The organism is Steroidobacter cummioxidans, from assembly GCF_003104955.1.
Genome location: NZ_LSRW01000004.1, coordinates 1 through 57,671, shown reverse-complemented (window position 1 = coordinate 57,671; position 57,671 = coordinate 1). Strand labels below are relative to the sequence as shown.

47 protein-coding genes and 2 pseudogenes are annotated in these 57,671 nt (G+C 62.0%); 18 read left to right on the top strand and 31 right to left on the bottom strand.

All coding sequences use genetic code 11. The features are described from left to right. Positions 1-114 precede the first annotated feature (114 nt). Positions 115-324, top strand: coding sequence for a helix-turn-helix domain-containing protein (locus D0550_RS37085; protein WP_116807538.1), 210 nt, complete (start codon positions 115-117; stop codon positions 322-324). A 229-nt stretch (positions 325-553) separates the two neighbouring features. Here the strand turns inward: D0550_RS37085 and D0550_RS34565 are convergent, their stop codons facing one another. From D0550_RS34565 to D0550_RS02520, 8 genes and pseudogenes are all read right to left on the bottom strand, one after another. Further along, positions 554-1,228, bottom strand: coding sequence for a response regulator transcription factor (locus tag D0550_RS34565; RefSeq protein ID WP_161965602.1), 675 nt, complete (start codon positions 1,226-1,228; stop codon positions 554-556). A 4-nt stretch (positions 1,229-1,232) separates the two neighbouring features. Then, entirely contained in the window at positions 1,233-2,624 is a 1,392-nt protein-coding gene (locus D0550_RS02550) for an FAD/NAD(P)-binding protein (protein WP_116807537.1), read from the bottom strand. Positions 2,625-2,755: 131 nt separating this feature from the next. Next, positions 2,756-3,430, bottom strand: a complete 675-nt coding sequence (locus tag D0550_RS02545; RefSeq protein ID WP_116807536.1) for a response regulator transcription factor — start codon at positions 3,428-3,430, stop codon at positions 2,756-2,758. A gap of 5 nt (positions 3,431-3,435) precedes the next feature. Continuing rightward, entirely contained in the window at positions 3,436-5,568 is a 2,133-nt protein-coding gene (locus D0550_RS02540) for a sensor histidine kinase (protein ID WP_116807535.1), read from the bottom strand. Continuing rightward, a pseudogene (gene cysW / locus D0550_RS02535) lies at positions 5,565-6,411 on the bottom strand (sulfate ABC transporter permease subunit CysW). Before cysW ends, D0550_RS02540 begins: the two are co-directional and overlap by 4 nt. A gap of 23 nt (positions 6,412-6,434) precedes the next feature. Beyond that, entirely contained in the window at positions 6,435-7,271 is an 837-nt protein-coding gene (gene cysT / locus D0550_RS02530) for a sulfate ABC transporter permease subunit CysT (protein ID WP_116807534.1), read from the bottom strand. Beyond that, a complete protein-coding gene (locus D0550_RS02525) occupies positions 7,268-8,353 on the bottom strand; it encodes a sulfate ABC transporter substrate-binding protein (protein ID WP_116807533.1) in 1,086 nt (361 codons plus the stop codon). Before D0550_RS02525 ends, cysT begins: the two co-directional genes overlap by 4 nt. Continuing rightward, complete coding sequence (locus tag D0550_RS02520; RefSeq protein ID WP_116807532.1) at positions 8,350-10,140, bottom strand: ABC transporter ATP-binding protein; 1,791 nt, start codon at positions 10,138-10,140, stop codon at positions 8,350-8,352. The genes D0550_RS02525 and D0550_RS02520 overlap by 4 nt, the downstream gene beginning before the upstream one ends. A 138-nt stretch (positions 10,141-10,278) precedes the next feature. On the opposite strand from D0550_RS02520, the gene D0550_RS02515 reads away from it, so the two are divergent. Continuing rightward, a complete protein-coding gene (locus tag D0550_RS02515) occupies positions 10,279-12,705 on the top strand; it encodes an ATP-binding protein (RefSeq protein WP_116807531.1) in 2,427 nt (808 codons plus the stop codon). Positions 12,706-12,775: 70 nt separating this feature from the next. Here D0550_RS02515 and D0550_RS02510 read toward each other — a convergent pair whose 3' ends face one another. The 3 genes from D0550_RS02510 to D0550_RS02500 all read right to left on the bottom strand — a co-directional run bounded on the left by D0550_RS02510 (position 12,776) and on the right by D0550_RS02500 (position 14,599). Next, positions 12,776-13,258: a host attachment protein gene (locus D0550_RS02510; RefSeq protein WP_161965601.1), complete on the bottom strand. Its 483-nt coding sequence runs from the start codon at positions 13,256-13,258 to the stop codon at positions 12,776-12,778. 106 nt (positions 13,259-13,364) lie between these two features. Then, positions 13,365-14,174, bottom strand: coding sequence for an OmpA family protein (locus D0550_RS02505; RefSeq protein ID WP_161965600.1), 810 nt, complete (start codon positions 14,172-14,174; stop codon positions 13,365-13,367). Between the two features lie 26 nt (positions 14,175-14,200). Next, the gene (locus tag D0550_RS02500) at positions 14,201-14,599 is read right to left on the bottom strand and encodes a DUF4398 domain-containing protein (protein ID WP_161965599.1); all 399 of its coding nucleotides are present in this window, start codon (positions 14,597-14,599) and stop codon (positions 14,201-14,203) included. A 176-nt stretch (positions 14,600-14,775) separates the two neighbouring features. Between D0550_RS02500 and D0550_RS02495 the strand changes: the two genes are divergently transcribed. Together D0550_RS02495 and D0550_RS02490 are read left to right on the top strand one after the other, a co-directional pair. Beyond that, positions 14,776-16,062 carry a peroxiredoxin family protein gene (locus tag D0550_RS02495; RefSeq protein ID WP_116807527.1) on the top strand — a complete coding sequence of 429 codons (1,287 nt, stop codon included), beginning with the start codon at positions 14,776-14,778 and terminating at the stop codon, positions 16,060-16,062. 60 nt (positions 16,063-16,122) lie between these two features. Beyond that, complete coding sequence (locus D0550_RS02490; protein WP_116807526.1) at positions 16,123-17,238, top strand: DUF3667 domain-containing protein; 1,116 nt, start codon at positions 16,123-16,125, stop codon at positions 17,236-17,238. 651 nt (positions 17,239-17,889) lie between these two features. Here the strand turns inward: D0550_RS02490 and D0550_RS02485 are convergent. After that, positions 17,890-18,699: a helix-turn-helix transcriptional regulator gene (locus D0550_RS02485; RefSeq protein ID WP_116807525.1), complete on the bottom strand. Its 810-nt coding sequence runs from the start codon at positions 18,697-18,699 to the stop codon at positions 17,890-17,892. A 17-nt stretch (positions 18,700-18,716) separates the two neighbouring features. Here D0550_RS02485 and D0550_RS02480 point away from each other — a divergent pair, with 17 nt between their 5' ends. Both D0550_RS02480 and D0550_RS02475 read left to right on the top strand, forming a co-directional pair. Further along, the gene (locus D0550_RS02480) at positions 18,717-19,772 is read left to right on the top strand and encodes a Gfo/Idh/MocA family oxidoreductase (RefSeq protein ID WP_116807524.1); all 1,056 of its coding nucleotides are present in this window, start codon (positions 18,717-18,719) and stop codon (positions 19,770-19,772) included. 9 nt (positions 19,773-19,781) lie between these two features. Then, positions 19,782-20,264, top strand: coding sequence for a YajQ family cyclic di-GMP-binding protein (locus D0550_RS02475; RefSeq protein ID WP_116807523.1), 483 nt, complete (start codon positions 19,782-19,784; stop codon positions 20,262-20,264). Here the strand turns inward: D0550_RS02475 and D0550_RS02470 are convergent. The 4 genes from D0550_RS02470 to D0550_RS02455 form a co-directional block, all read right to left on the bottom strand. Beyond that, the gene (locus D0550_RS02470; protein WP_116807522.1) at positions 20,245-21,537 is read right to left on the bottom strand and encodes an NAD(P)/FAD-dependent oxidoreductase; all 1,293 of its coding nucleotides are present in this window, start codon (positions 21,535-21,537) and stop codon (positions 20,245-20,247) included. The two genes, D0550_RS02475 and D0550_RS02470, sit on opposite strands and share 20 nt — an antisense overlap. Then, entirely contained in the window at positions 21,538-21,996 is a 459-nt protein-coding gene (locus tag D0550_RS02465) for an NUDIX domain-containing protein (RefSeq protein ID WP_116807521.1), read from the bottom strand. Between the two features lie 29 nt (positions 21,997-22,025). Further along, a complete protein-coding gene (gene ahpD, locus D0550_RS02460) occupies positions 22,026-22,580 on the bottom strand; it encodes an alkylhydroperoxidase, AhpD family (RefSeq protein ID WP_116807520.1) in 555 nt (184 codons plus the stop codon). An 88-nt stretch (positions 22,581-22,668) separates the two neighbouring features. Further along, on the bottom strand, positions 22,669-23,208 hold the full coding sequence (locus D0550_RS02455) for a peroxiredoxin (protein ID WP_116807743.1): 540 nt from the start codon (positions 23,206-23,208) through the stop codon (positions 22,669-22,671). Positions 23,209-23,427: 219 nt separating this feature from the next. Between D0550_RS02455 and D0550_RS02450 the strand changes: the two genes are divergently transcribed. From D0550_RS02450 to D0550_RS02425, 6 genes are all read left to right on the top strand, one after another. Then, positions 23,428-24,318: a LysR substrate-binding domain-containing protein gene (locus D0550_RS02450; protein WP_116807519.1), complete on the top strand. Its 891-nt coding sequence runs from the start codon at positions 23,428-23,430 to the stop codon at positions 24,316-24,318. Positions 24,319-24,333: 15 nt separating this feature from the next. After that, on the top strand, positions 24,334-24,771 hold the full coding sequence (locus D0550_RS02445; RefSeq protein WP_116807518.1) for a copper chaperone PCu(A)C: 438 nt from the start codon (positions 24,334-24,336) through the stop codon (positions 24,769-24,771). Positions 24,772-24,787: 16 nt separating this feature from the next. Next, positions 24,788-26,065, top strand: coding sequence for a lipase family alpha/beta hydrolase (locus tag D0550_RS02440; RefSeq protein ID WP_116807517.1), 1,278 nt, complete (start codon positions 24,788-24,790; stop codon positions 26,063-26,065). A gap of 83 nt (positions 26,066-26,148) precedes the next feature. Beyond that, entirely contained in the window at positions 26,149-27,987 is a 1,839-nt protein-coding gene (locus D0550_RS02435) for an FAD-dependent oxidoreductase (RefSeq protein ID WP_116807516.1), read from the top strand. Beyond that, positions 27,939-29,786 (top strand): 2-oxoacid:acceptor oxidoreductase subunit alpha, encoded by a 1,848-nt coding sequence (locus D0550_RS02430; RefSeq protein ID WP_116807515.1) that lies wholly within the window; start codon positions 27,939-27,941, stop codon positions 29,784-29,786. The genes D0550_RS02435 and D0550_RS02430 overlap by 49 nt, the downstream gene beginning before the upstream one ends. 1 nt (position 29,787) lies before the next feature. Then, on the top strand, positions 29,788-30,843 hold the full coding sequence (locus D0550_RS02425; RefSeq protein ID WP_116807514.1) for a 2-oxoacid:ferredoxin oxidoreductase subunit beta: 1,056 nt from the start codon (positions 29,788-29,790) through the stop codon (positions 30,841-30,843). Here the strand turns inward: D0550_RS02425 and D0550_RS02420 are convergent. The 3 genes from D0550_RS02420 to D0550_RS02410 form a co-directional block, all read right to left on the bottom strand. Continuing rightward, on the bottom strand, positions 30,834-31,538 hold the full coding sequence (locus D0550_RS02420; RefSeq protein ID WP_116807513.1) for an RES family NAD+ phosphorylase: 705 nt from the start codon (positions 31,536-31,538) through the stop codon (positions 30,834-30,836). The genes D0550_RS02425 and D0550_RS02420 overlap by 10 nt on opposite strands. After that, positions 31,535-31,933, bottom strand: coding sequence for an MbcA/ParS/Xre antitoxin family protein (locus tag D0550_RS02415; RefSeq protein ID WP_414717262.1), 399 nt, complete (start codon positions 31,931-31,933; stop codon positions 31,535-31,537). Before D0550_RS02415 ends, D0550_RS02420 begins: the two co-directional genes overlap by 4 nt. 90 nt (positions 31,934-32,023) lie before the next feature. Beyond that, on the bottom strand, positions 32,024-32,344 hold the full coding sequence (locus D0550_RS02410; RefSeq protein WP_116807512.1) for a DUF559 domain-containing protein: 321 nt from the start codon (positions 32,342-32,344) through the stop codon (positions 32,024-32,026). Positions 32,345-32,932: 588 nt separating this feature from the next. On the opposite strand from D0550_RS02410, the pseudogene D0550_RS02405 reads away from it, so the two are divergent. Continuing rightward, positions 32,933-33,713, top strand: a pseudogene (locus tag D0550_RS02405) (SDR family NAD(P)-dependent oxidoreductase). 18 nt (positions 33,714-33,731) lie between these two features. Here the strand turns inward: D0550_RS02405 and D0550_RS02400 are convergent. Both D0550_RS02400 and D0550_RS02395 read right to left on the bottom strand, forming a co-directional pair. After that, complete coding sequence (locus tag D0550_RS02400; RefSeq protein ID WP_116807510.1) at positions 33,732-35,375, bottom strand: caspase family protein; 1,644 nt, start codon at positions 35,373-35,375, stop codon at positions 33,732-33,734. A 1-nt stretch (position 35,376) separates the two neighbouring features. Continuing rightward, on the bottom strand, positions 35,377-37,698 hold the full coding sequence (locus tag D0550_RS02395; RefSeq protein WP_161965596.1) for an autotransporter outer membrane beta-barrel domain-containing protein: 2,322 nt from the start codon (positions 37,696-37,698) through the stop codon (positions 35,377-35,379). A 242-nt stretch (positions 37,699-37,940) separates the two neighbouring features. On the opposite strand from D0550_RS02395, the gene D0550_RS02390 reads away from it, so the two are divergent. Continuing rightward, positions 37,941-38,756 (top strand): alpha/beta fold hydrolase, encoded by an 816-nt coding sequence (locus D0550_RS02390; protein ID WP_116807508.1) that lies wholly within the window; start codon positions 37,941-37,943, stop codon positions 38,754-38,756. Here D0550_RS02390 and D0550_RS02385 read toward each other — a convergent pair. Both D0550_RS02385 and D0550_RS02380 read right to left on the bottom strand, forming a co-directional pair. Beyond that, a complete protein-coding gene (locus tag D0550_RS02385; RefSeq protein ID WP_206606051.1) occupies positions 38,725-39,825 on the bottom strand; it encodes a glycerophosphodiester phosphodiesterase in 1,101 nt (366 codons plus the stop codon). The genes D0550_RS02390 and D0550_RS02385 overlap by 32 nt on opposite strands. A 2-nt stretch (positions 39,826-39,827) precedes the next feature. After that, positions 39,828-40,658 carry an SDR family oxidoreductase gene (locus D0550_RS02380; RefSeq protein ID WP_116807507.1) on the bottom strand — a complete coding sequence of 277 codons (831 nt, stop codon included), beginning with the start codon at positions 40,656-40,658 and terminating at the stop codon, positions 39,828-39,830. Between the two features lie 171 nt (positions 40,659-40,829). Here D0550_RS02380 and D0550_RS02375 point away from each other — a divergent pair, with 171 nt between their 5' ends. Further along, positions 40,830-41,744, top strand: a complete 915-nt coding sequence (locus tag D0550_RS02375) for an alpha/beta fold hydrolase (RefSeq protein WP_206606050.1) — start codon at positions 40,830-40,832, stop codon at positions 41,742-41,744. 68 nt (positions 41,745-41,812) lie between these two features. On the opposite strand, the gene D0550_RS02370 is transcribed toward D0550_RS02375, so the two are convergent. The 5 genes from D0550_RS02370 to D0550_RS02350 form a co-directional block, all read right to left on the bottom strand. Then, the gene (locus D0550_RS02370; protein ID WP_116807505.1) at positions 41,813-42,754 is read right to left on the bottom strand and encodes a putative Ig domain-containing protein; all 942 of its coding nucleotides are present in this window, start codon (positions 42,752-42,754) and stop codon (positions 41,813-41,815) included. A 412-nt stretch (positions 42,755-43,166) separates the two neighbouring features. After that, positions 43,167-43,628, bottom strand: a complete 462-nt coding sequence (locus D0550_RS02365) for a hypothetical protein (RefSeq protein ID WP_116807504.1) — start codon at positions 43,626-43,628, stop codon at positions 43,167-43,169. An 86-nt stretch (positions 43,629-43,714) separates the two neighbouring features. Then, positions 43,715-44,818 carry a hypothetical protein gene (locus D0550_RS02360; RefSeq protein ID WP_116807503.1) on the bottom strand — a complete coding sequence of 368 codons (1,104 nt, stop codon included), beginning with the start codon at positions 44,816-44,818 and terminating at the stop codon, positions 43,715-43,717. A 55-nt stretch (positions 44,819-44,873) separates the two neighbouring features. Then, a complete protein-coding gene (locus D0550_RS02355) occupies positions 44,874-45,662 on the bottom strand; it encodes a DUF3014 domain-containing protein (RefSeq protein WP_161965595.1) in 789 nt (262 codons plus the stop codon). 47 nt (positions 45,663-45,709) lie between these two features. After that, positions 45,710-46,519 (bottom strand): class I SAM-dependent methyltransferase, encoded by an 810-nt coding sequence (locus D0550_RS02350; RefSeq protein WP_116807740.1) that lies wholly within the window; start codon positions 46,517-46,519, stop codon positions 45,710-45,712. A 188-nt stretch (positions 46,520-46,707) separates the two neighbouring features. Here D0550_RS02350 and D0550_RS02345 point away from each other — a divergent pair, with 188 nt between their 5' ends. The 3 genes from D0550_RS02345 to D0550_RS02335 are packed head-to-tail and all read left to right on the top strand — an operon-like array spanning position 46,708 to position 50,089. After that, on the top strand, positions 46,708-48,186 hold the full coding sequence (locus D0550_RS02345) for an alpha/beta hydrolase (RefSeq protein WP_116807501.1): 1,479 nt from the start codon (positions 46,708-46,710) through the stop codon (positions 48,184-48,186). Then, entirely contained in the window at positions 48,183-48,911 is a 729-nt protein-coding gene (locus D0550_RS02340) for an ABC transporter ATP-binding protein (RefSeq protein WP_116807500.1), read from the top strand. The genes D0550_RS02345 and D0550_RS02340 overlap by 4 nt, the downstream gene beginning before the upstream one ends. Beyond that, entirely contained in the window at positions 48,911-50,089 is a 1,179-nt protein-coding gene (locus D0550_RS02335; RefSeq protein WP_116807499.1) for an ABC transporter permease, read from the top strand. The genes D0550_RS02340 and D0550_RS02335 overlap by 1 nt, the downstream gene beginning before the upstream one ends. Positions 50,090-50,150: 61 nt before the next feature. Here the strand turns inward: D0550_RS02335 and D0550_RS02330 are convergent, their stop codons facing one another. The 3 genes from D0550_RS02330 to D0550_RS02320 form a co-directional block, all read right to left on the bottom strand. Beyond that, positions 50,151-51,668 (bottom strand): DEAD/DEAH box helicase, encoded by a 1,518-nt coding sequence (locus D0550_RS02330; protein WP_116807498.1) that lies wholly within the window; start codon positions 51,666-51,668, stop codon positions 50,151-50,153. Between the two features lie 251 nt (positions 51,669-51,919). Next, on the bottom strand, positions 51,920-54,013 hold the full coding sequence (locus tag D0550_RS02325) for a response regulator (protein ID WP_116807497.1): 2,094 nt from the start codon (positions 54,011-54,013) through the stop codon (positions 51,920-51,922). Continuing rightward, a partial coding sequence (locus D0550_RS02320) for a hybrid sensor histidine kinase/response regulator (protein ID WP_116807496.1) occupies positions 53,995-57,671 on the bottom strand: 3,677 nt, incomplete at its 5' end. The genes D0550_RS02325 and D0550_RS02320, both read right to left, overlap by 19 nt.

Below are 57,671 nucleotides of genomic sequence, written 5' to 3'. Positions count from 1 at the left end.
CTGGCCCGCCGCCGGGCACCATGAAGAACTTGTCATGGTCGGACAATTCGTTGAGGCCGCGGTCCAAACGGGGGTCAGCGCTCGCATTTACCCCGTTTTGTGAACTGTTAGAGTATGTCGAAATGGGATATCCGCCGGCAGGATCGACGCCCTATGAAGTTGCTTCCAACAACACCACATCGGCAACTGATACACATGCTCACGGGCGCGCGGCAGCGCGCGTCATTGTCGCAATCACAGTTGGCGGAGAAGGTCAGCGTGCAGCCGGCATTCGTAACAAAGTACGAAAGCGGCGGCGGAAAAGAACCCTCTCGTCGCCGGTGAGGGTCAGCGACGAGAGGGTGAACAGACTGCCGGCCCAGGGGGATAAACGGCTTGCAGCCTGCGACACCGCAACCCCTTGTCGATTGCTGTGTCGCTTGGTGGCCAATCTACAGGGCGCGGGTCATGCGGTCAGTCGATGTCAGGTCACAGGTCGGTCAGCTGCAGCGGCGCTGGGGCGATCGGCGGCCGGCTCGGTGGTTACGCGCTATGAACAGATAGCGACTTGATCTTAGTCAGCCACCAGCTTGTAGCCGGCACCCGGCGTGGTCTGCAGCACTTCCGGCGCCGACGCATCCGTTTCGATCTTGTGGCGCAAGCGATAAATGAGCTGCTTGAGCGTGCGGCGCTCGCGGGCGGTGGCGCGCCCCCACAGATGAAGTAACAACTTTTCCGCGGTCACCGTTCGTCCCGGCGTGATCATCAGCAGCTGAATTGCTTTCAACTCCAGCGGCGTGAGTCGAATCGGCGGCGCCGCGCCGAATTGCAGGCTGCGCTGATCCGGATCCAAGCGCAACTGACCTGCTGTCACCGGCCCCGCATCGAACGGCTCGGAGCGTCGAATCAGCGCTCGCACCCGCGCCAGCAAGGCTCGCGGACTGAAAGGTTTGTGCACGTAATCATCCGCGCCCGAATCGAACGCCTCGATGAGATCTTCTTCCACATCTCGCACCGTCAACATCATGATGGGCACGGGCGAGCGGCCGCGAATCTCGCGACAGACTTTCAAGCCGTTCGGCTCCGGCATGTTGATATCGAGCAGCACCATATCCGGGGAGTCGCGCTGGAATGCCAGCAAGGCGCTCTCCCCGTCTACCGCGGTACAGATATCGAACCCCGCCTGCATCAGCGTGAATCCAATCAGTGCCCGCAAATCGGCATCATCATCGGCAACCAGGATTCTCATGGCGTCAACGCCGCTCCGTAGCCAGTAGCGCAGCGAGCTTTTCGGCATGACCGCGCAGCTCATGAGCCGCGGTTGCCTCCCAATGATCGGCACGCAACATCGGCCCCACATAGAAAAGATGCGGACCTGGCCAGCCATCGGCATCGACGACGGCGCCACTCGGTCCGGTACGCAATCCGAGGCCCAGCGTGTCGGGCACACACAGCCCGGTTTGAACGAGGTTGCTCCACAACGGCTCGGTCGAGCGTGCGATCGCGTAGTCGGGGCCCGTGCAGTTGATCACACGATCGAATTGCTGCGCGCGCAGCTCCTGCGAGCCGCGCGGACGCCAGATCACTTCGATGCGCTCGTCCCGTGGAATGAATTGTTTGATATGGCCGGCGTGAATCGTCAGTCGCCCCGAATGGCGGAGCGTATCGATCTTCTGAATCAGCTCGGGCGGCAATCGATGGCGATAAATGTCCCAATGCGCTCGCACGTGACGCAGGAAGCGCACGCGATCGCGCTCCGGCAAACGCTGCCAGATGGTCGGAGCCATGTTACGAACGAAAGTAATCGCCTCTCGCCAGTCGCCGCCCATCTGCTCGGCCTCGTGCGCCAGCAACCGTACCGAACTGACCAGTCGTCGAAGCGACGTCGATGCGGCAAGCAACAGCGCATTGCCGTCGCCTTTGAACGCATCGGGCCGGAAGGGCGTTTGTCGAGGGGGCACCAATCCGTGACGTGACAAAGCGTGCAAGGTCGGCGTCCGCTGCGGATCGGATGCAGCCACGTTGATGATGTCGGCGGTAGTCAGACCCGTGCCGATCAACAGCACGGTCTGCGACCGATTGAACTTGAGATCGACCGTCCAGGGATCGGCAACGTAGGCCGGATGGGTCAGCACATCCTTGGCCACCGATAACGAAGCCGGTTTGGGATTGCCGAGCGCGAGCACGACGTCGTCCGCGGTGAAACGCCGCCCGTCCTCCAGCTCGACTCGCAGCGGCAGATGCCGCTCGATACGACGCAGGTTGACCACCGAGCCCCGGACAATTTCCAGCCGAATGTTTCCTGGCGCACTGAGCTGCGCGGCGAGCAGCACCTCGCTCAGGTACTCGCCATACAGCGTGCGCGGCAGAAAATCTTCGCCAGTGACCTTCGGAATGCGCCGCTGTGCGAACTCCAGAAATTCCTTGGGCGCAGCCGAGCTGGCCGACATACGGCTGGCCGGCACGTTGAGCAAATAAGGGAAGCTGCGCTCGGCGTACGCGGCGCCACGCGCCACCTCGTTGGCGCGCTCGATCAGGACGAGGCGCGTCGGGCCGGGTGGCGGACGTCGCAACAGATTCGCGGCCACAACCGTGCCGCTGAATCCGCCACCGACAATAACTATGGTTCGAAGCAGTCCCGCCAATCGTCGCTCCCATCAATCTGGAAGCAACAGCGTAGGCGAGCGACCGGTATCAAGTCTGTAACGTGCGAGTCACGAAATGGCGCAGGGAATGCTACGACCCTGCAACCGATTTATAACCACACCGGCGAACGTCAATCGACGACGAGCTTGTAACCCGCACCCGGTGCCGTCTGCAGCATTTGTGGCGCAGCGGGATCGATCTCGATCTTCTGGCGTAGCCGATGCACCAGCTGTTTGAGCAGCTGACGATCGCCCGAGCCCTTGTGACCCCACACCTGCATCAGCAAGCGATCCGAGCTGACCGTGTGACCGGCGTTGGCGATCAACATCTGCAACAAGCGCAACTCGAGCTTGGTGAGTCGTAGCGGCTGATTCGTGCCGACTTGAACCGTATGTTCGTCGACGTCGAGCTGGATGCGACCGGCCGCGAGCGGCGCAGTGTTCTCCATGCCCGCCCGACGCAGCAGCGCCTTGACTCGTGCGAGCAACGTGCGCGGGCTGAAAGGTTTGCTCAGGTAATCGTCGGCACCGAGCTCGAGCGCACGCACCAGATCTTCCTCTTCGCCACGCACGGTCAACATCATTACCGGCACGCGCGACTTGGTACGGATCTGCTCGCACACTTGAAAACCCGTGGCGCCCGGCATGTTGATATCCAGGATCACCAGGTCCGGCCCTTCGGTTTCGAAGGCGCGCAATGCCTGGGTGCCGTCGCTGGCTTTGACCACGAGATAGCCCGCCTGCGACAGCGTGAAGGCGATCAACGCCAGCAAATCCTTGTCATCGTCGGCAGATAAGATCTTCATGAAGGTTACTCGGCAGTCTGTCGCAGCTTCACTTCGAAACGGGTGCGGCCCTCGGCAGTGCGTCTCGCGGCGACGCTACCGCCATGCCGCTCGACGATGGATTTCACGATCCACAAGCCTAGACCCAGCCCACCGGGCTCCGGTTCCTGGCCGCCGCTGCGGTAAAAACGATCGAAGATCGAGTTGCTCTCGATCTCGGGCACGCCCGGACCTTCGTCCTCGACCCAGCTCGTGACGAACTCGCCACTGTGCTCGGCGCCAATGCGCACGACTGTATCTTCCGGCGCGAACTTGCTCGCGTTGGCGAGCAGATTGACGAACACTTGCGTCAGTCGCGGGCCATCGCCATCCACATTCGGCAGGTCTTCGGGCAAATCCACTTCCAGGCGCTGGCGGCGCTGCGTGAGCAATGCGCCGACCAAAGCTTCGGAATCTTCAATGACCTCCGCGAGCGCCACGGCCTGATGGCGGATACTGAGCTGGCCGGACTCGATGCGCACGCTCTCGAGCAGGTTGTCGATGAGCCGCGTCAAGCGCAAAGCGCCGCGCTCCAGCGACAGCACCAGTTCTTTTTGCTGATCGACCGACATCGAATCGAAGCCGTCGCGCAGCAGCTCGATCGACGCAAGCTGCGCAGCAAGCGGCGTACGGAATTCGTGCGAGATATTGACCAGCACCGAGTCACGCGCCCGGCGCACGCCTTCCAGCTCGGTTTCGTCGCGAATGACTTGCACCTGCAGCTCGTCGACGGGGCTGGAGCTGGTGATGATGGTGATGCGCGGCGCGCCGTCTCTCAGCTGCAAACGTTCCGTCGCCTGCGAGCTGCCTTCGTGACGCGCACGCAGGATGGGGCAATTGGTGTCGCACGGACGCACGCCGTTCGAATCGCGGCAGGGCTTCAGCACGTCGCCGCAGAAACGGCCGATGGCTTCATGAGCTTGCACGCCCAGCAATTGAGCGGCCTGCGGATTCAAATAACGGATGACCCGCGACTTGTCGACGGCGTACACGCCTTCGACGATGCCGCCGAGCACGGCCTGCGCTTCCGCCTCGCGACGACGCAAGGTGCCGGTCAGCTCGACCAGGTTGTTGCGCATGTCCTCGATGGTGCGGGCCAGCTTGCCGACTTCGCGAGTGCCGCCCACTGGAATCGACGTCGAAAAGTCGCCTTGCCCGAGTTTCTCCACGGCGTCCGTCAAGGTCGACACCGGACCTGTCACCTGCCGACCGAGAATGATGCCCGCCAACACGGCGAGCGCCGCAAGAATGATCGCGGTGATGAGCAATCGTTTGGCGAGCCCGCCAACCGACGCATCGATATCCGACGACGGCAGGCGCGCTTCGAGAAACGCGATGGCTTCACCCGACACGGCAAAGATCGGAAAGCTCGCGGCGTACAGATCGAGCGCGTCCAACCGCGCCACCGCCGAGCCGCCATCGGACAAGCCCGCCGAATGCAGCCGCGTGAAATCGTCGACCTTGCGCTCTTCGATGAACAAGCGGTAATTGATCAGCCGGACCTGCATGCCGACGCGCTCTGTCAGGATGTCCGCCATCCTTTGATCGAGCAAGCGAGCGACATACACCCGCCGCTCCGTCGCCCCGCCAACTTGAGCGGAAGCACCGAGCAGCGCGTATTCAGACCCTGTCGGCGCTGCCATGAACCGCTCGCCCTGTTCGGCGGCGGAGGTCGCGATCAGTTCCCAAGGAAGTTGCACGCCGGCCTGTGCGACCAGCTGACCGCCTTCGAACACGGCGCAAGAGGCGATGGTTTCTGAATTGCAGGAGCGGCGCAGATACGGACCGACCGTGGCCGAGCGCCGATCCGCGAGCAGGCGCTGAAAAGTCTGGCGCTCAGCAACCGACTTGGCATGAGTCAACGCGTCTTCGCTGTACCGTCTTATATCTTCGCGCGCCATCGCGCCGGCCAGCTGCACGCGAGACTTGCCCTGCTGATCGGCCAGATCCCGCAGCGAACCAATGGCCGAAATGGAAATGCCGCCGACCAGCAACAGCACGATCGCAACATTGATGACCGCGATCCACACTCCAAGACTGGCGCGCGAAGTATCGATCTGCAGCCGGTCGATGAACTGCTGAGTGCGGTCGACGACGTATGAGAAGAAGCGATCGATCACTTCCTCTTCATCTCCACTAAGGATTTGATGATCAGCGTCAGCACCGCCAGCAGCGTCAACAGCGAGGCCACCGCGAACGAGCCGACGAAGTTGTACTCGTTATAAAGGATTTCTACGTGCAACGGCATAGTCGTCGTCAGGCCGCGCACGTGCCCGGATACGACCGAGACGGCGCCGAACTCGCCCATCGCGCGGGCATTGCACAGGATCACGCCGTACACCAGGCCCCAGCGAATCTTCGGCAAAGTGACGTGGAAGAACGTCATCAGGCCACCCGCCCCCAGGGTGATCGCGGCCTCTTCCTCGTCGTTGCCCAGCTGCTGCATCAATGGAATCAGCTCGCGCGCCACATAGGGGAACGTCACGAACATGGTTGCGAGGACGATGCCCGGCACGGCAAAGATGATGCTGATGTCGTTTTCCTGCAGCCACAGGCCAAACCAGCCCTGCGCGCCAAACAACAACACGTACACGAGACCCGATATCACCGGCGACACCGCAATGGGCAAATCGATCAGGGTGATCAGGAAGCTCTTGCCCCGAAAACTCGAAATTTTTCGCAAATCGCCCAAGGCCGCGGCGACAACCCGAAAAGATCGTATTGGTGGGCACGACGATCGCGGCCACCGTCAGCGTCAGCCGGATCGCGGCCAGGGTGTCTTCATCCTTGAAGCTCTCGAAATACATCTCCCAGCCCTTGCTCAGCGCCGTGATGAACACGGTGGCCAGCGGCGCGAACAGCAGCGCCGCCAGGAAGCCGAGCGACAGCAGGATGAAAACGTACTTTACGATGGAAGAGATCAGCGTATCGCGGCCCGGCCGGCTCGCGATTTCCGCCAACATCTCCTTGGAAGGACCGCCTGCCATCAACGTCCCGCGGCGACCATGCGCCGACGGCTCCAGGCTTGCAGCAGGTTGATGGACAGCAGCATGACGAACGACATGGTCAACATGACGAAGCCCAGTGCGGCCGCGCCCTTGTAGTCGAATTGCTCCAGCTTGATGACGATCAGCAGCGGCGTGATCTCGGTGCGCATCGGCAGGTTGCCGGCGATGAAGATCACCGAGCCGTACTCACCGACCGCGCGCGCGAACGCCAGCGTGAAGCCCGTGGCCAGCGCAGGAAACACGGTTGGCAGCACGATGCGCCGGAAAATCGTGAAGCGGCCCGCGCCGAGCGTTTCGGCGGCATCTTCCAGATCGCGCTGCACTTCGGCGATCGCCGGCTGCACCGAGCGCACCACGAACGGCAAACCAATCAGCGTCAACGCGACGACCACGCCGATCCATGTGTACGCGACTTTGATACCGAACGGCGCGAGGTGCTGACCGATCCAGCCGTTCTCCGCGAACACTGCGGTCAACGCGATGCCCGACACCGCGGTCGGCAATGCGAACGGCATATCGATCAGAGCATCGATGAGCTTGCGCCCCGGAAATTCATAGCGCACCAGCGTCCAGGCGATGATGAACCCGAATACGCTGTTCAAGGTCGCGGCCAGAATCGATGCGCCAAAGGTCAGGCGATACGAAGCCACGGCCCGCGGATCGGTGACCACGCGCACGAAATCGCCCCAACCCATCGTCGCCGTCTTCATGACCAGCGCCGCGAGCGGCACCAGCACGATGGCCGACAGAAAGAACGTCGAGAAGCCCAGCGTCAGCCCGAAGCCCGGCAGGATGGAGGGCTGGCGAAAGCTCATTTGCCCCTGCTCCCGCCGCCATAAATGCGATCGAACAGCGCACCGTCGGCAAAGTGCCGCTCATGGGTCGCCTTCCAGCCGCCAAACACCTGGTCGATGGTAAAGAGCTCGAGCGCCGGGAACTGATCCTTATGCCGCTCCAGCACCGCAGGATTGCGCGGACGGAAGTAATGGTTGGCCGCGATCTCCTGGCCCGGCTCTTCATATAAGTACTTCAGATACGCCTCGGCAATCTGGCGCGTGCCGCGTCGATCGACGACGGTATCGACGACCGCCACCGGCGGCTCGGCCAGAATGCTGCTGCTCGGCACGACGATCTCGACCTTCTCGGGCCCCAGCTCCCTGATGGCGAGCAGCGCTTCGTTTTCCCACGCGAGCAACACATCGCCGATCTCACGTTGCACGAACGTGTTGGTCGCGCCTCGCGCGCCGCTGTCGAGCACCGGCACGTGCTTGTACAGCTGCGTCACATACTCTTCGGCTTTCTTCTGAGCAGCAGCGACCGCTTGTTCGTCCGCGGGATCGTCGAGCTTCGACCAGTCGCCACCGAGCTCGGTGCGCAACACCGAGCCCCACGCGGCGAGATAATTCCAGCGCGCGCCACCGGAAGTCTTGGGATTCGGCGTGACGACGGCAATGTTGTCGCGAATCAGATCCGGCCAATCCTTGATCTGCTTGGGATTGCCCTTGCGCACCAGGAACACGATGGTCGAGGTATACGGCGAGCTGTTCCCTGGCAGACGCTTCTGCCAGTCCGCGCCGAGACGCTTGCCCTTGATCTGAATCGAATCGATGTCGTACGCGAGCGCGAGCGTGACCACGTCCGCGTCGAGACCATCGATCACCGCGCGCGCCTGACTGCCCGAGCCGGCGTGAGATTGTTTGATCGTGACGCGCTGCTTGTGCTCCTGCTCCCAGCGCTTCGAGAAACTTTCGTTGAATTCGCGATACAGCTCGCGCGTCGGGTCGTAGCTGACGTTGAGCAATGTCACGCGACCGGCATCGTCACTGCTGCCGCAACCCGCGAGCAGCGTCAGCATGCCCAGGCACGCCGCCAATGTGCTGCGCTTGAGGATGTTCATTCGGCGGCTCCTTCGCTGTTGTCCTTGCTGGGCCGGTAGACGACCATCATCGGGTAGCTCGCGCCCGACGTGAACAACGCACCGAACGTACCGCGCAGTTGCGCCGGATCGGAGACGCCGAGAATCAGCATGGGATCTTGAGAATCGTTCAACTGGCGCTGCAACTCGTCGGCAGCCGCGCCGAATCGCAATTCAGTGCGCATTTCGAGACCGTGCACTGCCTGCGCTTCGGAGCGCGCATCTAGCAGAGTGCGTACGCCGAACGGACGCTGCGATTCGCCCGAGCCTTCGGGAAGAATGCCTACGTAAACCGCTTCGGCCGCAACGTGACGCAGCAGACTCGCGGCCACGGCGAGCGTCGAGCGACGCGCCGAATCATCCGCCCAATGAATCAGCACTCTTTGCGGAGACGCGGAATGCGCCGGCAACACCAGTACTTCGCCAGCGCCGTTCTGTAACAACCACTGCAGTTGATCCGCAGTCTTCGGACCCGCAGCAATCACCGCCACGCCAGAGACAGGCGCGCTCGCCGGCGCATCGCACGCCACCAGTGGCGCCTCATTGCGCTTGATGATGCGCGTTTTCATCCGAGTGGCGAGCTCGACCAGCAATGGATGCTGTGACAGACGCTCGCACGAAGTTTCATCGGAACCGTAAGCGGTGTAGCTGGACAGCGGCGTCGGCAGCACGTGAATTCGGCGCACGCCAATGGCAACCGACTGACCCAGCGCCACCGGGAACAAGCGTTGTTCGTACTGCGTGCGCGTGACATCGAGCAACGCAGCTGGTGCGTTGTTGCCGTTGGTTTGTGGCGCGATGTGAGCATCGGCTGCGCCATCCGCCATGCGCACGCGCATGCGTTCGAGCGCGCCAGTGAAGACCAGCTCTTCTACGATGCCATTGGCGATGAAGTTGGTGCGCAGATTGTCGCGCGTCGGTGCCAGCTCCACTTCTTCAGGGCGCAGCACGGCGACCACTTCCTGCTCGCGCCCGCCTTCGAGCTTCTCGACCCGTCGCGCGTTCACGGGCGCCGCGCCAAAGCGAATGCCCTGCTCGGTCTGACGCGCCAACAACAGGTTTGCGGCACCGAGGAAGGTCGCGACGAACCGGGTCGCCGGTCGCGCATACAGCTCATCGGGCGCGCCGCTCTCGAGCAGGCGGCCGAGGTTCATCACGCCGATGCGATCGGCCATCGCGAACGCTTCTTCCTGGTCGTGCGTCACCAGCACGGTGGTAATTTTCAGCTCACGCTGCACCTGACGAATCGTCCGACGCAGCTCTTCGCGGATCTTGGCGTCCAACGCGCCGAAGGGTTCGTCGAGCAGCAACACCGGGGGCTTGTGAGCGAGCGCGCGCGCGACGGCGACACGCTGCTGCTGACCACCCGACAGCTGGGTCGGCAAGCGATCGTCCATGCCTTCCAGTGCCACCAGACGCAGCAGTTCCTTGCGGCGCTCGCGACGCTCGGCGGATTTCATGCGTCGAACCTTGAGCGCGAACTCGATGTTCTCGCCGACGGTCATGTGGCGGAACAGCGCGTAGTTCTGGAACACCAAGCCGACACCGCGTTGCCGCGCGGACACGTGCGTGACATCGTTGCCATGCAGCGCGATGCGGCCATGATCGACGCCGGTCAGGCCCGCAATCGCTCGCAACAGAGTGCTTTTGCCGCTACCGCTCGGACCGAGCAGAACGTAAAACTCGCCCTCGCCGACTTCCAACGAAACGTCGTTGACGACTGGCGAGCCTTGATACCGTTTGGTGACTTGGTCGAGCGTGATGGACATACGGGCCGGGAGCTTACCGGCCAGCAGTGATAAGGTCAGTAATCGACGGGTTATAAAACGGTTATAACGTCAGAAGCGAACGACGCCGCGTCATCGCTAAAAGTTCTGAGCGGGCGCCCGCAAACGAGCAATTTTTTCATGGCGACTCTCCCTTCCTACGAAGCCCTCGGCTCCTTCTATCTGGGCCGCGAATACGACTCCGAGCGGGGTGCCGATCGCCCCGACTTGCTGCTCTACGACTCGCGCGATCTGACCACGCACGCGGTCTGCGTCGGCATGACCGGCAGCGGCAAGACCGGGTTATGCCTGTCGTTACTCGAGGAAGCGGCCATCGATGGCATCCCGGCTATCGCCATCGATCCGAAAGGCGACCTCGGCAATCTGCTGCTGAGCTTTCCTGCGCTTCGGTCCGAAGACTTCGCACCCTGGATCGACGCCGGCGCCGCGGCCCGTCAAGGCATCACCCCGGCAGAAGCGGCCACCAAGACAGCGGAAACCTGGCGCAAAGGCCTGGCGGAGTGGGACGAAGACGGCGACCGGATCGCTCGCTTCCGTCACGCTGTGGACATTGCGATCTACACCCCCGGCAGCGAAGCGGGCCGTCCGCTCTCTGTCCTACAGTCTTTTGCGGCACCGCCCGAAGAGCAGCGCGTCGACAGTGGCGCCCTGCGTGAGCGGGTCAGCGCAACTGTCGGCGGATTGCTGGGATTGGCCGGCATCGCAGCCGATCCTCTGCAAAGTCGCGAACACATTCTGCTGTCGACCTTGCTCGAGCAGGCCTGGTCCGCCGGCCGCGACCTCAGCCTGGCCGCACTGATACAGGGCATTCAGAAGCCGCCGTTCGACAAGGTCGGCGTGCTCGACCTGGAGACTTTCTATCCGGCGAAGGAGCGTCTGCAGCTGGCGATGGCGCTCAACAACCTGATCGCGTCGCCGAGCTTCGCAGCCTGGATGAAGGGCGAGCCGCTCGATGTGCAGCGCTTGCTGTTCACCGCTGAGGGCAAACCGCGGATCTCGGTGATCTCGATCGCGCATCTCGGCGACGCCGAGCGCATGTTCGTGGTGACGCTGCTGCTGGGTGAAATCGTCGCGTGGATGCGGCGCCAGTCGGGCACGTCGAGCTTGCGTGCACTGCTGTATATGGACGAGATCTTCGGCTACTTCCCGCCGAGCGCCATGCCGCCGTCGAAGATGCCGCTGCTCACGCTGATGAAGCAGGCGCGCTCGTTTGGGTTGGGCGTGGCGTTGGCGACGCAGAACCCGGTCGATCTCGATTACAAAGGGTTGTCGAATGCCGGCACATGGTTCATCGGGCGCTTGCAGACCGAGCGCGACAAGGCGCGCGTGATCGACGGCCTGCTCGGCGCAGCCGGCGAAGGTCTGGACAAGGCGCAGTTGGAAAAGCTGCTCGCGAACTTGGGCAACCGCGTGTTCCTGATGCGCAACGTGCACGACGCCGTACCAGTGTTGTTCCGCACGCGATGGACGCTGTCGTATCTCCGCGGCCCGCTGACATTGCAGGAGATCGCAAAGCTGTCGCATGCCACGCCGGCGTCGAGTGCCGCGCCAGCCACCGCCGAGCAGAAATCTTCCTTTGCATCTGCGGCTTCGGACCAGGCGAGCGGAGGAAATATTCGTCCGGCTGCTGCAGAAACGAGCCCCGCTTCGGACAAGCCCGTCGTTCCCTCCGATATCAACGAGCTCTATCTCGACACCGCGCAAGCGGACGCGACGTATTTGCCTCGCGTTCTCGGCATCGCGCGGCTGCATTTCGTCGACAAGGCCGCCGGCCTCGATGTTTGGGAAACGCGCTCTTTCATCGCGCCGCTCGATGACAATGAATCCAACGTCGATTGGGCTCAAGCCGATGTTGGCGACGATCTGCAGAAGCGGCTTTCGAGCAAGTCGCCTCAGAACGGGCACTATGCCGAGGCGCCCGCCGCTTTGCTGCGCGCTCAGAACTATCGCTCGTGGCAGAAAGAGCTGGTGAGCTATCTTTACTCCGAAGCGACGCTATCGATGTTCCATTGCCCCGTCGCCGGCCAGTCCGTCGCACCCGGTACCAGCGAGGGCGACGTCCGCGCCAAGCTCAGCCTCGCCCTGCGCGAGAAGCGCGACGCCGAGATCGAGAAGCTGCGAAAGAAATATGCGCCCAAGCTCACGACGCTGCAGGATCAACTGCGGCGCGCGGATGAGCGAGTCGAGCGGGAGCGCTCCGACTTGTCACAAAAGAAAATGCAGACCGCGATTTCAGTGGGAACGTCGCTCCTGGGTGCGTTGCTGGGACGTAAAGCCGTCAGCGTCGGCAACGCGCAGCGACTCGGCAGTGCCGCCCGCAGCGCTGGCCGGCTCGGCAAAGAAAGTGGCGATATCGATCGCGCGGAAGAAAACCGCGAAGTCATTCAGCAGCGGCTGACGGAGATGCAGAACGAGCTGGAATCCGAAGTCAGCCGACTCCGCAGCGAGCTCGATCCCGCGACGGTGTCCATCGAACAGGCTGCCGTGAAGCCACGCAAGACCGACATCGACGTACGCACCGTCGCCCTGCTGTGGGTGCCGAGCTGACCGCACAAGAGCATCGCGCGCCAACCTTTCGGGTCGGTCGGCGCGGCACGTGCACACTCGCTTCAACCCACTACATTCGATAAGTCTCGAACGCCTCGATGGGCACCGCCCTGAGAATCACCTCGGGACCTTGCCGCAGAATATCCTTGGAGATCTCTCCCGCCAGCATCGAGTGCGTCGGGCTCGATAGCGACTGACGCAGCAGGCCGAGCATCTTCGGCCCTGCCACCAGCACCAAGCGATCGAACTCATTGCGCGCACGATCGGTCTCGATCTTCCGTGCCACTTCCTTGGCGAACAAGGTCAGCTCGTGTTGTACGGTGCTCTTCTCGCCCGTCACGCCATGATGGTGGCCTTCGATGCCACCGATGCCGCGACCGACTCCGTTGGTGCCGCCGAAGCGGCGGCCGGGTCGATCGGTTTCGAGGTCAATATCTCTTTTGCCGCCCCTTTCATTGTGCAGCGAGCCGCGCTCGGTCAACGGTGACTTGGGGGTCACGGCATCGTAAAAGCTCGCCTGACGTTCATCGGCAACGACAATGCGTACATTCATGGCAGCTCCCTTGGAACATGTGGACAGCAAAAAGCCTCCTCTGCCCACCGACAGAGGAGGCTGCGAAAAAGAATAAACCGCGGATGCGCTCGTCATTGCAGCCCGACTATTGCACGTCGGAAGCCACCCGCGATCGATTGTCGGAAAAGACCATTTCGACGCGTCGGTTGCGCTGACGACCCTCCGCGTTATCGTTGCTGGCGACCGGCATGGACTTGCCCTTGCCCACGGCCGTGATCTGATTCGCGGCCACGCCCCGCTCCATCAGCGCCGTCTGTACGGCTGCTGCGCGACGCTCGGACAGGGCCTGGTTCATCTCATCGGAGCCCACGCTATCGGTGTGGCCTTCGATCACTACCTTGCGGTCCGGCGCTTCCATCAATACCGAGGCGAGCCGATCTATGGTGTTATAAGCACCGGGCTTCAGCGTCGCTTTACCCGTATCGAACAGCACATCGCCCAACGTGAGCACCATGCCTCGCTCGGTCTTCTTGGCGCGCATGTCGGAGAGCTCCTGCTCCAGCGAGTTGGCGCGCTGCTCCGCCCGCTTTGCTTCGGCTGCGCGCGCGTCCGCCAACACCTGCGTACGCTCGGCATTGCCCTTTTGAATTTCATCCTGTGCCTGTGCAGTCAGGATCTTCTCGTTGGCAATCTGCGCGTTGCGCGATGCCACCTGCGCCTGGAATTCAATGTCGCCCACATTGGCGCCCTGATCGGCCAGCTTATTGGCCTCATTCAGCGCCTTGCGCGCATCAGAAACATTGGTGGCTGCAACGCCCGCGCGCGGTGAGGCTTCCACTTGCGGCACGACCGCCCGCGCCACCTCCAAGTCCTCGACGCGCGGCGGGGTTGAGCTACACGCAGTGAGCAAACCAGCAACGGCAGCAATCGACAACAAATAGTATGAACGCTTCATGATCCTTCTCCGGTGTGCTGTCACCATTACTGCTGAGGTGACGCGGTGGTCCCGCGGGCCGCTTCCTGGCGCAATTGTTGAATGCTTGCCGTCAGCTCATCGGCTGCCTTACGGGCCGACGCGCTTTGTGACTTCGACACGGCAAGCTCCGCATCGAGCTGTGTGAGCTGCGCATACCGTTCGGCCTTTTCGCCTTCTCCCTTGTTCACCGCAGCCTTGGCCTGCTCCAGATTGTCCCTGGCACGTTGCAGCTCGATAGCACCCGCTTCGGAGCGACCGACCGACTGCTGTGCCTGTTGATACGATTGCTCGCTACGGGCAACGCGTTCCTTGGTGACCTGGGAAACACTGCTACAGCCCACGAGCACGCCGGCTGCAAGCACACCCAAGATTGGCAGCCCAGCCCGGAAATTCGCGGTTCTCATAGTGCCTCCACGTGGCCTGCATTTGGATTTCAGTGGTCCGAAAACGCGCCATTCGTCAGCGCGGTTCCGGGCACGACAACAGTGCTTCGTTCGCGTCGCGTTGTGCACAGGCACCAACGTTCTTGCAGTTCGCAGGCAGACGCCCGACACTGCCCGCATCCGAAGCGGAGCGATGCATGTATTCAGCGGCTTGGACTTCAGCCCATGGGGTGTTTTTGCGCTTGGTTCTGGCGGCAACGCTGGTGACCGTCGCCGCCTGCGGCCGGCCGGTAGATGAACCACCCACAGGTCACTATCGCGCCACGCTGCAATTGCCTGGCGGCGAAGCACCTTTCGGTTTGCAAATCAGTGCCGAGAACGACCGCTTCGTTTTGTACCTAGAGAATGCAACCGAACGCACCCGCGTCGACAATGTAACGATCGCGGACGGCGAGCTGACCGCTGTGTTCCCAGGTTATGAAAACTCCTTGCAGGCGCGCATGTATCGTGACCGTCTGGAAGGAAACGTCACGCTCATCAAGGATCGCAGCAAGGAGCAAGTGATTCCTTTCCGTGCACAGCTGCAGGACAAAAGCGCTGCGGCGTATCGTTTTTATAAACAACCGCTCACCGACAACGCCGACCTCGCCGGCCGTTGGGCAATGACGTTGACCAGCGATGGCAAGAGCAGCCCGGCGGTCGCTCTGTTCGAGCAGCAACACGATCGAATCACCGGCACGGTCATGACACCGACCGGAGATCACCGTTTCCTCGAAGGGCAGGTGCACGGCGATGAAGCACAGCTTGCCACGTTCGCCGGCGGGCTGGCTTATCTGTACAAGGTGAAAGTGAACCCGCAGGGCGAGCTGGAGGGCGAGATGTGGCAGGGCCTGGCGTCGCACTCGACGGTAACGGCCCGACGCGACGAGAACGCGACGCTCGAAGGCCAGGGACCGAGCACGGAGCTCAAGGATGCAACCTCGCGCTTCGACTTCACCTTCCGGGATCTGGACGGCAACGAGGTCTCACTGCACGACGAGAAGTTCCGGAACAAAGTCGTCGTCGTGACCCTGGGCGGCAGCTGGTGCCCGAATTGTCACGACGAGGCCGTGTTCCTGGTGCCCTTCTATGAGGAATATCAATCCAAGGGCGTGGAGATCGTCGCACTGATGTTCGAGCGCCATGGCGAGTTCGAGCGCGCCGCGCAGGCAGTGCGAGGCTACCGCAAGGATCTGGGAATCAAATTCACGACATTGATCGCCGGTGTCTCCGACACTGACGAAGCCAGCAAGGCACTGCCTACGCTCACCGGCATCTACGGCTACCCGACGACCATCGTCGTAGATCGCGCCGGTACAGTGCGCGACATTCACGTGGGCTTTTCCGGCCCCGCCACCGGCCGGCACTACGAAGAGTACGTCGCAGAGTTTCGCAGCCTCATCGATACCCTGCTGGCCGAGTCTCCAGCGGCAGCCTCGGACTAGCCGCGATCCCGGACGGCAAGGTGCCCTTCGGCAACGACAGAACGTGATATTTTTACCTCCATGGAAGGACAAGGCGAAGCAGCGGCAGATGTCATCACTGGCGGCGTGATCGCGCGGGCCGTCGAGCCAGCTGCGGGTGAAACGAAAGCCCACGAACACGGCCAGTGCCGTAACTGTGGTGCTGCCGTCAGCGGCGCCTACTGCTCCAACTGCGGCCAGCCCGCCCACCTGCATCGCAGCCTGGTCTCGCTAGGCCATGACATCCTGCACGGTGTCTTTCATTTCGAAGGCAAGATCTGGCGCACCATTCCGGAGCTGCTGTTTCATCCGGGGCGCCTGACGCGCCGGTACATCGACGGCGAGCGCGCCAAGTTCGTCTCGCCCATGGCGCTGTATCTGTTCATCGTGTTTTTGATGTTCGCGGTGATCCCGTTCACCGGGCCCCTGATCGATACCGACGACACGGACCCGCTGGGCGTCGGCGAGCAGTTCAAGGAGAACGTCGAGGGCAACATCGAACGACTCGACGGACAAATCGAGGCCGCCCGTGAACGACTCGCGGAAACACAGCCGAGCGCTCCGGAACGCAAGCGACTCGAGGATCACATCGCAGCCTTGATGGCGACGCGCGAAGCCAATCAAGCCATGATCAGAGGCGACTGGAAGGACATCGTCAAGTTCGCGCAGGAGCAGGAGGCGCGGGCCAGGGCCAGCGATGCGGCTGCTTCCGAGTCGGCCGACGCCGAGAGCCGACTGCGAAGCGCGGTCAAGCACGCCAGCGACAATCCCGCACTGGTGGCGTACAAGCTCAAAACCACCGGCTACAAGTTTTCCTGGGCGCTCATTCCGTTGAGCGTGCCGTTCATGTGGTTGTTGTTCTTCTGGCGCAGAGACATTCACGCCTACGACCACGCCATTTTCATCACGTACTCGATCAGCTTCATGATGCTGTTCGCCGTCATCGTGACCTTGCTGAATGACGTGGGCGTGAGTGCCTGGATCTGGGGCACGGCGATCGCCATCGTGCCCCCTTTGCATCTCTACAAGCACTTACGCGGCACCTATGGGATCTCCCGCTTCGGCACGTGGGTGCGACTGTTCATGCTGACCATCATGATCAGCTTCGTCCTGACCATGTTCGGCGTGATCCTGGCCGCGATCGGCACGTCGGGCTAAACGCCGCNNTTCGCGAAAATACTCGGCGTTGAGCTGCCAGGTATTGCCTGCGTCCTCCGAAAACTCGCCGCGCCAGGTGAAGCTGTCGGCGGCGATATCGGTGAACGTCCAACGTCGCGGCTGACCGCTCGCGTTCGCGCCGATCTGCACCACGTCCGATCCGACCTTGCGTGCGTCGAGCTGCACTCTCGCGCCCTTCACAGGATCGATCCATGTGATGCGCCATACTTTCTCGACCGGGTCATACACACGGAACGTCGTGCCACAGGCCCGATTTGCGCCGGCGATCGGCAACTTGCCATCGAGCGGCCAGCTCCATACGTCTTGAATCGCACGACCTTCCAATGCACGCGTGAAGGTCACAACCATGGTGACGGGCGTCCCTTTGCCCGGTTCCGGATACTCGGTGCCAGTGATGTTCCAATCGCCGAGAAATGGCGCGTAAAGGTCCATGTCCGCGGGAATGGACGCATGCCTCGCGGTCGCGACGAGCGCTGGCACGAAGCCCGATTGTGGTGTTGATGACGATGCCGCGCCGCTGCCCGCGAGACTACCGGCAGCGGCCAGCAGCGATGGAAATATGAACGAACGTGCGACGGACACGGCTGCGCTCCTAATCGATCCAGTGGGAGCACCAACCTACTGCGGGCCTCACGAGTGCGCTGTTCGATTCTTAAGGAGTTGCGACTGATGGCGCGACGGCGCGACGCCATACATCTTCGTGAACGCGGCACTGAATTGGCTGTGACTGGAAAATCCGAGATCGAGCGCCAGGCTGGCAAGATCTTTCGCCTCGGGCAAACGATGTAACGCGAGTGCCAGACGCAGCTGAGTCTGATACCGATACAGCGGCACCCCTTCGCCGTCGCTGAATGTTTGTGTCAAATGCACGGGCGACGCGCCGACGTGATTGGCGATCTCACCCAACGACCAGCGTCGATACGGCTGGCTATGCAAAGCTTGTTTGGCTCGATCGATCAGCCGACGCGACGCCGCCGTGCTGCGCTGAGCGCGCCGCGACTCACACGCCAACTCCTCCGCGAACAGCGCATTATGAGATGAGTGGCGCAGCTTCGAGATCTGCAGCTGCAACGCCGGCGGGATTCGTCGTTGGGCTGCGGCGAAACTCACCACGCCCGAGCGCGTGCGCACGGCGCCTTCAGCCAGGTCTTCCAGCACTTCATCGGTGACCTCTAGCGATACACAGGCATCACCCTCATCGGCCAGATGGTCGATCCGGTACTCTTCGGCAACATTGAAGAACACTGCCTGATTCACATCGGCATGCGCGACGCGCGCACCGACACGACGGACGAAACTGCCACGGTAGGGAATGACGATATGGGTGACGGAATCGCATTCAGCGACGCCTCCGTGCCGACCGCGGCAAGCAAAGCACTGCACGTCCCGAATGCGGACCAGCGGGCTTTCCAGCAGGGTTCGTGACAACAGGGCCGGCATGACGGCAGTATAACGACATGACACTACGAGCAGGCATCATCGGGTTCGGCGTTGCGGGTCGGTATTTTCATGCGCCGCTGCTGCGCGCCGCGGGTTTTTCGATTCCGGCGGTTGTGACCAGCAAGCCCGCGCCGGCGCAGGAATATCTGGGCGATGTCGATGTACTCGCCACGGCCGAGGAATTGCTCGCGCGCAAGGACATCGACATGGTCGTGATTGCCTCGCCGAGTCCATTGCACGTGGCGCATGCGGCCGCCGCGCTGCGCGCCGGCAAACATGTCGTCGTGGACAAGCCACTCGCCCCCACTACTGCGGAAGTCAGTGAGCTCGAGCACCTGGCAACGCAATCCCAGCGCAAGCTGTCGGTCTTCCAGAACCGGCGTTGGGATAGCGATTTCCTGACAATCAGGAAACTCATCGAGCAAGGCCGCCTGGGCAAGATCAATTCCTTTCACGCGCGCTGGGATCGTTTCCGGCCGCAGGTCAGCGACCGCTGGCGCGATCGCGACGAGCCTGGCAACGGCATCCTCTATGACCTGGGCACGCATTTGATCGATCAAACGCTGCTGCTGTTCGGTCAGCCCGAGTGGCTGTACGCCAACGTTTTCAGTCAGCGCGAGAACAGCGTGACTGCCGATGGCTTCGAGATCCTGCTCGGCCTGGGCTCGTTGCGCATCACGATCGGCACCTGTTTGCTGTGTGCTGACGGCGGTTATCGATATCGCGTCAACGGTTCGCAGGCGTCCTTCCTGAAAGCGGGCCTGGATCAACAGGAGGCGCAGCTGCGCGCCGGCGTCGAGCCCGACGAACACCTGTTTGGCACCGAGCCTGCCGAGCAATGGGGCACGCTGGTGCAAGGCGAAACCGGCCAGCGTGAAATCATTACGCCCGAGACCGGCCGCTGGGTTTCTTTCTACGAGGCCATGCGCGAGGCCATCGAACAGGACAAACCGGTCCCCGTGTCAGCCGCGCAGGCCTATGACACAATCCGCATCGTCGAGGCCGCGCTCACCAGCAGCGCCATGGGTTGCCGCATCGACCTGCAGCCCGCCGCGCCTCTCGTCAGCCGCTGAAGAATTGCCATGCCATCGTTCGATATCGTTTCCGAGCTCGATGCCCACGAAGTGACCAATGCCGTCGACCAGGCCAATCGCGAAGTCGGCACGCGTTTCGACTTCAAGGGCAGCGATGCCAGGTTCGAGCTGAAGGACCTGGTCATCACCTTGCACGCCAAGGCGGAATTCCAGCTCAAGCAGATGCTGGATATGCTGATGCTCAAGCTCTCCAAGCGCGGCATCGACGTTGCTTGCACCAAGGTCGATGACCCGGTGGTGCTCGGCCAAACGGCGCATCAGGTCGTCACCTTGCGCGAGGGCATCGAAAGCGAGCTGGGCAAGAAGCTGCAGCGGCTGATCAAGGACTCGAAGCTGAAGGTACAGGCCGCGATTCAGGACAAGCAGGTGCGCGTCACCGGCAAAAGCCGCGACGATCTGCAGGAGGTGATTCGACTGGCCCGTAACGCCAAGCTCGACATGCCGCTGCAGTTCAAGAATTTCCGGGACTAGATCGATCGGGATACGACTGCCAGTCCTTGGCGACGATCAAGCGCGCGCCGCGCCCGAACGTCATATAGGACCAGGCCCATTGCACCAGCACCGACAAGCGGTTGCGGAAGCCGCTCAGTCGATAGATGTGCACCAACAACCAGAACCACCACGCCGGCACGCCGGTCAGCTTCCAGCCGCGAAATTCGCTGATGGCGCGGCTGCGGCCAATGGTTGCCATCTGCCCTAGATCCACATACTCGAATGGCGGGCGCGCACTCGGCGCGCCACTGCGAACCTCTTTCCTGATCGCATTCGCCGCGTAGATGCCTTCCTGCATGGCCACGAGCGCGACACCCGGCAGAGGTTGTCCATTCGAGCCGGCGCGACTCGACATGTCGCCAAGGACAAAGATCTCGGGATGACCTTCGATGGTGAGATCCGGCTTGGTGATCACGCGCCCCGCCTGATCGACCGGCACGCCCAGCGAGCGACCGATATCGGAGGCGCGAACACCCGCGGCCCAAAGCACAGTTGCGGCGGCAATCTTGTCATTGCCAATGACCACGCCTTCGTCAGTCACATCCGTGACGCGCGCGCAGGTCCAGACTTGCACGCCCAGCGATTCGAGGTCTCGCATCGCGCGTGCGGCGAGTTTGTCGTCGAAGCTGGTGAGGATTCTCGGACCGGCTTCGACCAGGATCACGCGCGTCTGACGCGGATCGATGCTGCGAAAGTCGTGATTCAGCGTGAAGCGACTCATCTCACCGATCGCGCCGGCGAGCTCGACGCCCGTCGGGCCGCCGCCAATCACGACGAATGTGAGATGGCGGCGCCGCTCGTCGGGATGCGTTTCGCGCTCTGCGATCTCGAACGCCTCCAGCACGCGGCGGCGAATCTCGGTGGCTTGCGGCAACGTCTTGAGCCCGGGTGCGTGCGCTTCCCACTCTTCATGCCCGAAGTACGCGTGCTGCGCGCCGCAGCCGAGCAGCAGGTAATCGTACGGAACGTCGCCAACATCGGTGAGGACTTTGCGATTCGAGGTATCGACGCTGTGCGCAGTCGCCTTCAGGACGCGAATGTTTCGATATTTTGCGAGCAAACTGCGGATGGGAACGGCGATGTCGGCCGGACTGAGCGCGGCCATTGCGACTTGATACAGCAGCGGCTGAAACAGGTGATGATTCTCGCGATCGATCACCGTAACGGCGATGCCAGCGACGTTCCCCAGGCGTTTCGCGGCATTCAGGCCGGCGAAACCGGCGCCCACGATGACGACCCGTTGCTCGCTCATCTATCCGGAAGCCTCACCAATATCCAATGCGCCCTGGCGCGGCTCGATATAGCCGTCCGCCCACTCGATGATGGGGGCGACCCGGGGCGAAACCAATCGCATCGCTTGCGCCCGATCGACCCAACGAAACTCATTGTGCTCGGCGCGGCCCAGCGCTTCGATCACGGGCAACGTCACTTCGACGGTGCGGGTTTGGGCGAGATAATAGCGGGCGACCTTGCCGCGGCTATACGGATTGGTCTGGGTGTAGACCTCACCCCACGCGAAGTCCAGATCCTCGATCAGGGTCTCTTCGCGCACTTCGCGGATTGCGGCGGCCAGCGGCTCCTCGCCGGGCTCGACCATGCCCTTGGGGAAGTCCCAGTGGGTGTAGGCCCGCAATAAGAGGTAAAGCCAGCCCTCGTGAGTCTCACGAATCACAACCACGCCGGCGGACAATCTCGTGGGGCGGGGGGACATGGCGGCAGTATAGCCGCCAGTCCGGATTCTCACACGCTTGCAGCGGCCGCCGCTGACGCGTGATATTCCAGGACGCCCGCGACGGCGTGGATCACCGACGCGATGCGCACCGCGCTCTGGACCTGCTCGCGGCTGATGCCGCCTTCACGCAGCTTCTTCTCGTGCGAGGTGATGCACATACCGCAACCATTGACGGCCGAGACCGCCAGCGACAGCAACTCGAAGTCGAGCTTGTCGATGCCCGGGTTGCCGATGATGTTCATGCGCAAGCGCGCCGGCATGGTCGAATACTCGCCATCTTCCACCAGGTGGAGGAAGCGGTAATAGATGTTGTTCATGCCCATGATGGCCGCTGCGGCTCGCGCACCGTTGACATACGCGTCGTCGAGGTGCGGCCTGGCCCACGCCTCGATGGCGAGCGTGAGGTGCGGGTTGCGGGCGGCAATCGCCGTCGACAGGGCGACAGCGGCAATCTGCTTCTCGCTCAGGCCAGGAGCGCCCGTGGGAGCGAGCACGCTGCCGATATTGAGCTTCAGATCGCGCGCGTAATCCGGCAGCTGATCGCGGATCGTTTCGAGAGACATTGAGAACCTCCGTCGGTGGGAACACCGGCGCGGATCGCTCCGCGCCGGCGTGACTCATCAAGAATCGCTGCGAATTTCGCGCTTGGGCTCAGGCAGCCTTCAGCGTGTCTTCGCCCTTCTTCCAGTTGCAGGGGCACAGCTCGTCGGTCTGCAGAGCATCGAGGACGCGCAGGACTTCCTGCGGGTTACGGCCCACGCTCAGGTCGGTGACGTACGCGAAGCGGATCACGCCCTGCGGATCGACGATGTACGTCGCACGCTGAGCAACACCGGCCTCCGCATCGAGCACACCGAGCGCCGAGGTCAACTCGCGCTTGATGTCCGAGAGCATCGGGAACGGCAGATCGCGCAGCTCTTCCTTGTCCTTGCGCCAGGCGAGGTGCACGAACTCGGAATCGGTGCTCACGCCGTAGACCACGGCGTCACGGTCCGCGAACTCCTTGTTGAGCTTGCCGAACGCGGCAATCTCGGTCGGGCAGACGAAGGTGAAGTCCTTCGGCCAGAAGAACACGATCTTCCACTTGCCATTGTTGCTGTTCGAATCGAACGGCTGGAACGCATTGCTCAGATCGTTCGACACCACGCCGGTCAGCGAGAACTGCGGGAACTTTTGTCCGACACCTAACATGAAATACTCCTCCATCAACAAAATGTAGCGCTGGCTTTAAGCTGGGCGCGGTTGGAATTACGTGCCATAGCGAGCCCTTTCACCAAGAGCCCGTATGGCGACGGATGCAATTATGCGGGCGGAACCCGCAATCGCCAATCGATTGTTTGGCGAATTTTGATAGACTCTGCCTATGAGCCTATTTTACTCAATTTTCGTGACGATTGGGGTGACCCGCCCATGAATCTGCGCGACCTGCGTTACTTCGTGGCGCTCGCCGACACCAAGCACTTCGGTAAAGCCGCCGAGCGCTCCTTCGTCAGCCAGCCGACGCTGTCGGCGCAGCTGAAGAAGCTGGAAAACTACCTCGGCGTGCAATTGATCGAGCGACAGCCGCGCCGGGTCACACTGACCGAGACCGGCGCGAAGATCCTGCCGCTGGCTCGCCGCATCCTGCAGGAGAGCGACGAGATCATCTCGCTGGCCCGCAACGAACATGACCCCTTATCCGGCAAACTCAAGCTTGGCCTGATCCCGACCATCGGTCCCTACCTGTTGCCGCTGGTGGCGCGCCGGCTGCGCAAGCAGTTGCCGCAGCTGAAGCTGATGCTGTACGAGTATCAGACTCAGCAATTGCTGGAAAAATTACGCGATGGCGAGATCGAGGTTGCGATCCTGGCGCTGCCCGTCCCCATGGATGGACTGGAAGCGCGCGAGCTGTATCAAGAGGACTTCAACGTCGCCGTGCCCAACAATCATCCGCTGGCGAAGAAGTCGCACATCAAGCTCGACGATTTGACCGGCGAGACCTTGCTGCTGCTCGAGGACGGTCATTGCCTGCGCGACCAGGCACTGGATGTGTGCAGTCGCATCGATGTGAAAGAGAACGAGGACTATCGCGCCACCAGCCTGGAAACATTGCGGCAGATGGTGGCCGCCGGCCTCGGGATCACACTGCTGCCGGACCTGGCGACGCGCGGACCTTTCGGTTCGGGGCAAGGACTCGCGGTCAAAGAGTTCGTCAAACCTATTCCCACTCGCACTGTCGGTGCGATCTGGCGCAAGAGCACTTCTCGCATTGAAGCGATCAACGCCATGTGCGAAGTGATCAAGACGACGATGACCGAATGATCGTGGAGTGAACACATGACTTGCGTGTTACGAAATCTGTTGGCCGCCGCTCTGGTGCTGATCGCCGGCGGTTGCGGCCAGGCGGGCGCACCGGTGAGCGTGCAGGATGCGTGGGCCAATGCCACGCCGCAGGGCGCTACGGTCGCGGCCGTGTATCTGAAGATCACGACCCAGCAGGCGGACACGCTGCTGTCCGCGACCACGAGTGTGGCCGATCACGTCGAAATGCACACCAACAGCGAACATGACGGCATGATGCAGATGCGGCAGCTGTCGAACGTACCGCTCGAGGCGGGCAAGCAGTTCACCTTCGCACCGGGCGGCGCGCACTTCATGCTGATGGACTTGCACCAGCCGCTGACGGCGGGTCTGCACTTCCCCATGACGCTGGAGTTCCAGCATGCGCCGGCGCAGACGATTCAAGTGCAGGTGGTTGAACTCGGCAGTCGCTAAGGGCGTTTAGCTACAAATGTCCAACCTGCCCGCCCTGCCCAGCCCCGCCGACCTCCACGAAGACCAGATCGTCGCACTGTTGCGGTCCGGGGCACATGCGGCGCTATTGAGTGCGTATTTCGGCGAGGTCGAGTATCGCGAGCTGTCGCAACTCGCAAAGATCGCGGCCACGCGCGGCAACGGTCGTGGCGAAGTGGTCTTCATCCTGCCCGGAATCATGGGCTCGCGCCTGGGGTCGTCGCAACGAGGCACCACGTCGTTGCTGTGGCTGCACCCCGTGGCCATCGCGCAGGGGGGCCTGTCGCAACTGGCGTTGCCGGCCGGCAAATCGCTCCGGGCGCTGGGCGTCATGCTGCCGGGCTATTTGAAGCTGCGACTGACACTGGAGATCGCCGGCTTCGCTCCGGTATTCCATCCCTTCGATTGGCGAGCGGATCTGGAAACTCTGGCTCGCGCACTGACGCGCGCCATCGAGAAGTCCGGCGCACGCAAGGTGCACATCGTCGCGCACAGCATGGGCGGACTGGTCGCAAGAATCGCGTTGGGAAACGATCGCAGCGCTCGCATTCAACGACTCGTTCAGCTCGGCGCGCCCAATCAAGGATCGTTCGCGCCAGTGCAGGCCTTGCGCGCCGCTTATCCCACGGTTCGCAAGATCGCCGCCCTCGATCACATCAGCACCGCTGAGCAACTTGCTCGCACCGTGTTCCTCACCCTGCCCGGCCTGTATCAAATGCTGCCGTCGGCGCTGTCGCCCGATGAGCCGAATCTGTTCGACCCCACGCAGTGGCCGCAGGACGAACTCGTTCCCGATGCCACGATGCTGAACCGTGCGTACAAAGTGCGCAGTCGCATGCCCGCGCCCGATGATCGCTGTGCGGTCATCGTCGGCACGAATCAGGAAACAGTGACGTCACTGAGATTGCGCGACGGTGGGTTTGAATATTCAGTCCGTCGCGATGGCGACGGTACCGTGCCGCTGACTCGCGCACTTTGGGAAGGCGCGGACACCTGGTTCGTTCAGGAGAATCATGGCGCGCTGACCAACAACAATGAAGTGCTGGCGGCGGTTACCAACATTCTGAAGGAAGGCACAACCGCCCGCCTGTCGACGACCCCACCTGCGCCGGTGAGCGAAACCGTCCGCACGGTCAGTGACGCCGAGCTGCGGGCGGCAGCAACAGAAAAAGTGCTTTGGGATCGTCTGACACTCGACAGTCGCCGTCGCATCCTGGAGCCCGTCATTACTCCAGAGTTCAGTACGGCGGTTCCGGTGGTGCCTCGCACTGCTTAGGTGTACCCTAGCTCACCGATCGAATATTCACCGCGCCGGCAACGTTTCGGCGCAGTGTCGTCGTGATAGGGGGCTAAGTAGCGGTGGAACCGACCGATACTGGAAATCCTGATTATTATCATCGCGTCGTCGATTGCCAGTGGGCATGTCCCGCCCATACAGACGTTCCCGAATACATCCGCTTGATTGCGCAGGGGCAATTCACGGCCGCTTATCTGGTCAACCGTGAATCCAACGTATTCCCCGGCATTCTCGGTCGAGTCTGCGACCGGCCTTGCGAGCCTGCCTGTCGGCGCGGCCGCGTCGAACAAGAGCCCGTCGCCATCTGCCGCTTGAAGCGCGTTGCCGCCGATCATCGCGACGATGTTCGCCCTTATCTTCCCAAAGCGCCTATCCAGAAGAATGGCAAGCGCGTGGCCTGCATCGGCGCCGGACCCGCTTCGCTCACCGTCGCCAACGATCTCATGCCGCTGGGCTACGAAGTAACCATCTTCGAGAAGTGGCATACGCCCGGCGGACTGATGCGCACCAATATTCCGTCGTTCCGCCTGCCAGAGCAGGTGCTCGCCGAGGAGATCGGCTACATCATCGATTTGGGGGTGGACCTGCGTCTGGACTCACCGGTGACGAGCATGAAACAACTGCTCGCCACCGGTGAGTTCGACGCGGTGTTCGTCGGCAGCGGCGCGCCCAAGGGCAAGGATCTGAATCTGCCGGGACGCGACGATCCAGCCGCCGCATCTCATATTCATATCGGCATCGACTGGCTGGAGTCCGTGGCGTTCAGCCACACCAAGAACATCGGCCGGCGAGTGTTGATCATCGGCGTCGGCAACACCGCGATGGATTGCTGCCGCACCTCGCTGCGACTGGGTGCTGATGATGTGAAGGTCATGGCGCGCAAGCCGCGCGGCTTCTTCAAAGCCTCCGAGTGGGAACTGGAGGATGCCGAGGCCGAGAACGTCGAGATCGTCGTGAATCACGCGCCCAAAGCGTTCGTCATCGAAGCTGGACGACTCACCGGCATGCGCTTTGAGATCATGGAATACGATCTGGATGCCAAAGGCCGCATCACCGCCGAGCGCATCGTCGGCGAGCAAGTGTTTCCATGCGACGACGTGATCCTGGCGATCGGCCAGGAGAACGCGTTTCCCTGGATCGAGAACGACCTGGGCATCGAGTTCGGTCAATGGCACGTGCCGAAGGTGAACTCGACCACGTTCCAGTCGACGCGACCGAATGTGTTCTTCGGCGGCGACGCGGCGTTCGGCCCGAAGAACATCATCTGGGCCGTGGAGCACGGCCATCAGGCGGCCATCTCCGTTCATAAATATTGTCAGGACCAGGACGTGACGCAGCGCCTGCCACGCATGCTGAACCTGTCCAGCCGCAAGATGGGCCTGCACGAGTGGGCCTACAAGAACGATTACAACCCGCTCGAGCGGCGACTGATGCCGCACGTCGCGCTCAAAGAGCGCTTCAAGAAGATCAATATCGAGGTGGAGCTGGGCTTTACCGCCGAGCAGGCCGCCGCCGAAGTGCAGCGTTGCCTGAACTGCGATGTGCAGACCGTGTTCGACGCGCGTCTTTGCATCGAATGCGACGCGTGCATCGATATCTGCCCGGTGGACTGCCTCACGATGACGGCGAACGGCACCGAGGCCGAGATCAGAGGACGGTTGAAGGCGCCTTCGTTGCGCGTCACGCAACCCCTGTTCGTTTCCGCACCGTTGCAACATACGGCGCGAGTGATGGTCAAAGATGAAGACGTCTGCGTACATTGCGGACTGTGCGCGGAACGCTGCCCGACAGCGGCGTGGGACATGCAGAAGTCGAAAATCCGCATTCCTTATGCGAGCGACGAGACCACTCCATGCACGCCACCAGCACTGCAACCGGCAGCGATCCGCCGGAGCGCATAAACGATTTCGTCATCAAGCTCGCGAACGTCAATGGCACCGGCTCCGCCAGTGCCAACACGCTGCTGATGAAATCCATGTTCCGGATGGGCATTCCGGTCATGGGCAAGAATTACTTCCCGTCCAACATTCAGGGACTGCCCACCTGGTATGAGATCCGGATTTCGCGCGACGGCTATGTGGCGCGCTCCGGTCGCATCGATTTCATGGTGGCGATGAATGCCGAGACTTATGCGAAGGATGTGAAGGAAGTCAGCCCTGGCGGCTATCTGCTCTACGACTCGACGTGGCCTCGGCCCGCACTGCTGAAGCGCGACGACATCACCATTCTCGGCGTGCCGCTGGCTCGCATCTGCAACGAAACGTTTCAGGGTGTGCGCTCCCGCATTCTGCTGAAGAACATCGTCTATGCCGGCGCGCTGGGCGCGTTGCTCGACATCGAGATCGATGTCATGCGCTCGTTGCTCGGCGAGAGTTACGCGAACAAGAAGTCGCTGCTCGATTCGAACGTCAAAGCGCTGGAGCTGGGCTACAACTACGCCAAGGAGCATTTCCAGTGCCCGTTGCCGCTGCGTGTGTCGCGCATGGACAAAACAGCGAACCACGTCATGATCGACGGCAACACGGCGGCGGCGCTCGGTTGCATGTATGCGGGCGCAACGGTCGGTGCGTGGTACCCCATCACTCCATCCACCTCATTGATGGATGGATTCAAGAGCTTTTGTCAGAAGTGGCGCATCGATCCTGAGACCGGCAAGCGCAACTACGTGATCGTTCAGTGTGAGGATGAGCTCGCCGCCATCGGTACCGTCATCGGCGCGGCCTGGAACGGCGCACGCTCGTTCACGCCGACCAGCGGCCCCGGCATCTCCCTGATGAATGAATTCATAGGGCTGGCGTACTACGCCGAAGTGCCAGCCGTGATTTTCGACATTCAACGCGTCGGTCCGTCGACAGGCATGCCGACGCGCACTCAACAGTGCGACCTGATGCTCGCAGCCTACGCGTCGCACGGCGATACGCGTCACGTGCTGTTGTTCCCGAACAGTCCGGAAGAATGCTTCTACATGTCCGTGCACGCGTTCGATCTGGCCGAGCGCCTGCAGACGCCGGTGTTCGTCATGTCCGACCTCGATATCGGCATGAACGACTGGATGTGTCCGGATCTGAAATGGGATGACGCCTATGTACCCGATCGCGGCAAGGTGCTCAGCAAGGAGCAGCTCGAAGAGATCGACAAGTTCTACCGCTACTTCGACAAGGATGGCGACGCTATTCCTTATCGCACGCTACCCGGCACGCATCCCAAGGGCGCGTATTTCACGCGCGGCTCAGGCCACACGCAGTACGGCAGCTACACCGAAGATTCGACCGAATATCAGATCGTGCTCGATCGATTGAAGCGCAAGTTCGACACGGCGAAAACGCTGGTACCGAAGGCAGTCTTCGATGGCCGCAACTCGGCGAGCCTCGGCTTGTTGTCGCTGGGCAGTTGCGATGGAGCAGTTCGCGAAGCGCTGGATCTGCTGCGTCGTCGCGGCGTACAGATCGATTACATGCGTGTGCGGGCGTTCCCGTTCGGCCAGGAGGTCGAGGACTTTCTCGCTTCCCATTCACAAATCTTCGTGGTCGAGCAGAACCGCGACGCTCAGCTGCGCAGTCTGCTGATGCTGGAGACAGCAGTGGAAAAGGCCAAGCTGCATTCGCTTCTGCACTACAGCGGCCTGCCCATGTCGTCGAGTGTAATCGTCGAGGGCGTGCTGGCCGCGATGCCTGAAAAGCGCCTGGCTGTGGGAGGTTGAGATGAGCTTCATCGCCAAGCCGAAGATTGCGCATCCCGGCCTTCCCAAGAACGAGCTCGGCCTGACCCGGCGTGACTATGAAGGCGGCATGTCGACGCTGTGCGCCGGCTGCGGCCACGACTCCATCACCGCCGGCATCATCGAAGCCTGTTGGCAGATGTCGATGCGCCCCGAGCAACTGGTGAAGCTGTCGGGCATCGGCTGCTCGTCCAAAACGACAGCTTATTTCGTCAGTGGCGGTCACGGCTTCAACTCCGTGCACGGTCGCATGCCCTCGATCGCAACCGGCGCGATCGCGGCGAACAAAGATCTGTACTACCTCGGCGTATCCGGCGACGGCGACACGCTGTCCATCGGCTTCGGCCAGTTTGCGCACGCCATGCGACGCAATCTGAACATGCTCTACATCGTCGAGAACAACGGTGTATACGGGCTGACCAAGGGGCAGTTTTCCGCTTCCGCCGACATCGGCTCGAAAGCCAAGAAGGGCGAAGAGAATCTGCAGCCGCCGATCGATCCGGTGCTGGCCGCGCTCACGCTGGGCGGCACCTTCATAGCTCGCAGTTTTTCCGGCGACAAAGAGCAGCTGGTGCCACTGATCATCGCCGGTTTGAAACATCGCGGCTTCGCGCTGATCGACGTGCTGTCACCCTGCGTGACCTTCAACGATCACGAAGGCTCGACCAAGAGCTACGAATTCGTGCGCGATCACTACGACGAAGTGGTGCACGCGGACTTCGTCCCGCCCGCTCGTGAGATCACGGCGCAATATGCGCAAGGCGATACGATGCCGGTCACCATGCACGACGGCAGTCGGATCCTGCTACGCAAGCTGGATCCTTCCTATGATCCGACGCATCGTGGCCAGGCGTTCAACTATCTGCGAGACAAGCTGGCGCAGAACGAGTTCGTCACCGGGCTGATCTATATCGATGAGAAGAGCCCGGAATTTCACGAAGTCAACGGCACGACGGCCACGCCGATCAATCAGCTGCCGTTTGCCAAACTGACCCCAGGATCGAAAGGACTGGAGAAGATTCTGTCGCGCTACCGCTGAGGCAGCGAGCTGAAATCGAACAGGACTTCCGACTTTTCATAGACTTTGCTGATGCGCATTCCGTCCCAAACGTAGGCGAGCGCCGCGCCTGCGACCGGAACGCTCACGGCCTGCGGCTTGAACGCCGCGACACATTCTCCGCCTTCGTGGCGAACGCTCCGATACACCAGTCCCCAGTGCCCCTGATCACGCAAGGGTTTGGCAAACGTCTGCGACGGGCCGTAATCATCCGGGTGATGCAGATGCTCGAAGCGTGGGCTGCGAATATCCAGAAATGGCTGCACCGGCCGGCCCACATAAGCGCGCATGTCCACTTCGCACGGGCTTTCGTTGGTCGATGCCATGAATATGCTGCGATGATGGGCAGTCTCGCGCACGGCGGTTTCCAACGAGTGGCCCGCGTAGTAAACGCCGTAACTGCCGTCGCTGAATCGACTGGGAAAGCCGGTATGTGTGAATGGAGCCATCACGATACTGGCGCCCGGTCCGTGCACCCGATCCTCATCGGGCATTACTGGCGCCTCGCCGCTCTCATCCCGCAGACGATCGTTGGTAAGACCTTCGAGAAACCAGCCCAACTCCATTTGTCGCGCCGGCAGGATGTTTTCGAACACATTCACCGGCGGATGCCGGGACGCGACGATGCGATACATCTTCTGCCAGCGGAGCGTGACCGCGCGTGGCTCGGCCATCATCCGCGTTGCGCATCCAGGTAACGGCGCACATCCGCCAGGTCGACGACGCGACCGGCAAGCATTCGCTCCAAAGCCGACTTGCCGCCGAAACCCCGCGCCGAATTGGGTTTTTTCACCCAGGCATCCGCAACTTCCTGAGTCGGCAGCAGAATATGCAACGCCTTATAGATACCCATCACATAGCTGATGCGCTCCAGGGTATCCGCGGACAGCCGCGCGGCGCGCTCGCTCTTCCATTTGAAGAAGGTAGACCGGGGCGGCGAGCCCAGCAGCACCCGCTCCTCTTCGGCCCCCAGATGCCAGGCGGCGGTGATGTTGAAGAAGGCCGTCAGGGCGGCGGAACCCAACTCGTCAGGATCGAAGCCGGCGCGCTCGAGACTATGAGGTTGCATCATGGTCCAGTCCTCCAATGGAGTAATAGCGAAATTACTCCAATTTTGGACTGAACGCCAGTACAGTTCGAGGGGTTGCAGATCAGACATGGCTCACCTTTTCAGCGCCGCGGACACCCTCCTCAGCACCCGCCGCGGATGGCGGGCCAGCTCTCGGGGATCGATGGCCAGAACCCGATAGCCCATCCCGGTGAGAAACCGGCGACGTGCCTCGGAGGGAGCCAGCTCGACGATCAGAGCCTGGGCGGCGAACAGCTGCTCGACCACGAACGGGCCGATTTCACACTGGCGGGTGAGAGGGAATTCACGCAACTCGCGGGCGGCGAGCAATTCGGCGAGCGCCTGCGCGTCGCTCGCCATGCGCTCCTTCGCACTTGCTTTGATCCTTCGATCCTTGAAGGTTTTGGTCAGCATGGAGCGCAGCGTACCTGCCGCGCTCCGGTCGATTTAGAGCAATTGGCTGTGGGTTTGCCGAGAAATTGCCTCAGCAATCCCTAAAAATTTCAGCGTGGTTTACCGAGCCACAAGCGGCAGACCGTTGCATTACGTTCAATCGCCGCTCCGACCCGTCGATGTTGCAATCCTCGCTGCATGCAGCGCGGGTCCTGCGCCCACTGCAGAGCGTAGACCATCGGATCCAGGCTGGAATTCACCAGCTCCCGTAGATGCTTACCCCATTGCTGAGTGGATTTCATAACAACCTCGGCGTCTTTCCGATCCAAGAACGTTCCGCTCGCGTAGGCAGTTCCGCAGTCTCAGTTGTCCGAGACATCGGCACATTGGTGCCGCCGTTTAGCGACAGGGCGCACAGAAACGGAACATCGCACGGTTCTTTTTCCGACAGGCAGTGCGCTCGACGAAACTTTGCCGACCGCCACGTGGAAAGCACTCGTTTGGCCTCGGTCCTTTTGAATTCTCGGTATGAGCCATGCGACCGCTTGGTTATGATCAAATCTCAACCAACAAACACGTCGTTCGTCGCTTGGCGATTGGGGGAATGTCATGACAGCCACTCTGTTCGATCTCACCGGCAAAAAAGTTCGCAGTGATTACCGGCTCGAGCCGCGGGATTGGTCGCGCCATCGCGGAGCGCATGGCGGAACATGGCGCGAAGGTTGTGGTCACGAGCCGCAAGCTCGATGCGTGCCAAGAGGTGGTCAAGTCCATCCAGGACAAAGGCGGCGAAGCGATCGCGCTCGCCTGCAACATCAGCCGCAAGGAAGAGTTGCAGAAGCTGGTCGACGACACCATCAAACATTGGGGCGGCATCGACGTGCTGGTATGTAACGCCGCCGTCAATCCCTACTACGGCCCGTCCATCAACATGCCGGACGATGCGTACGACAAAGTGATGAACAGCAACGTCCGCAGTAACTTCTGGTTGTGCAACATGGTGCTGCCGCAGATGGCACAACGGGGCGGCGGCTCGGTGATCATCATCTCTTCGATCGCGGGCATCCTCGGCTCGCCGACGCTCGGTGTCTATGGTCTGTCGAAGGCTGCCGATATGGCGCTGGCGCGCAACCTGTGCGCAGAGTGGGGACCGAAAAACATTCGCGCCAACTGCATCGCGCCCGGTCTGGTCCGCACCGATTTCGCCAAGGCGTTGTGGGACGATCCGAAAGTCTACGAGCAGACCGTCAAGGTCTATCCACTGCGCCGCATCGGCGAGCCGGATGAAATCGCCGGCGCCGCCGTATTCCTCGCCGGTCCGAGCGGCTCGTTCATGACCGGCCAGACCCTCGTGATCGACGGCGGCGGCGTGGTCGGACGCGGCGGCTAGGGCCTGGGCTCACAGGCCCTAGCTCCTGACTCGCGGCACGAAAAAGAAATCGCCTACTTCGTGTCCGGCGCCCTTGATCGACTTGAATTCGGGGGTCTGCACGAATTTGTTCTTTTGTGCGGCGACCTCGACGCGCTTGCGGATGCGACTGAACAATTCGGGGCTGGAGAGAATGCCCTGATTGTTTTCCAGCTCATCGAGGAACGCGCGCGCAAACACCGAGTTGCCGCCACTGCCCTCGTCAAGCACCGGTTTATCGCCGCCGGACGACAACAGCAAGCGCGCGCGCTTCGGCAATTTGAATTTGATGTAGTCCTTGGAATACGTGACTTTATCGTTGAGGAACAGATAGCTCGGATCCGTGGACAGCAAGCCTGCATAGCATGAGTCGGCGACGACGAGCACGCGCTTCGCGGGCAAGCGGCCGAGATGCCCGGTGATCTGTTCGTTCGGCACCCAGAAGGTATCTTTCGGCGGCGCCTCCGCGTTCACTGGCAGCCAGTAGCCTGCTTCGCTCTTGCCGCTCTGCAAGCGCGCGCCGTGACCGGCGTAGTAGATGAGCAGGTTGTCCTCCGGCTTGAGCACCGCATTGAGATCGTTGATGGCCTTCAACATCGTGATGTCGTTGGCGTCTTCCAGAATCGACACCGTGAAGCCATAACGATCGGCCAGAATGCGCGCGGCACGAGCGGCGTCGTACTTCGGTGTCTCCAGACTCTCGATGCTCTGGTAGTTCTGATTACCGATGACGATGGCGTAGTAACGCCCGAAGTTCATACCTTCGAGCGTGCGCTCGTCTGCGGTGGGCGGCAGCTGCACCAACTCGGTCGTGCCTTGCGGAGTACGCGTCTTCGGAATGCCGGCCAGACGCTCGGTGCTCTTGCGCCGCTCGGCTTCGAGCTGCGCGATCCAGCGCTTCAGCGCTTCGATCTCCTTGCTGCCGTTGTCAGCCGTCTGCTCGACAGCGGGTTGCTTCGCGAGCTGCTCCTGCAAGTCCTTCAGCTGTTTCTGCAGCAGGCCGAGCTGCGCGTCCTTTTCGGCGATGGCGGCATCGAGCTCTTTGCGGAGCTCCTCCTGCTCGCGTTGCGCGGCCGAGGTGAAGATGATGTTGTCTTCCGGCACGCCCCAAGCCTGACGATACAGGTTCAAAGCCTTGAGCCCGTCCTGGGGCACACCCAATCCCTGCTCATACATCGTGCCCAGATTGAACAGCGCGCGAGCGTAGTTTTTATCCGCCGCCTTCCGATACCACTTCGCAGCCGCTTCGTAGTCTGGCGCGACGCCGAGGCCGCGCTCGTAAATCTCACCCACGTTCGTTTGTGCTTCGAGATCGCCCGACTCCGCCGCTTGCATCCAGATGCGCAGCGCGGACTGCAGGTCGGCCCGATCGTAGGCAACGTATTCGCCGCCGCGAATGGCACATTCCGATGCAGTGGTCCGAATCGGTCGTCGCTGCGACAGGAAGCTGCTGTTGCCGAGCTGACGCACCTGCCCCGGCAGCAGACAATCGACGATCTCCAGATCGGAGCGTTTCACCATGCCCTCGGTCGCGACCGCCTTCTCCGCAGCGCCGGGCGCAGCAGCTGAGGCGATGACGAACAGGCTCGGCGCCAGCAACGTCGCGATGCGACCCAAAGTCTTCGTCAGGTGAGACGTTTTCATATCAGAAGCTCTTCTGGAAGCGCAGGCCCATGCTCACGTCCTGGAAGTTGATGAACTCGAAGCTCTCCAGGCGCTGATACTCGATATAGCCCGAAATGCCGTGGATGAACTGCGCCGACAAACCGGTTGCGAGCCGCCAATAGGACTCATCCGGATTGTCGGTCTGTACGAGGATGGGTGGCGTGCTGGCCGCGTTCGGATCGGCTGCGAAACGCACGCCGAACACATCGACGTCGTCCTTGAACTCGCGCACGTAGTCGACGCGCAGGTGGGGCAGCAACACGCCCCAGCTCAGATTCCAGGCATACGTGACGCGGAAGCCCAGGTTGCCAGTGAAGGATTGGAACGTCTGCTTGTCGTAAATGACGTTCAAACCACCGGCACCCTGCTCGGTGAAGCTGTCGATGGTGGCGTCGATGTAGAAGAATCCCAGCGTTGGCGACAACGTGAACCCGCCGAACAAAAAGTCATACCCGCCTGAAAGCCCGGCGCTATACGTCATGCCATCCGTGTCGCCTCGTGCGTCGACATTCACCAGACCTGTGCCGTCCACATAAGTGATGTTGCGATCGGCACCGTAGTCGGCCTTGGCGATGTTGATGATGGCGTCGAAGTACAAGTTCTGAGCCGCATACGCGGAGCCGTAAAGCGAGATTGCCCAGGTGTCGGTGTCGAGCCCGCCCTCATGGCGCGGATTGAAATCGATGCTCGACTGCCCATACGCCAGCGACACGCCGCCGACCAGCTTGTCGTTGAAGCGATAATCGAGGCCACCGACCAAGGCCCACTGATCGGCATCGAATGCCGGGCTGCTGTTGCTGCGATCCTTGTTGCCAAAGCTGTAATTGCCGCGCGCCCACATGCCCCACTTGTCGCTGAGCAAGCCGCCGGGCTCATCGGCACTGGCGCCGCCGCCTAACATGCCTTTCACCATGTCTTGCAACTGTGCCAGCGGCACCGACTTGCCATCGACGATGATGTTCAGGCCGGCAAGACTCAGGCCTTTCGCGCCGCCACGCAGCGCCATCAAACGATCCATCACGCTGGCGTATTGAGTGTTTGCAAACAGCAGCGTTTGCGTACGGGCGACGGCGAAGTCGTCGGCGACCAGTTCGTCGAGCGCATCGACCTGATTCGCCGTTGTGTTGTTGATCTGCAAGCCATTGCAACGGATCAGCAGATCCTGTTGATCGGCACTGAGCCCGGAGAGATCGCGCAACTGGCCGCAGATGCGATCCAGCGCCAGCGCGACGCGACGCTGATTCGGCGACAGGTTGGGAAGATCGGCCAGCGTCGTGATCACAGGGCCGTCGGCGACCGTGATCGTCACAGTGTCTGTGGCCTGCAAACCGGCATTGTCGATCACCAGCAGCTGGATGAGGTTCTCACCATTGGGCAAACGCGTCCGCAGCGTCGGCGAGTTGCTGGTGCCGAGCACGAGCACGGTTTCCGTCTCGCCATCGGTGATGCGAGACCAGCGATAGGTCACGATCGCGCCATCGGCATCGCTGGATAAGCTGCCGTCGAGCGTGACGTCTTCGCCATCTTGATTGTCGGTGTCGGCAATGGTGCGGTCCCCGCCCGCATTCGCGATCGGGCCCGTTGCGTTGCCGACGGTGATCGCGACTTCAGCGAGAGTCCACGCCCCGGTTTCGTCGGTGACGATCAAGCGCACCAGCGAAACGCCGTCAGGCAGCGCGATGGTCGGCGCCGGTGACGTGGAAAGCTGGGTTTCGCCGTCGCTGCCATACCAGGCATAGCTGACCTGCTCGCCTTCCGGATCGCTGACGGTCGCGCTGAACGCCACATTCTCGCCCGGCGCGCCGTCAGTATCGTTAACCGTGCGGCTGCCGCCGTTGATGCTGACGAGCGGCGCCTGGTTCGGGTCTTCGCAAGCCGCGACCTCGGCCGCATTGTTCTCATTCACGATGCCGGGGCCGGGCGCATTGTTGAGCACGATGCCGGGAAAGCCGGTGCTGCCGCTCTGATCCAGGGCATTGCTCGCGGACAGCGGCGCCGACAGCGTGCCGCCAGTGCTAGTCGAATATCCGATGTTGAAGATTTGCACGCAGACCGTGCCGCCTTCGCCCTCGACGGCATCGAAGGGTTGAATGGTCAGACCGCTCGGCAGCGAGATCTGCCCATTGAGAATGATGTTGCCTTGGCCGGTGTCGATATCGATCAGCGGCGAGCCGCTAACGCCGCCAGCCGCGCGTAGATTCACGATCACGTTCTGGCCGATGGCCGGGATGGGAAGATTGATCTGGCTGCTGAAGCTCGGCGGAATCGCTTGCGCCAGTGGCGCCAGTGCCAGCAGCGCCACGCCCCCCATCCATGTCGCCAACCTCCGCCCGGCTGCTCTGAGCGCCGTCACCTTCATCGCAAGCTCTCCTGATTATTCGTTATGAGCTGGCCGGCCAGTCGCCACGCTTCCGTGGCACGTAGTTATCCGCCACTATCGCGCGACCGCAACGGGCCTTAAGTGCAGGCGCACGATCGTTCAGCCGCGCAAACTGTGCCGCCCGTGATTGACTTCCGTTGTGACGCAGGTCGCAATCACGTGTCATGAGCCTAAGGGTTGCCCTCAATGCCGTGCTCGCCACGATGCTCCTCAGCGGCTGCTCCTCTGCCGGGCAGCGGCTGGACCAGCGCGCCCGCGCGGCGGGCCTCGAGATCGTTCATGTTTCGGCCGGTGCCTTTCCCAGCATCGTCTACCTGAAACGCAGCACCGCCGCCGATCATGCCAGCGAGCCACTGACGGTTTTTCTGGAAAGCGACGGTATTCCCTGGCTCGGCCGCGCCCCCAGTGACGATCCCACTCCGCGTCGGCCCGTCGCGCTGGAAATGTTGATGCAAGCACCCTCACCCGCCGCGTATGTCACACGCCCGTGCTACAACGGCCTTCGCTCGAATAAATGCAATTTCGAGCTCTGGACCGGCGCGCGCTACTCAACCGAAGTAGTCGATAGCATGGTCGCAACAGTGCGAGACACACAGCGCCGCATCGGCGCCGAGCGCGTTGCTTTGGTTGGTTACAGCGGAGGCGGCGCGCTTGCTGTGTTGATCGCGGAGCGGCTGGAGAATGTCGCTTCGGTCGTTACTGTCGCGGCCAATCTGGACACGGACGCCTGGGCCGACCACCACGAGTACTTGCAACTGTCGCAATCGTTGAATCCGGCGTTGAGCGACAGACCACATCCCTGGCCCGAGTTACATCTGCGCGGCGCGAATGATCAGGTCGTGCCGCCAGCGACCACCGCACGATATTTCGAGCGCTACCCACAGGCGCGACAGCGTACCGTCGAAGGGTTCGATCACGTCTGCTGTTGGTTGCGCGACTGGCCGACGATCAGCGCGCAGCCCACTCCGCCCGCGCCTTGAGCGCAGTATCGGAGAAGTCCGAGAACACTCCGTCGATCCCCAACTCGTAGAAGCGCCGATATTCCTGCAGTGGATCGTTGTTGTATTCGGGCGCGAGCGTCGCCGGTTCGTTGCGAAATGTATATGTGTGCACGCGCAAGCCGGCTTGATGGGCCTGCTCAATGACAGTCGTAGTGATCAACTTCGGCTGCCCGACATCACGCAGGATCTGGCGCTTCCAAGGTCCGATCGCGTGCGCGTACTTCGCCACGTCGGCCAGACTTTTCGGTCGTTCGCCGCCGCGCCCGTCGCCATGATCTGGAATGTCGACGCCGACCACTCGTTTGCCATTGTCGTCATAGATGAGCGATCCGTCATCCATCAGTTGCACCAGCGGTAACGGCGTCTTCGCTCGCAGATACTGCAGGTTCGCGCTTTCGAACGACTGAATGAAAATCGGCGTGCCAGCCTGGTTCAGACCCCGCCGGTTCAGCGCATCGAGCAGCCGATCCTCCAACGGCAACTGCAGCTGCAAATGGAACGCGGGATGTTTGGTTTCGGGATAGATGCCGATGCGGCGCCCCCGCCTGGCCGACTCCTGTTCGACCAGATCGAGAATTTCCTCGAACGTCGGCACGCTGAACTTGCCGTCGAATTCCTTCGAGCGCGCCGGATTCGGCTGCACGGCGCGTAGCTGCCGGATTTCCGCCAGCGTGAAATCGCTGGCGAAGAAGCCGGTGATTTGCTTGCCGTCGAGTGTCTTGGTGCTCCGGCGCGCCGCGAACTCCGGTCGCGACTTCACGTCGGTGGTGTCATCCAGCAAAGGCTCGTGTCGCGCGATCAAATGACCATCGCGCGTCGCGACCAGATCCGGCTCGACATAGTCGGCGCCGAACTCGATGGCCAGCAGATACGACGCAAGCGTGTGCTCGGGCCGATATCCGGAGGCGCCGCGATGAGCGATCACCAGTGTCGGTGTGCCATCCAGCGTCAGCCATTTGCCCTTCGCCGCAGAAGATTGCGCTTGCGCCGGTCCGCTCATCGTCAGCACCATCGCCAAAAAGAAACCCAGACTGAGCAGTCGTTGCACGGCTAGTCGACGAAGAAATCCGGCTGGAATTGCCGATTGCCGGGCGTGACCGCGTACTGGTCCAGATCTTTGGTGCCCGCACTGGCCAGCACTTCGTCGTCGATAAAGAAGTTGCCGGTGCAACTGCGGGGATCGCGCGTCAGGATGGCATGCGCCGCATCCGCCATGATTTCCGGCTTGCGACCTTTCTTCGGATCGGCCAAAGCGATCACGTTCAACGCAGCCGTCGCGATGACGGTGCGCGGCCACAGTGCATTGACGCCGATGCCGTCGGCACGAAACTCTTCCGCCATGCCGAGCACGCACATGCTCATACCGTACTTCGCCATCGTGTACGCGACGTGCGGCGCGAACCAGCGCGGCTTCATGCTCAGCGGCGGCGACAAGTTGAGAATGTGAGGATTGCGGCCCGCCTGCGCCGATTCCTTGAGATGAGGCAAACAGGCCTGCGAGCACACGAATGTGCCACGAACGTTGACGCCGAACATCAGATCGAAGCGTTTCATCGGCGTGTCGAGCGTGCCGCTCAACGAGATCGCGCTGGCATTGTTGACCAGGATATCGACACTGCCGAAATGCGCGGCAGTTTTCTGCACGGCTGCCGCGACAGCATTCTCGTCGCGAATGTCGACCTGCATGGGCAACGCTTTGCCGCCGGCGGCTTCGATGGCTTCGGCCGCAGTGTGAATCGTGCCGGGCAATCTGGGATTGGGCTGATCGCTCTTGGCCGCGATCGCGATATTGGCGCCATCTTTCGCCGCCCGCACCGCAATTGCCAGACCGATGCCGCGCGAGGCGCCTGAGATGAAGAGGGTCTTGCCGCGAAGAGACATACGAAGCTCCGACCGGTTGGAAGACGCACCATCATAGGCTCGATCCGCACAGCGAGCATAGCGGCGACCTTCGCACTGGAGCGCCTGGTCCTACTGTCGGGCAGTAACGCGCCACGCACCGTTATATAGTCGAGCAGCCAACGACACTGAAACGGCAGCGCAGGAGTTCGCATGCGTAGCTGGGCTTGGGCGGTGATCTTGTCAGTCCTGCAAGGGGGAATCGCGATGGCCGACACGACGGATGTGTGGGATCAGGTCGAGCACAAATATGCCGACGCCAACGGCGTGAAAATCCACTATGCGGCACTGGGCCAGGGACCGCTGGTGGTGATGATCCACGGCTTCCCGGACTTCTGGTACACGTGGCGCAAACAAATGCGCGCGCTTGCCGACAACGGTTATCGAGCTGCCGCCGTCGATCTGCGCGGCTACAACCTATCCGACAAGCCCAAAGGCGTGGAGAACTACGCCATGCCGCTGCTGGTTGGTGACATCGCCGCCGTGGTCAAGGCGGAGCAGGTGGAGCAGGCCGTCATCGTCGGTCACGATTGGGGCGGCTCGGTGGCCTGGAACGTGGCGATGCGCCGGCCGCAGATCACGCGCCTGTTGATCATCTGCAATCTGCCGCACCCCGCCGGCATCGCGCGCGAGATCGCCAACAATCCACAACAGAAGAAGAACAGCGAATACGCCTTCAACTTCCAGAAACCGGATGCGCACAAAGTAATCTCATTGGAGCGCCTCACCCAATGGGTGACCGACCCGGCGGCGCGGCAACGTTATCTGCACGCGTTCCAGCAATCGGACGTCGAGGCCATGCTCAATTATTACAAGGCCAACTACCCGAAGCCGGACGCGCCACCGCCGCCGGAGAACTTCACCTTTCCGAAGGTGAAAGCGCCGGTGCTGATGTTCCATGGGCTGGAGGACCAAGCACTATTGCCGGGCGCGCTGAACGACACATGGCAATGGGTGGAGCAGGATCTGACCCTCATGACCGTCCCTGGTGCGAATCATTTCGTGCAGCAGGACGCGCCGGAGCTGGTCAGCAACACGATGGTGGACTGGCTGAAACGTCGCCGGTAGCCACCACACCTGCGCAGCTGCGCTCCCGCCCCGTGTCGGCAACGGGAGCGCAGCTCGCAAGTTTCTTGTTACCGAATGGTCTTCGACGCGGTGTTCGAGTTGGTGCTTTCAGCGCCGTTCGAAGTATAGGCGCGGACCGCGAAGTACCAGGTTCCAGCCGACAGATCCGGCACCACGTAACGGGTCACGCCCGCATTGGCCACCTGGATGGTGCGCGACAGGTTGCTCGAGCTGGTGCCGTAGTAGATGCGATAGCCCGCGAGATTGCTCAACGTCGAGCCGTTGGTGTTGCTGGTCGGCGGCGTCCAGCTCAGCGTGGCCGAGCCGTTGCTGCTGCCGGCGGCATTCACGGCAATGTTGAACGACGGCAACGAAGTGCGATTGGTACCGTCGCTCGCGCTGATCGCGATACCCGAGTATGTACCCACCTGCGCAGCGGTCGGCGTGCCAGTGAGCGCGCCCGTAGAGGTGCTGAAAGACGCCCAAGCCGGACGATTCGTGATCGACCAGGTGAGCGCGCGGCCTTCCGGATCCGAACCGGTCGGACGGAACGAGTAAGCGCTGCCCGCGGTCACCGAAGTCGGCGGTGTGCCGCTCAGGACCGGCGGACGATTGGTCGTGCTGCCACCGCTGCCGTCTCTCCGGGTCGATGTAATCGAGAACGCCGGCAACGTGGCCGTGCCGGTTGCGCTTCTCACTGTAATACGAATGTTCGACCAGGTGCCCGGAGTGGCCGGCACTACGCCTTCGAGACGTCCCGAGTACACCGAGAACTGCGCCCACGACGGCTTGTTGACGATTGAATAACGCAGCGTCCTCTGCGCCACGGCGGGGTCACGCGCAGTCGGCAGCCAGCTGTAATAGGTATTCACGATCGCCGTCGTTCTCGGCGTGCCAGTAATGGTCGGCGCCGCCTGGGCGATGTCAGTAACTGTAAAGAACGCGCAGACGAGAGCTAAAAAGAGGCCGAACACGCCCAAAGCAGGCGTGCACTTGGTTGCAGTGCGCATGGACAATCCTCGCGGGTATGACACGGGAGCCGCACCGCTTACGCACGCGATACAGCGCTCACCCAGAGTTGCGATCTATCGTTCCGCCTGACTCGTCCTGGTCGGCCATCGCAGGCATTGAGGCTTGTCGATGTGACGAAGTGTCGCTTTGTGGGCGGGCGCAGTTAACGAAAAGAAATTCGTTTGCGCAAAATGTCGTAACGCTCAGACAGTGTCGGCAAACGCACTCATCCGGAAATTACAAACATTTGCGAGCCGCAATTGAGAAAAAATCCTGGCCGGCGGCTGTTTTTTAGCAGTGCTCGATCAGCACGCTTGTTTGCAATAGGCCGATCTCAGCAAACAGATCAGGGCGAATTCGCTTACGTGAAACACCGACGATCTTGCGTCCCAGGTGAGCAAGCCGCGCAAGCTAGCGCGGCCGGTCGGGACAGACGGTCGGCACGGAAGCGACCACGAACGACTGGATTCGATCCTGTCCCGCGATCTGCAATCGCAGCTCGTTTTGGTTGGGCATCGAGAGAGTGGCCTCGATGGGAATGGTATCTTCGATCCAGCGAATGCGATCGCCCTCCGCGCCCCACTTGGAAAGGCGATAGGTCTCGAAGCACGAGTCCATCAACAGCGTGCGGTCGGGAAGGAAAACCATCAGCGTGCCACGCGAGTGTCCCGGCGTCGTCGAGACCCAGACTCTGCCGATGAAGCGCGGATCGGAGGGCTGCCCCAGTTCTTCTGTGTTCGATGACTGCGCACTCGGCGCGGGAGGGGGCGGCGCTGCCGGCCGTCCGGCGGATTGCTCTTTGCTACAAGCAGTGGCGCCGAACAGTGCCACGGTCATCAAGACGGCGAACGAAGCGGAAGATGGTTTGTACATAAAAGTCTTACCCGGCAGGTACCGCCATATTACTCAACGAATCCCTTGGCGATAGTCGTGACCGCGGGAGCTGACCAGATAACGACTCACGGGACGACGTTCACGCCCGCACCCTCCAGGAAATACACGCCGTTGTTATCGCCCTTGCCTTGAGCGCGCATCAAGCGCAGCTGGGCTTCCTGCATTTTCAGCTGAGCGTCCTGCTGCTTCTCGATCGCGGCACGCTGCTCGAACGACAAGTAGGGGGCAATCGAGTCGAGCATGCGCTGATTGCGCTTTCGCATTGCGTCGAGCTGACGCTCCATGTTGCTGCCGTCAGCAGCACCAAAGGCCGTCAGGCGCGCCATGGCAGGAGCCGCGCCTCGACTCACGGCCGCCGACATCTCATCTGCTTCGGCCTGCTGCGCCTGGGCCAGTGCCTTGAGCATGGGCTTGCTCAAATCCTCGCTGAGCGGCAACCCGCTCGCCGACAGCGCGTTGCGCATGTTCTCCAGCTCATAACGCATGCCCATGCTGGATTGGTATTCCTTCCAGGCCTGCAGCTTGTCCTGGCCAAAGCGCGCGGCCATCTCGGCTTCGCTGCGGCGCTGATTCTCCTGGGCCTGCTGCGCTATCTTGCGATGGCGCTCCTGCCTGGCCGCCTGGTCGTTGGGGTCCATGCTTTCCATCTCCCAGAGCGGCTGCATCTGCTCGGTGGTCCGCATCTGTTGATCGGCGAGCAGATCGAAAAATTCATCGGCCTGTTGCGCATCCAGACCCAGCTCTGCAATCACCCCGGGATACTGGCGCGCGAAATTGCCTCGTGTCTGCACGCGCATCGCCTCGCGATATTCAGGATCCTGCATCAACTGACGCTGACGCTCGCGTTGCTCACGAAACATGCGCATGCGCTCGTCGCGATTGGGTTGTGCCGGCACCGCATTGGGGCCGATGGTGAAAACCGCCGCAGCCTTCGGTGTTTCCTTCGCCGCTGCGGCAACCCCCTGGCTCGGCTGCTCGACCGGTGGTTGCTCGTTGAACTGCAACGGCGCGGGCGGTAGCGGCTGTTGCTGCTGTTCCTGCAGCGACGCAACCTGCGCTTTCAGTTCGGCGATCGTGGCCTCGCCTTCCTTCATCTGCTTGACCAGATGCAGGCTCAGCAAGCCGAGGCCCACCGACGAGGCAACCGAGATCAACACGACTTTGCTCATGACGACACTCCTGTCTTCACCGACGCACGCCGCATGCAAATCGATTCGCCGCGGCTTATTGCTTGGCGACGGCCTGACGCAGCTCTCGCAACTTGTTCTTGACGATGGCCGCGTTGGCGCTGCCCATGCGAATCAGCAATTTCTGTCCCGACGACAGACCTTCGAGCTCGGCATCGGCGAACTCGAAGTTGACGCTGGGCCGCTTGAGCTTGATCGGGCCGGGCACGTCCGGAGTCGCGAGCAGATGATCGATCACCTCGACCAGCCGATCGTTGAAGTAGCGATCCGGATAACCCAGCGACACATACGCTTCCTGGAACAGCGGGTAGTACTGCTTGTAGAGCGTCGCGACCTGCGCAGCGTCGGTGTTCTGCAGAATCTTGATGACCGGCTCGTAGCGCGCGTAGTTGGCCGCGCTGAGCGTGAGCTCCTCGCCATCGCCGGTGGCAGCGAGCTCGCCACCGATCGGCTTCACCGGCCACATCTGCACCGCCGTTTTCTTGCGAGGCAGATTGTCGATGGTCACGACCGTGTGCCGAACGATGTTCTTCGGCACCAGGAACGGATCGAGCGCGCGCCCGAACACACCGCTCAACGACTCTTGCAACGAAGGATCGCTGTCAGCCAACGGCGGCAGCGGCTTCGGCGGCGGCGTTTCCTCCAATGGATTGCGCACCGGCGGCTCCGCCGCCGGTGCTTGAGCCTCGGGAACCGCAACTGCGGGCGTCTGCGCGGCCTGCTCGGCCTGCCGATGCGAACGCCCGTAGTACAACGCCACGCCGATTGCCACCGCGACCACGGCGGGAATCGCCCAGTACAGCCATTTCTTTGTGTCGTCTTCCACGAGTGGCTCCTCGCCGCTGCAATCGCTCAGTCAGTTCGCTGCGTGGCTCACTGCGGCTTCTGGAACTTCAGCAGAAAGTTGTCCGCCTCGCCGATCGCCTGGTACTTGGCGCGGTCCTCATCGCCCATAGCCAGCGTCGGCGGCAGTGTCCACACGCCCTTCGCATAATCCTTAGTGTCCTTCGGATTGTTCAGCAGGTCGGAGCTGCTCACCAACTTGAAGCCGGCCTTCTCCGCGAGCCCGATGGCGTAGTCCTCGCGCACATAGCCGTTGGCGGCCTTCGGATCCTGCGGCTTGTCGGACGACGCGCGATGCTCCTCGACTGCGAGGATGCCGCCCGGCTTGAGCGCCTTATAGAACGACGCGAACGCCTGCTCGGCCGTGCCCTGGCTCATCCAGTTGTGGATGTTGCGAGCCGTGATGACCACATCGGCCGAGCCGGCCGGCGCGGGCTCGAACTTACCGCCACCGAAATCGGAGATCTTGACCTTGCCGTAGCGCGCCTTGTCGCTGTCGAGCTTTTTCTGCCACGTATCCGCGGCAGCCGCAGCCCGTTCGCTGGAGGCGCGCGGCGCAATCGCCGTGTAATAAGTGCCCTTGTCGTGCAGGTACGGCGCCAGGATTTCGGTCCAGTAACCGCCGCCCGGTGAGATCTCGACCACGGTCATGGTGGGCTTTACACCGATGAATTCCAGCACCTGGACCGGCTTGCGATACTGATCTCGCTCGACGAAATTCGGCGACCGATGCGCGGGGGCGACTGCCTTGGTCAATGCCTCGTCCTTGGCGAATGCACCCGTCAGCGGCAGCGCGCAGGCAACGGCGGCGACGGTGGCGAGTAACGACGATGAACGCATGCGTAACTCCAGGGGCTCGTTGGGATAGTTGTTGAGCTTGCGAATGTAACAGACACCCAGGGGTACACACAGGTTCCCGCCCCGCCACGGGGCCGGCAGCAGCTGCCAAATGTGCCGGGCACGCACCGGACGTGTAGGTCCGGCCTCGTCTACCATTGCCGCCCGTGACCTTTCGCACCGGGAAATCGATGTCGGCGATTCATAATCGATGGCGCGTCCTGGCGGCATTGAGCCTGCCATGGACCTTTTGCAGCGCATCCCAGGCGCAGGCCGCCTCATTGCCGCTCGAAGCTTGCCGGCTCCAGAGCGAGATCGCCGGCGGCGGCGTAGCAGCGCGCTGTGGCTGGCTGTCGGTGCCGGAGAATCGCGAGCAGCCCTCGGGCAAGCAGATCCGGCTGCACGTCGCGGTGATTCCGTCATTGCGCCTCGAGCCGGCCGGCGATCCGCTGTTCGTACTGAGTGGCGGCCCGGGTCAAGCGGCGAGCGACTTCTACATCTCGATTGCGCCGGCACTCGCGCGCGTCCGACGCGACCGTGACATCGTGATCGTCGATCAACGCGGTACCGGACGCTCGAATCGTCTCGACTGCTCGTTTCCGGACGAGAGCGACATTACGTTCAGCGATCCTCAGCAACTGCGCGAGCTGACGCGCTCGTGTCTCTCGAAGCTGCCTGGTGATCCGCGCTACTACACGACCAGCGTCGCCGTGCGCGATCTCGACGATGTACGCGCCGCGCTCGGCTATCAGCGACTGGATCTGTACGGTGTGTCGTATGGAACGCGAGTCGCACAGCACTACATGCGACGTTATCCGCAGCGAGTGCGCGTCGCGATTCTCGATGGTGTCGTGCCCCCGCAGTTACCGTTGGGCCCGGATGTGGCGCTCGATGCGCAGGCTGCCATCGACAGCGCTTTCGCTCGCTGCGATTCCAACGCCGACTGCAAGCGCGTCTTCCCCAACATCGCGGGCACGTTCGCTACGCTCCGCGCACGTGTAAAGGAACAGCCCGTTCCGCTGTCCATCCCGGATCCGCTGAATGCCGAGCCGACCAAGACCCAGCTGGGCACCGCCGAGCTCGGCGCGGCAGTTCGATTGCTCAGCTATTCCGATGAGACGCTGTCGACCCTGCCTCTGCTCATTCACGAGGCTGAGATCGGCCAGCCGCAGGGATTGGCTGCGCAGTACCTCATGATCAAGCGAAGCCTGGATACTCAGATCGCCAACGGCATGCACTTCGCGGTGGTCTGCAGTGAAGATGCGCCACGCTGGCATGAGCGTCCGGTTGCAGATTCCGAGCTCGCGAAAACCTATCTCGGCGACACCTTCATGCAGGCGATGCGGACCATTTGCGAACAATGGCCGCGCGGCCCGGTCGATGCTGGCTTCGGTGAGCCGCTACAAAGCGAGATTCCGACGCTGGTGCTTTCGGGCGGCAACGATCCTGTGACTCCGGCGCGCTACGGCGAGCAGATCCTTGCGGGCTTGAAGCATTCCAAGCATCTGGTGCTCGACGGCCAGGGGCACGGACAGATCGCGGTTGGCTGCATGCCTCGGGTCGTGGCTGACTTCATCGCGACCGGCAGCGTGCAAGCACTCAATGATGAATGCCTGAAGACCGTCGCCCCCGCTCCGTTCCTGCTGTCACGCTCGGCCCCCGCCCCATGATTCAAGTCGACGGATTGAAAAAGCACTTCGGCGCGGTGCAAGCGTTGCAAGAGGTTTCGTTTGCGGCAGGCGACGGCAAGATCACCGGCCTGCTCGGCCACAACGGCGCCGGCAAGTCCACCACCCTGCGTATCCTGAGCACCGTCATCCGCGCGAACGAGGGTCGCGCGCTGATCGACGGCCACGATTGCGCCACCGAGCCATTGCAGGTGCGTCGCTCGCTCGGCGTGCTACCTCATGCCAGTGGGCTTTATGCGCATCTCAGCGGTCGGGAGAACATCCGCTACTACGGCGAGCTGCACGGACTGCGCGGCGCTGAACTGACCCGCTCCATCGATCAGCTGATCGATCGCCTGGCCCTGGGCGAAGTTGCCGAGCGACGCGCCAAAGGTTACTCGCAAGGTGAACGACTCAAAGTCGGACTGGCGCGCGCGCTGATCCATCGACCACAGACCATCATTCTGGACGAGCCGACCAACGGCCTCGACGTGAGCGCCGTGCGCATGTTGCGCGAACTGATTCGAGAGCTACGCGACTCGGGCCGATGCGTGCTGTTCTCCAGTCACGTGATGCAGGAAGTCGCGGCCTTGTGCGACGACATCGTCATCATCTCGCACGGTCGCGTCGTCGTGCGAGGCACGCCGGCAGAAATCCTCAAAGCCACCGGCGCTCCGGATCTGGAAGAAGCGTTCGTGCGCGCCGCCGATCAAGGCGAGGTGGCGTGATGGGCGCACTGTGGACTGTGTTCCGCAAGGAAGTGCTGGAGAACCTGCGCGATCGTCGCGTGATTCTGTCGGCGTTCTTTTTCGGCGTGTTGCTGGCGCCCGTGATCTTCGGCCTGACCACGACGATGGTATCGAAACGTGCCGTCGCGAATCAGGACAAGCCGCTGAACCTACCCATCGCCGGCGCCACTAACGCGCCGAATCTCGTGCAGTTCCTGCGTGAGAACGGTGTAAAGGTCGAGGATGTGGAGCTCACGAGCGATCAGGCAATGAACGCGGTCCGCTCGGGTCAGCAGGATCTGGTGCTGATCATTGGCGAGGACTACGGCAAGGCGTTGCAGGCTGGCGAGTCGGCGCCGTTGTCCTTGATCGTCGATTCGTCGAACAGCAACACGTCGCCCAGTGCGGATCGAGCGCGACAGTTGCTCAACGCGTATGGGCATCAACTGGCGATGTTGAGATTGATGGTTCGAGGCATCAACCCGACTGTGATCGAGCCCGTGGGCGTGCAAACGTTGGATGTGGCCACGCCGGCGGGCAGAGCACTGCTGATCCTCGGCATGATGACTTACTTCTGTTTCATGTCGATGCTGGTGGGTGGGTTTTATCTGGCCATCGACACGACCGCGGGCGAACGCGAGCGCGGCTCGCTGGAGCCGTTGTTGACGCTGCCGGTGAGTCGTTCGCAGCTGATCGTCGGCAAGATGCTGGCGACTTCGGCATTCATGTCGGTCTCGCTGCTGCTGACGCTCGCGACGTTTGGCGTCGTGCTCACATTCATTCCGCTGGAAGCGCTGGGAATGTCCGCGAACTTCGGCCCGCGCGTGATTCTGGCGATCTTCGCGATCATGGTGACGTTCGTACCGATGGGCGCAGGCTTGATGACCGTGGTCGCGTCGTTCACCAGGAGCAATCGCGAGGCACAGTCGTGGTTGTCAGTGGTGATGATGTTCCCGATCGCGCCCATCATGTTCGCGGTGGTGACCGGCACGAAGCCGAGTGCGGGCTTGATGGCGGTGCCGAGCCTGAGTCAGCACCTGATCGCGACGAGCCTGATGCGGGGAGATTCGATCCCGGCGCTGCACATTCTGATTTGCGCGGGGACGACGCTGGCGCTTGGAGCGCTGCTGGTTGGAGTGGCGATCAAGCTGTACCAGCGCGAGGCGATTCTCGGATAGGCACGCTGCCGCTCAAACGCGTCGCTGCCAGGCGGCAGCGACGACGTCTTATCGTTGCTGACTAGACCGTTCGGTTCCGATCTCCGCTGCGATGACGCGACGAGTTACGTTGCTGGTTCGGCCGACCCTGCCCGTGACCGCCACCCTGGCCTGGTCCGTGCCCGTGCGACCGTTGCGGCCGCTGATCGTGCGCATGACGAGGCTGATGTTGCGACTGTGGGGCCTGCTGCTGCCCACCGCCACCGCCGCGACGTTTGCGACGACGACCGTCACCTCCTCCGCCAAGAGGGCGGGAAGCGTCGCCGTGCTGCTGATGCGGGGGCCGGCTTTGCTGACCTTGCGGTCGACCTTGTCGGGCTTGCGATCGGGCCAGCTCGGACTGCGACTGCCGCGGTTGTGACATCTCGCGATCGCGCGAGTCTTCTCGATCGTCAGCACCGCGCACCGGCGGCGGCGCCGGCTTGAAGTGCGGCACGTCCGCCTTCGGCACCGACTTGCGCAACAGCCTCTCGATGTCCTTCAGCAATCCGGACTCATCCGAAGCGACCAGCGATACCGCCAATCCGGTCGCGCCAGCGCGTCCGGTGCGACCGATTCGATGCACGTAGTCTTCGGGAACGTTCGGCAGCTCGTAGTTCACTACGTGCGGCAGCTCTTTGATATCGAGCCCGCGTGACGCCACTTCCGTGGCCACCAGCGCACGAATGCGAAAGTTCTTGAAATCCGAGAGCGCGGCGGTGCGTGCGTTCTGGCTCTTGTTGCCGTGAATCGCCGCAGCCTCGATGCCATCCTGTTCCAATTGCTTGGCCAGCCGATTGGCACCGTGTTTGGTGCGCGTGAACACCAGCACCTGCTGCCAGTCGCCGTCCTGGATCAGATGCGACAGCAACGCGCGCTTCTGTTCCTTCCCAACGAAATAAGCCCGCTGCTCGACCGTATCGACCGCCGCATTACGCTTCGCAACCTCGATTTCCACCGGGTCGTGCAACAGACCTTGCGCCAGTTTGCGGATGTCATCCGAATAGGTCGCCGAGAACAGCAAATTCTGCCGCTGCTTCGGCAGCAGCTTGATGACGCGACGAATGTCGGCGATGAAGCCCATGTCGAGCATGCGATCCGCCTCGTCGAGCACGAAAATCTCGACGCGCGACAAATCAACGGTGCGTTGCTGAGCGTGATCCAGCAACCGGCCCGGCGTCGCCACCAGAATCTCGGCGCCACGGCGCAGGTTCTCGATCTGCGGATTGATGCTCACGCCGCCGAAGATCACCAGACTGCGATGGCGCAGATATTTGCCGTAGCTCTGAATGCTTTCGTTCACTTGTGCCGCGAGCTCGCGCGTCGGCACGAGAATCAACACACGAGACGCTCTCGACGGCGCACCGCCCTGCAAACGTTGCAATAACGGCAGCGTGAAACCGGCCGTCTTACCGGTGCCGGTCTGGGCCCCCGCCAATACGTCACGGCCAGAGAGAATTTCAGGAATCACTCGCGCTTGCACGGGAGTGGGCGCGGTGTAGCCACGATCGGCGAGCGCGCGCGTCAGTTCGGGGACAAGCCCGAGGGCAGCAAAAGGCATGGAAACAAACCCTCAACCAGCCTGCAGAAACTTACGTTTCGGATCCAGTGAGGCGGGAGACAAATCGAGGCGGGCCCATGTTCAAAATGCGGGGCCGACGAACCCGAGGGGTGAAGCCGACCGGATGGCGGCTGAGATGAGCGCGCACTCTACCTGGATTGACCCGGTTTGACGAGCGCAATCGCGCGGGAGTGACGACCCGGTCGCGTCATAAGGCCGACTCGCAGGAACTCAAGGGGAGGGTGCGACGCTTACGCCCGCGCGTGAACTGGAAGCAGTCCGCGAAGCTTGCTGCGCAGGTCGGCCTCTCGATACGGCTTCGCCAACATATCCGAACCCTTCTCCGGCGCCGCGTAGGAAGCCGAGTAACCGGTCGCATACAGCACCGGCAATTGCGGGCGACGCTCTCGCGCCAGGCGACCGAGCTCGAAACCGTTCATGCCGCCAGGCATGACGATGTCGGTGAACAACAAATCGATCTCCGATTCCCGATCGACGATGTCCAGCGCGCGGGCGCCGTTGTCTGCTTCGATGACATTGAATTGCAGTTCTTTCAGCATCGCTGCTGTGACCGCGCGCACGCCGGCGTCGTCTTCCACGAGCAGTATGGTTCGATCCTGGCCCGACAGCGACAGGTCTTCGCCGGGCACCGCAGCCACACTCGGAGCCGCATCGGTGCGTGGGAGATAAAGTCTCACGCTCGTGCCGCGTCCCGGTGTGCTGATGATCTTTACGTGACCGCCCGATTGCTTGACGAAGCCATACACCATGCTCAACCCAAGCCCGGTGCCATGCCCCATGCGCTTGGTCGTGAAGAACGGCTCGAGCGCACGCTCGAGCACGTCGGCCGTCATGCCGGCGCCGGTGTCGGTAACGGACAGCAGCACGAACTCGCCTTCCGGAACATCGGTATCGCGCTCGCTTCGACCGACGTTGCGAGCTTCGATCGTCAGCGTGCCGCCTTCGGGCATGGCGTCGCGGGCATTGACAGACAGATTGATGAGTGACGACTCGACCTGCGCCGGATCCGCGAGCACGTTCCACAACTCGTCCTGTACCTGGACATCTATCTGGACACGCTCGCCCAGGGTGCGACCCAACAGCTTGGTGATGTTCCGACTGACCTCGCCCAGATTCACGGCGCTCGGCTGCAGCGGCTGGCGGCGAGCGAACGCCAACATCCGACGCGTCAGCTCGGCACAGCTCAACGCACCGGTAAGCGCCATCTGCGCGCGGTCGAAATTGCGGCCCGTGCCTTTCAACGCGCGAGCCAGCGAATCGAGATTGCCGATGACGACGGTCAGCATGTTGTTGAAGTCGTGCGCGATGCCGCCGGTCAGCTGGCCAACGGCTTCCATCTTCTGCGACTGAATGAGCTGCTGCTCGACGCGGCGTCGAGCCGTGATATCCAGACAGCTGCCGAAGATCTCGGACGGCCTGCCGTCATGACGGATCAGCACCGCTCGATCGAGGAACCAGCGAACCGAACCGTCGGCGCAGACCCAGCGATACTCGGTCGACATGCCGCCGAGCGTCGGAATCATCGCGACTTCGCTCAGCACCCGATCGCGATCGTCGGGATGGATGTTGTCGACCCACAGCTGCGGATCTTCCAGAAACAAATGCGGCGCGAAGCCGATCGAATCGGCGATCACGTCGCTGATGAAGCGCGGACCGGAGAATCCGGAGTCGATGGCCGCGCTATACAGCGCGATGGGCTGCGAGCGCACGATGGCGGCCTGCCGCTCTTCGACCTGACGCAACTGCCGCTCGGCTTCGAGCTTCTCCTGGCGAATGCGCAGGTTCTCTTCCTGCAGGAAACGTTCGAGCGCAGCCTTGCGCTCCACCTCGGCGCTCTTGCGATACAGGTCGACCAGCACCGCGACCTTGGAGCGCAGGATCACTGGATCGACGGGCTTGAAGACATAATCGACAGCACCCATCGCATAGGCACGTGCGATGTGCTCGTCGTCGCGATCGATGGCGCTGACGAAGATGATCGGAATGTGGCGCGACCGCTCGCGCCGGCGAATCAACTCGGCAGTGGTGTAACCGTCGAGCCCGGGCATGTTGGCATCGAGCAGGATGACGGCACATTCTTCCCGCAGCAGGAACCGCAGCGCGTCCTCGCCGGAAGCCGCTTCGACGACCGTTTCCTCCAGCTCCGCCAGCACCTGCGCAAGCGCGAACCGATTGTTCGGCTCGTCGTCGACGATCAGGATGGTCGCGCGCATCGGCAACGCCGGCAAAGTGCCAGTAGCATCCACCGCCGGCACCTCTTCGTCGCTGCCAGCGATCTGCGGGCCGAGGGCCTGCATGCCTTTGTTCAAACTCGCCGCAGCCACACGCGCATCATCGAAACCAGCTGATCGACATCAACCGGCTTGGAAATGTATTCCGACGCGCCTGCTTCGATGCATTTCTCGCGATCGCCCTTCATCGCCTTGGCGGTGATCGCGATCATCGGCAGCTTGCGGAAACGTTCATTATTGCGAATCTGTCGCATGGTCTCGTAACCATCCATGTCCGGCATCATCACATCCATCAGCACCATGTCGATGCTGGGGATCTGGTTCAACATGGCAATGCCTTCGCGACCGCTCTCGGCGTGCAGCACTTCGATGTCGTGCTGTTCGAGCACGCCGGTCAGCGAGAAGATATTGCGGATATCGTCATCGACGATCAGCACCTTGCGCCCGGCCAGGCCCGGCTCGCGCCGCCGTGCCTTGTCGATGATCCGGCGCTGCTCGTCGGGCATGTTCTCGACGAACCGGTGCAGGAACAGCGCGGTCTCGTCGAACAGCTGCTCAGGCGAGTCGGGGCCCTTGAGAATGAAAGACTCGACCAACTTGCGCAGCTTCGCTTCATCGGCCGGGTTGAGATCCTTCGCGGTGTGAATGATTACCGGCAGCCGGCGCGCAGCATCGCGACGTATGGTTTCGATCAGCTGCACGCCATCCATGTCCGGCAGCACCAGATCGAGCACCACGCAGTCGAATTCCTGAGTCGCCAACGCCTGCAATGCTTCGCGGCCGTTGATCACTCGCGTGACATCCACATCGCCATTGCCGATGAGCTTCCGAATCTCGCTGCTCTGCAGATCGTCGTCCTCGACCAGCAGCAGCCTCTTCATCTTGCGAGCGAGGAACTCTTCGGTGCGGGACAGCGCCTGTTGCAAGGTCGTGTGATCCACCGGCTTCTCCAGCACGGAGAACGCTCCCATCTGCAACCCGCGTTCGCGCGGATCGTCCACGGAGATGATGTGGATGGGAATGTGACGCGTCTCGGCGCTGCGCTTGAGAATGTCCAGCAGGCGCCAGCCGTCCATGTCCGGCAAATTGATGTCGAGCGTAATGACGGACGGATTGAATCGCCGCACCAGTGGCAATGCACCGCTACCCGTTGCCGACACCACCGCCTTGAAACCGCGATCGTGAGCGAGGTCGAGCAGAATGCGGCCGAACTTCACATCGTCTTCGATGATCAGCAGCACACGGTCGCCCGGCTGAATGTTCTGTCGGTCGTCGGTCAGCTCGGAAGCCACCAGCAGCGGCGTCGATTCACGGCTCACCACAATCTGCGATGGCGGATGGCTGAAGGCATGCGCGCTCGTCTCCGGGCCCGGCGTGAGCGTTGTCACAGTTGCCTTCGAGAAATCGTGCGTCATCGGTACATACAACGTGAAGGTGCTGCCAACGCCGGGCTTGCTCTCCACGGTGATTTCGCCGCCGAGCAGGCGGCAGATTTCACGGCTGATCGACAAGCCGAGGCCGGTGCCGCCGTATTTGCGACTGGTTGTGCCGTCGGCCTGCTGGAACGCCTCGAAGATCACGCGCAGCTTGTCGGCAGCGATGCCGATGCCGGTGTCGTGCACGGAGTAAGCAACCACCGACGATGCCGCGTTGAGCGATTGATTGGCTGGATTCCAGCCGTTGCTCGCTCGATAGATGGACAGCTCGACGCCGCCCTCGTGCGTGAACTTGAACGCGTTCGACAGCAGGTTCTTCAGGATCTGCTGCAGACGTTTCTCGTCGGTGATCATGGTTCGCGGCAGCGACGGATCCACCTCGATCTTCAGCTGCAGCTTGCGATTGCTGGCCACCTGCTCGAAGCTGCGCTGCAGGTTGTCCACGATTTCCGCGAAGTGCACGGTGCTCACATCGAGCGTCACCGTGCCCGACTCGATCTTCGACAGATCCAGAATGTCATTGATCAGCGCCAGCAGCTCGGTACCCGCGCGGTTGATGGTTTGCGCGAACTCGATCTGCTTGCCGGAGAGATTGGCATCGGCATTGTCGGCGAGCAGCTTGGAGAGGATCAGCAAGCTGTTGAGCGGCGTACGCAGCTCGTGCGACATGTTCGCGAGGAACTCGGACTTGTATTTGGAGGTGAGCGCCAGCTGCTCGGCTTTTTCCTCGAGCATCTCTTTGGCGCGCTCCACTTCCTGGTTCTTCGCTTCCACCTGCTTGTTCTGCCAGGACAGCAGATTGGCCTTTTCCACCAGCTCTTCGTTCTTGCCGCGCAGCTCTTCCTGTTGGGAGCGCAGCAGATCCTCGGAACGTTGCAGCGTGGTGGCTTGCTGCTCCAGACGATCGTTGGTCTTCTTCAACTCTTCCTGCTGACTCTGCAGCTCGGCGGTGAGCAGCTGCGATTGCGCGAGCAGCGCTTCGGTCTGCATGTTCGCGGCCAGCGTGTTGAGCACGATGCCGATACTTTCCATCAGCTGGTCGAGGAACAGCGTGTGAATGGTGCTGAAGCGCTCGAACGAGCCCAGCTCCAGCACCGCTTTCACTTCGCCTTCGAACAACGCCGGCAGCACGATCACGGTCGACGGCTTTGCTTCACCGAGACCGGACGTGATGCGCATGTAATCGTGAGGCGCGTCGGTCAGCAACATCGAGCGCTTCTCGACGGCGCACTGGCCGATCAGGCCGTCACCGAGACGCAGCTTCTGCGGCGGCCGACGACGATTCGGTGCAGCGTAGCTTGCGACCAGTTCCAGCACGTTCTCGCCGCCTTCCTGCTTGGTCAGATAGAACAGCGCCTGGTGCGCATTCACCAGCGGCACCAGCTGCGACAGGATCAGGTTCGACACGTGACGAATGTCGCGCTGGCCCTGCAACAGTCGATTGAAGCGCGCGATGTTGGTCTTCAGCCAGTCCTGCTCGTTGTTCTTCTGCGTCGTGTCCTTGAGGTTACGGATCATCTCGTTGATGTTGTCCTTGAGCGAGGCCACTTCGCCCGAGGCTTCCACCGTGATGAATCGTGTGAGATCGCCCTTGGTCACAGCGGTCGCGACCTCGGCGATGGCGCGCACCTGCGTCGTCAAGTTCGCGGCAAGCTGGTTCACGTTGTCGGTGAGGTCACGCCACAAGCCTGCGGCGCCCGGCACGCTTGCCTGACCGCCGAGCTTGCCTTCGGTGCCCACTTCGCGCGCCACGTTCGTCACCTGGTCGGCGAACGTCGCGAGCGTATCGATCATGCCGTTGATGGTATTGGCAAGCGCGGCGATCTCGCCTTTCGCTTCCACGACCAGCTTGCGCTTGAGATCGCCGTCGGCCACCGAGGTCACGACCTCGGCGATGTTGCGCACCTGGCCGGTGAGGTTCGCGGCCATGTGATTCACGTTATCGGTCAGGTCCTTCCAGGTGCCGGCGACGCCTTCCACCTTCGCCTGGCCGCCGAGCTTGCCTTCGGTACCCACTTCGCGCGCCACGCGCGTCACTTCGGAGGCGAAGGAATTGAGCTGGTCCACCATCGTGTTGACGGTGTTCTTCAGCTCCAGAATTTCGCCGCGCGCATCGACGGTGATTTTCTTGGAAAGATTGCCGCTGGCCACCGCGGTGGTAACTTCGGCGATGTTGCGCACCTGGCCGGTGAGGTTCGCGGCCATGTGATTCACGTTATCGGTCAGGTCCTTCCAGGTGCCGGCGACGCCTTCCACCTTCGCCTGGCCGCCGAGCTTGCCTTCGGTACCCACTTCGCGCGCCACGCGCGTCACTT

Excerpts from the sequence above, each read along its gene's own strand:
- D0550_RS37085 (WP_116807538.1), top strand. The coding sequence starts at position 115 with ATGTCGAAATGGGATATCCGCCGGCAGGATCGACGCCCTATGAAGTTG.
- D0550_RS34565 (WP_161965602.1), bottom strand. The coding sequence starts at position 1,228 with ATGAGAATCCTGGTTGCCGATGATGATGCCGATTTGCGGGCACTGATT.
- D0550_RS02545 (WP_116807536.1), bottom strand. The coding sequence starts at position 3,430 with ATGAAGATCTTATCTGCCGACGATGACAAGGATTTGCTGGCGTTGATC.
- cysT (WP_116807534.1), bottom strand. The coding sequence starts at position 7,271 with ATGAGCTTTCGCCAGCCCTCCATCCTGCCGGGCTTCGGGCTGACGCTG.
- D0550_RS02525 (WP_116807533.1), bottom strand. The coding sequence starts at position 8,353 with ATGAACATCCTCAAGCGCAGCACATTGGCGGCGTGCCTGGGCATGCTG.
- D0550_RS02520 (WP_116807532.1), bottom strand. The coding sequence starts at position 10,140 with ATGTCCATCACGCTCGACCAAGTCACCAAACGGTATCAAGGCTCGCCA.
- D0550_RS02515 (WP_116807531.1), top strand. The coding sequence starts at position 10,279 with ATGGCGACTCTCCCTTCCTACGAAGCCCTCGGCTCCTTCTATCTGGGC.
- D0550_RS02510 (WP_161965601.1), bottom strand. The coding sequence starts at position 13,258 with ATGAATGTACGCATTGTCGTTGCCGATGAACGTCAGGCGAGCTTTTAC.
- D0550_RS02505 (WP_161965600.1), bottom strand. The coding sequence starts at position 14,174 with ATGAAGCGTTCATACTATTTGTTGTCGATTGCTGCCGTTGCTGGTTTG.
- D0550_RS02500 (WP_161965599.1), bottom strand. The coding sequence starts at position 14,599 with ATGAGAACCGCGAATTTCCGGGCTGGGCTGCCAATCTTGGGTGTGCTT.
- D0550_RS02495 (WP_116807527.1), top strand. The coding sequence starts at position 14,776 with ATGTATTCAGCGGCTTGGACTTCAGCCCATGGGGTGTTTTTGCGCTTG.
- D0550_RS02490 (WP_116807526.1), top strand. The coding sequence starts at position 16,123 with ATGGAAGGACAAGGCGAAGCAGCGGCAGATGTCATCACTGGCGGCGTG.
- D0550_RS02485 (WP_116807525.1), bottom strand. The coding sequence starts at position 18,699 with ATGCCGGCCCTGTTGTCACGAACCCTGCTGGAAAGCCCGCTGGTCCGC.
- D0550_RS02480 (WP_116807524.1), top strand. The coding sequence starts at position 18,717 with ATGACACTACGAGCAGGCATCATCGGGTTCGGCGTTGCGGGTCGGTAT.
- D0550_RS02475 (WP_116807523.1), top strand. The coding sequence starts at position 19,782 with ATGCCATCGTTCGATATCGTTTCCGAGCTCGATGCCCACGAAGTGACC.
- D0550_RS02470 (WP_116807522.1), bottom strand. The coding sequence starts at position 21,537 with ATGAGCGAGCAACGGGTCGTCATCGTGGGCGCCGGTTTCGCCGGCCTG.
- D0550_RS02465 (WP_116807521.1), bottom strand. The coding sequence starts at position 21,996 with ATGTCCCCCCGCCCCACGAGATTGTCCGCCGGCGTGGTTGTGATTCGT.
- ahpD (WP_116807520.1), bottom strand. The coding sequence starts at position 22,580 with ATGTCTCTCGAAACGATCCGCGATCAGCTGCCGGATTACGCGCGCGAT.
- D0550_RS02455 (WP_116807743.1), bottom strand. The coding sequence starts at position 23,208 with ATGTTAGGTGTCGGACAAAAGTTCCCGCAGTTCTCGCTGACCGGCGTG.
- D0550_RS02450 (WP_116807519.1), top strand. The coding sequence starts at position 23,428 with ATGAATCTGCGCGACCTGCGTTACTTCGTGGCGCTCGCCGACACCAAG.
- D0550_RS02445 (WP_116807518.1), top strand. The coding sequence starts at position 24,334 with ATGACTTGCGTGTTACGAAATCTGTTGGCCGCCGCTCTGGTGCTGATC.
- D0550_RS02440 (WP_116807517.1), top strand. The coding sequence starts at position 24,788 with ATGTCCAACCTGCCCGCCCTGCCCAGCCCCGCCGACCTCCACGAAGAC.
- D0550_RS02430 (WP_116807515.1), top strand. The coding sequence starts at position 27,939 with ATGCACGCCACCAGCACTGCAACCGGCAGCGATCCGCCGGAGCGCATA.
- D0550_RS02425 (WP_116807514.1), top strand. The coding sequence starts at position 29,788 with ATGAGCTTCATCGCCAAGCCGAAGATTGCGCATCCCGGCCTTCCCAAG.
- D0550_RS02420 (WP_116807513.1), bottom strand. The coding sequence starts at position 31,538 with ATGATGGCCGAGCCACGCGCGGTCACGCTCCGCTGGCAGAAGATGTAT.
- D0550_RS02415 (WP_414717262.1), bottom strand. The coding sequence starts at position 31,933 with ATGATGCAACCTCATAGTCTCGAGCGCGCCGGCTTCGATCCTGACGAG.
- D0550_RS02410 (WP_116807512.1), bottom strand. The coding sequence starts at position 32,344 with ATGCTGACCAAAACCTTCAAGGATCGAAGGATCAAAGCAAGTGCGAAG.
- D0550_RS02400 (WP_116807510.1), bottom strand. The coding sequence starts at position 35,375 with ATGAAAACGTCTCACCTGACGAAGACTTTGGGTCGCATCGCGACGTTG.
- D0550_RS02390 (WP_116807508.1), top strand. The coding sequence starts at position 37,941 with ATGAGCCTAAGGGTTGCCCTCAATGCCGTGCTCGCCACGATGCTCCTC.
- D0550_RS02380 (WP_116807507.1), bottom strand. The coding sequence starts at position 40,658 with ATGTCTCTTCGCGGCAAGACCCTCTTCATCTCAGGCGCCTCGCGCGGC.
- D0550_RS02375 (WP_206606050.1), top strand. The coding sequence starts at position 40,830 with ATGCGTAGCTGGGCTTGGGCGGTGATCTTGTCAGTCCTGCAAGGGGGA.
- D0550_RS02370 (WP_116807505.1), bottom strand. The coding sequence starts at position 42,754 with ATGCGCACTGCAACCAAGTGCACGCCTGCTTTGGGCGTGTTCGGCCTC.
- D0550_RS02365 (WP_116807504.1), bottom strand. The coding sequence starts at position 43,628 with ATGTACAAACCATCTTCCGCTTCGTTCGCCGTCTTGATGACCGTGGCA.
- D0550_RS02360 (WP_116807503.1), bottom strand. The coding sequence starts at position 44,818 with ATGAGCAAAGTCGTGTTGATCTCGGTTGCCTCGTCGGTGGGCCTCGGC.
- D0550_RS02350 (WP_116807740.1), bottom strand. The coding sequence starts at position 46,519 with ATGCGTTCATCGTCGTTACTCGCCACCGTCGCCGCCGTTGCCTGCGCG.
- D0550_RS02345 (WP_116807501.1), top strand. The coding sequence starts at position 46,708 with ATGTCGGCGATTCATAATCGATGGCGCGTCCTGGCGGCATTGAGCCTG.
- D0550_RS02340 (WP_116807500.1), top strand. The coding sequence starts at position 48,183 with ATGATTCAAGTCGACGGATTGAAAAAGCACTTCGGCGCGGTGCAAGCG.
- D0550_RS02335 (WP_116807499.1), top strand. The coding sequence starts at position 48,911 with ATGGGCGCACTGTGGACTGTGTTCCGCAAGGAAGTGCTGGAGAACCTG.
- D0550_RS02330 (WP_116807498.1), bottom strand. The coding sequence starts at position 51,668 with ATGCCTTTTGCTGCCCTCGGGCTTGTCCCCGAACTGACGCGCGCGCTC.